The organism is Cobetia sp. 14N.309.X.WAT.E.A4 (assembly GCF_030397495.1).
Lineage (GTDB): Bacteria > Pseudomonadota > Gammaproteobacteria > Pseudomonadales > Halomonadaceae > Cobetia > Cobetia marina.
The window spans coordinates 172,023-229,505 of record NZ_JAPNXT010000001.1; the positions used below are offsets into that span (position 1 = coordinate 172,023).

The window sequence follows — 57,483 nt, forward strand, 5'->3', positions numbered from 1 at the left end:
ACATGACGATGTGTCTGGCAATGCACCTTGAGGCCAGTGCGCCGTGCCCAGTCGATCAGCTGCTCTCGGGAGGGAAAGTGTCGGACCGAGTCATCCTGTCGCTGCCAGGCATGGCGGATCTCTGCCAATGTGCCTGGTCCGAGCGTATTGATGTGCGCCCTGCCACCCGGCTTCAGTGCACGCGCAAGCTCCCCCAGCCAGTGGCGGGGGGTGGGGCACCATTGCACTGCCAGGCTCGAGAACACCAGGTCCAGACTGTTGTCGGCCACTGGCAGGCGCTCGGCATCGCCGCGCAACCAGTGGATAGGAGGTTGCGCGTTGCCTGGTGTCATGTGCCGAGGCGGCGTGTCGGGGGATCTCGAGGCCTCTCTGAGCATGGCCATCGACAGATCCAGCCCCAGGCAACGTGCGGTGGGGTAGTGGCACGCCAGCTCGCGTGTCCATTGGCCGGGGCCGCACCCCAGATCCAGCACCACCGCAGCATCCGGAAGCGTTGTCGGCAAGGTCTCGAACAATCGGCTGGCCATGACATGCTGGGCGCGTGCCAGGGTGAGGTATTCGCTCGCGCCGCGATCGAAGGCCTGAGCGATAAGCTGGCGCGACGACGCGTGGGGCAGGGTCACCATCTGCATCTCAGTCTTCTTCCCTTGCAACGACGACATGGCCCATGCGAGTCAGCAGGGCATCGGCCAGGTCATCATGGTGACTCAGTGGCAGACAATGTCCGCCGCAATATTCCACCACCTGATGGCCGTGATCACGCAGTGCCTCGGCAAGTCCCGGTGCCAGCAATGGATCATCCCGGCCCAGCCAGAACTCGAGATTCGGACCTGCTCGTGTCAGTGACATTCGCCGCGTGGCCAGCTCCTCGAGCCCTGCCGAGAGTGCATCGACAGAGCTTTCAGGGCGAGTGCCGATCAATTCACGCAACTGCCGCAGGCAGTCGCGCGGGTCAGGCTCGCCACTGGCCTGCCAGCGCAGGAAATGCTGCCAGCTGGCAAGCGGAGAGCGGGCAAAGGCTGTCTGGAAAGTGGTGAGCGTGGTGCTGGGCAGTGCCGGAAGGGGCGCCGGGGACCTGCGATGAGCAAGAGTCGTCTCGGGAGTCGCGTGATCCGGCGTGATGAACGCCGGCCCCATGGCCAACGCGATGAGTGCCACGGGCCGTTGGTTCATCGGCAGCGCAGTCGCGAGTGCCTCGGCGCGTAGCGCACCCAATGACCAGCCCAGCCACAGCGTGTCCGCTCCGCCGAGGTGCGAAGGAGCTGCTTCGGGATCGTCAGGCGCCGCAAGGGGCCAGTCTGCCGTCACGATCTCGATCGGGCGTGTCGCAGGTCCGGCAGTCCGCTCTCGTTCGGCAGCTTGCTGTCGCTCGGCCAGTCGCGTCTTCAAGGGTTGCCAGATGCGGGCATCGATACCCCAGCCGTTGAACAGCACCAGACGTGTCAATCGCGTCATGTCTCGGCCCCCGTGGTGGGTCTGGTAGTGCTCGATTCCAGCACCTCCCTGAGGGCGGCCAGCAGAGTCTCGACATCGTTCTCGCTGTGCGCGGCACTGAAGGTGAAGCGCAGGCGTGAACTACCGGCTGGGACCGTCGGGGGGCGAATGGCAGATACCAGAATGCCGCGCTCGCGCAGTGCCGCGCTCCAGGCAAGGGCACGAGTCTCGCTACCGAGTACCAGTGGCTGGATCGGTGTCATCGGGTCAGTGAGGGGCGAGGGGGCGCCTGCTGTCACCAGGGGCAGGCCGAGCGCCAGACCACTGCCTGCCAGCAGAGCTGCACACCCCTCGCGAAACTGTCGTACGCGCGCCGCCAGGTGCTCGCGTCGCTGTGGTTCCTGCTCGACGATATCCAGCGCTGCCAGGGTGGCGGCAGCGACGTGCGGGGGTTGCGCCGTGGTGTAGATATACGGGCGGGCCAGCTGGATCAGGCTTTCGATCAATGCCTCGCTGCCGGCGACGAAGGCGCCAGCGCTGCCCAGGGCCTTGCCCAGCGTGCCCACCAATACCGGCACTTCGGCCAGCGGAGTGTCCCGTCCGACCAGTCCTTCGCCGTGCTCGCCCAGCACGCCCACCCCATGCGCATCGTCGATCATCAGCCAGGCGCCATGGCGAGCACATGCCCGAGCGAGGCCCGTGATATCGGCACAGTCGCCATCCATGCTGAACACGCCATCGCTGATCACCAACCTGTCGTCGGCCTGTGAGCGTGCCAGCTGGCGCTCGAGATCCTCGAGGTCGCGATGATGGAAGCGGCGCGAGCGCACGGCTGAGTTGCCGGAGGATGCCAGCCGCGCGCCATCGAGGAGGCTGGCGTGGTTGAGACGGTCATGAAAGATCTCGAGAGTGCGCCCGGCCTCGCGCGAGGCGCTCGCGAGCGCATCGATCACGCCCAGATTGGCCATGAAGCCGGTGGAGAACAACAGCGCACGCGGGCGTCCGGTCAATTCGGCCAGACGGGCTTCCAGTCGGTGATGAAGCGTCTGGTGACCATTGACCAGATGGGCACTGCCGCTGCCGACACCGAATTCATGCGCCGCGCGACAGCCGGCCTCGACCAGTGCCGGGTGGTTGGCCAGCCCCAGGTAGTCGTTGGCGGTGAAGTTGAGCAGCGGACGTGCCTCTTCACCTGCTGCCTGTCCGGCGAGGCTGACGTGGGGCCCCTGTGGCGAATCCAGTGTCAGGCGCCGGCGATAGCGCCCGACCTGCTCGCGTCTGGCGAGCAGGTCGTCCAGGTGGGCGAAGCTTGCGCCGGCACTGGAGCGCGTGCGTGAGCGGGTGGGCATGTCGGTGGCCACGTGAGATCAGACCACCAGACCGCAGGGCTTGCGTTCACGGACGTGGCCTTCATCGCTGGCGGGCGTCGCCTCGCGGGTGGCATCGTAGAACAGGCTGCCTTCGACGTTGGCGCGCGCCTGTTCTTCCATGGCCGCCTTGAGCGCCGCTTCCCGCACATCGTCACTGGCGACTTCCTGGCGGGTTTCCGGGTGCAGGCCGAGGCGCTCGAACAGCTCGCGGTCACGGTTGGCCTGCGGATTGCCGGTGGTCAGCAGACGCTCGCCATAGAAGATGGAGTTGGCGCCGGCGAGGAAGGCCAATGCCTGGGTGGAATCGTCCATCTGCTCGCGGCCGGCGGACAGGCGCACGTGACTCTTCGGCATCATGATGCGTGCCACGGCGATGGCACGGATGAACTCGATGGGGTCGAGATCCTCGACATTTTCCAGCGGCGTGCCCGCCACCTTGACCAGCATGTTGATCGGCACCGATTCCGGCTGTGGTTGCAGATTGGCCAGCTGGCGCAGCAGGCCGGCACGATCCGTGGTGGTTTCCCCCATGCCGAGAATGCCGCCGGAGCATACCTTCATGCCGGCTTCGCGCACGCTGGCCAGGGTGTCCAGGCGCTCGCTGTAGCTGCGCGTGGTGATGATCTCGCCGTAGTACTCCGGTGAGGTGTCCAGATTGTGGTTGTAGTAGTCGAGGCCGGCATCCGCGAGCTTTCTGGCCTGATCGGTATCGACCATTCCCAGCGTCATGCAGGTTTCCAGTCCCAGTGATTTCACCTGACGCACCATCTCGGTGACCACCTCGAGATCGCGCTCCCGCGGGCTCTTCCAGGCGGCGCCCATGCAGAAACGGCTGGCACCGGCATCCTTGGCGGCGCGGGCCTGCTCGACCACCTTCTGGATCTCCATCAGCTTTTCCTTGCCCAGGCCAGTGTTGTAGTGGCCTGACTGCGGGCAGTACTTGCAGTCCTCCGGGCAGGCGCCGGTCTTGATCGACAGCAGGGTCGAGACCTGGACGGCATTCGGATCGAAGTGCTGGCGGTGGATCTGCTGGGCCCGGAACAGCAGGTCATTGAAGGGCAGGGCGAACAACGCTTCGATTTCCTCGACGCGCCAGTCGTGACGTACCTCGCCATCTGCGTTGGTCCGTTCGTCGTGCGAGGTTTGTGTGGTCACGCTCGGGGCTTCTACGGTCATGGGAGTGAGATCCTTCTTCAGGCAGGCAGTGAGACGCGTCAGGTGGCAGTCAGCGCCGGACGATCGCCAGTGTCTTCGGGTCAGGCGCACGCCGCCATCCAGTCCCGCGAGCGACGGCTGCCGGTCAGTCAACGCGATTTGTGAATGGAGGTTGACTGAAATGATAGAGTTTTCGCGAGTGCTGTCAACGCTGGAAGGTCTGCTGGTTGACAGGAGGCGTGTGTCACGCCCCTGTGCCTTCTGCCTACAGCAGCAACGAGGGCATGAGCATGGCAGGCACCCGAGGTGGCGCCATGGCGACTGGTGCGAGGCCTGTGAAGAGCGGATCGTGCGCAATCGTCATGCCTGCCTGTGCTGTGCCGAGCCGGTGGCCTCCGAGGCATTGAGTCAGGTGGCCTGTGCACGGTGTCTGCGGACGCCACCGGCCTATCAGCACGTGTACGCTCCATTGCGCTATGAGGGGCTGATCGCGGGTCTCTTCCAGCGTTACAAGGACCAGCATCAGAGGCGTGCCGGGCTCCTGCTGCGCCAATTGATGACGCGAGAGCTGGCCCCGTTCTGTCGGGAGTGGCTGGCAGCACGTCCCGAGGCATGGGTCATCCTGGTGCCGGGGGATTCGCGACGGCGACGAACGCGGGGGCATGAGGTGCTGGTGGAGCTGACGCGTGGTCTGCGGGTGCGGGAACGACAACGCGGTGACGTGGTGCGGATTCGCTCGGGACATGCGGCCGATGAGGATCAGCGTCTGCGGGGGCGGCGCGGACGTCTGAAGGCGCAACGCGGACGTTATGACATCAGCGCTCCTCTGCCGGAAAGCGTGCTGTTGATCGATGATGTCATGACCAGTGGCGCGACCCTCGACAGCCTGGCGCAGGCCTGTCAGCGGGCGGGGGCTCGAGAGGTCGTCGCCTGTGTGCTGGCGCGTACGCCGCCTGGTTCGCCATGATGCTATTGGTCTATGGCCTGCGGGACTGGCGGTGTGAGGGTCTAATCTCATAGCATGCAAGGTCCGGCAGCCGTTTGCTGGTCCATGCCCGAGGAATTGCCATGCCTATTGATCCTGTTACACCTGCTGATTCGCAATCATCCGGCACCTCGCGCGAGCTTGATGAGCGCGCCAACGGCAACACCTGGGAGGCTGCGTCATCCCGGGAAGGCGAACTGGACAAGCGTTCACATCCCTTTGATGCGCTTGCGCCGGATCGTGTCGTGGCCGCCGTCGAGTCGCTTGGTTTCTGGTTGCCCGGCGAGCCCTTCGCGCTCAACAGTTATGAGAATCGGGTCTATCACCTGGCCGATGATGACCGGCGGCGCTGGGTCGCCAAGTTCTATCGTCCGGATCGCTGGAGCCGCGCCCAGATCCTCGAGGAACACGCCTTTCTGGCCGAGCTGGAAGCCGAGGGCGTTCCCGGTGCGCCCGCCTGGGCGGATGCCAGGGGGGAGACCCTGCATCATCACGAAGGCTTCGACTTCGCGCTGTTTCCCCATGTGGTCGGGCGGGCTCCCGAACTCGAATCTCCCGAGCACCTCTACCATCTGGGAGAGCTGATCGGTCGCGTGCACGCCGTCGGACGTCAAGGCCTCTTCCAGGAGCGTGAAACGCTCACGCCACTGCGCATCCTCGACGAGAGTCGTGACAGCGTGCTGGCCTCCGACTGGCTGAGTGAGCGTCAGAGTGAAAGCTATCAGCGTGTCATCGAGGCGTTGCGCCCCCTGGTGGCGGAGCAGAGCTGGCCGCAGAGTGGCTTGCTGCGTGCGCATGGTGACTGCCATATCGGCAACATGCTGGGGCGGGATGACAGCTTCGCGCTGGTGGATTTCGATGATTGTCTCAATGCGCCTGCCATTCAGGATCTGTGGATGCTGTTGACGGGAGAGAGTGACCCCGAGCTCCACATGCAGTTGTCCGAGGTGCTGGAAGGATATGAGCAGCACTGCGACTTCAATCGCGGGGAGCTGAAGTGGATCGAGACACTGCGTACGCTGCGCATGGTGCGTCACAGTGCCTGGGTGGTACGGCGCTGGACGGACCCCGCCTTCCCGCAGGCCTTCTCGCATGTCGCGAGCCTGGGGTACTGGGATGACCACATCCGCAGTCTTGAGCAGCAGCGAGTCGTGCTTGATGCTCCTCGCTGGCTGGCGTGAGCCGCCCGCGCCGGAGACCGGTGGGCCATTCTTGAGTCCCATGACCCGACGCCCTTGACGCCTTGCGTTGAGGGCGTCGTCGTTGCGGCCTTGCGGGAAAGACGTGATCAGGCCTGCGTTGGAGGCGGGCCTGAGGTAGAATCTGCGCTGACATTGAACACTAACTTATACAAGATCAATTCAACGTTAAGGTATTGTATAAGTTATGTGCTTTACCCCTGCTATGCGTGCGCTCATGCGCGCCCCTGACCGATACCATAGGCAGACGGATGACCGAAGAGATTGCCAACCATTACCGCCAGATCATCACTGCATTGGGTGAGGATCCGCAGCGCGAGGGCCTGCAGGACACGCCCATGCGTGCTGCCAAGGCCATGCAGTTCCTGACCCATGGCTATCATCAGTCGCTGGAGGAGATCGTCAACGGCGCCGTCTTCACCTCGGACACCGACGAGATGGTACTGGTCAAGGACATCGAGCTTTACTCGATGTGCGAGCATCACATGCTGCCGTTCATCGGCAAGTGCCATATCGCCTATCTGCCGGCGGGCAAGGTGCTGGGGCTGTCCAAGTTCGCGCGCATCACCGACATGTACTCGCGCCGCATGCAGATCCAGGAAAACCTCACCAAGCAGATCGCTGAGGCGGTCCAGCAGGTGACCGGCGCACGGGGTGTGGCGGTGGTGGTCGAGGCGCGCCACATGTGCATGATGATGCGTGGCGTGGAAAAGCAGAATTCCAGCATGAAGACCTCCGTGATGCTGGGGGCCTTCCGCGAGAATCAGCCGACCCGTCAGGAATTCCTGACCCTGATCAGCTGATCCGATAGCCACGACGCCGCCTCTCGAGGCGGCGTCGTCGTCTGTGAGTCGTTTGTCTGACATCTCTTGTTCAGGAGTCCCCGTCGATGCCGATGCATGCCTTGCACGATGAACATCTCGATCATGATCTTGCCACCATTCGCATCAAGAACCTGCGTCTGCGCACCTATATCGGGATCAACGATGACGAGATCCAGAATCGTCAGGATGTCGTGATCAATGTGGTGATCCGCTACCGCGCCGCGCGTGCGGTTCAGTTCAACCACATCAGCGAAGCCCTCAACTATCGCACCATCACCAAGCAGCTGATCGCGCATGTCGAGGATGGGCGTTTCGCATTGCTCGAGCGCATGACGCGGGAAGTGCTGGATATCGTGATGCAGCATGAGCAGGTGCTGACGGCTCAGGTCGAGATCGACAAGCCGCATGCGCTGCGCTTCTCCGATTCGGTGTCCATCACCCTGTCGGACAGCCGGGAAGACCATATCCAGACGGCAAGTGTCGGACGCTAGACAGTCAGGAGAGACGGGATGTCAGGAGGGGCAGCATGATCGGAGAGATCACTCGGTTCGATGATGCCACCCAGGAGGGTGTCATCACGGATGACAGGGGCGCCGAGTACGTGTTCGATCTTGTCGGTTGGCGCGGCCGCGGTCTCCCGGGGCCGGGACTGGCGGTGGATTTCGAGGTGCGTGACGGGCGTGCGAGCCAGGTGTTCAATGCGCGGGTCAAGCAGCAGAAGGCGCGGCGTGTCGTGTCGATGCCGCCGGAGCGCGAGCTCGGTGAGGTACCGCCGTCGTCTGTCGGGGCCGGCAAGCAGCCATCCGGCCGACGCGAGTGGCCCATGGGGCGTGTGATCACGGGGCTGGCCATGGCAGCACTGGTGCTGGCAGGGTTGTGGTTCTGGCACTGAACCCGCATCTAGGTTCTATTAGGCTAGTCTTGAATAGTCTCGGCTAGCGCTCAACGCCGCCTCGATCCACCTGCATGCCTCTGGAGTCTTCATGGAACATCTCAACGATACCAGTCTCTTTCGCCCCTTTGCCTATATCGATGGTGGTTGGGTCGCCGCGGATTCCGGTGAGCAGATAGAGGTCGACAATCCGGCCACCGGCGAGATCATCGGCCGAGTGCCTCGCCTGGGCTATGCGGAAACCGAGCGTGCCATCGAGGCGGCCCAGAATGCCTTCGCTGACTGGAAGGAAACCCCCGCGCTGGAACGTGCCGACATCCTGATGAAGTGGTACGCCCTGATGCAGGAGCACAAGGATGACCTGGCGCAGATCATGACCCTGGAGCAGGGCAAGCCACTCGCCGAATCCGCCGGTGAGATCCAGTATGCCGCCAGCTTCCTGCGCTGGTTCGCCGAGGAAGGGCAGCGAGTCTACGGTGATACCATTCCGGCAGCCAAGCGTGATCAGCGCATCATGGTGCTCAAGCAACCCGTCGGTGTCGTGGGGGCGATCACGCCGTGGAACTTCCCGTCATCGATGATCACCCGCAAGGCGGGTGCCGCATTGGCGGCGGGCTGCCCCATCGTGGTCAAGCCTGCCAGTCAGACTCCCTTCTCGGCGCTGGCGCTGGCGGTGCTGGCGGAGCGCGCTGGTGTGCCGCGTGGTGTCTTCAACGTGGTGCCGGGCTCGGCCAGGGATATCGCCAAGGCGATGACCGATTCGCGTCTCGTGCGCAAGGTCACCTTCACCGGCTCCACCGAAGTTGGCCGCGGACTGATGGCCAATGCCTCACAGCATATCCAGAAGATCTCGCTCGAGCTTGGCGGCAATGCGCCCTTCCTGGTGTTCGAAGACGCCGATCTCGATGCGGCGGTGGAAGGCGCGATGGCAGCCAAGTTCCGCAACGCCGGCCAGACCTGCGTCTGCACCAATCGTTTCTTGGTGCAGTCCAGCGTGGTCAATGCCTTCAGCGAGAAGCTGGCAGCGGCGATGAATGCCGAGTTGACCGTTGGCAACGGCATGGAAGAGGGCGTCAAGGTCGGCCCACTGATTGATGGTGACGCCGTCGAGAAGGTCACGGATCACGTGCAGGATGCTCTCGACAAGGGGGCCGAGCTGCTGCTGGGCGGTCATCCGCATCCACTGGGTGGCAGCTTCTTCACCCCGACGTTGATCTCGCAGGTGACGCCGGAGATGAAGGTGGCCCGTGAGGAAACCTTTGGGCCGCTGGCAGCCATCTTCCCCTTCGAGAGCGAGGAAGAGGCCATCGAGATGGCCAACGATACCGAGTTCGGGCTGGCCAGCTATTTCTACAGCACGGATCTCAAGCGTGTCTGGCGCGTGTCGGAAGGTCTGGATTACGGCATGGTCGGTATCAACACCGGACTGATCTCCAACGCCGCCGCGCCCTTCGGCGGCACCAAGGCATCGGGGCTGGGCCGTGAGGGCTCCAAGTATGGCCTCGAGGAGTACATGGAAACCAAGTATCTGTGTCTCTCACTTGGCTGATCCGTTCGTCATCGGATCTGCGACGTTGATCCCTGCTTGAGCCCTTCATCCTTGAACGTGGCATCGTCGATGGATGGCCAGCGCTCAAGGCAATGACCGGACACGACATCAGTTGCAAAAAGCCCGCCCGGGACACCGGGCGGGCTTTTTCATGTCATTCAGTCATCCGGCCTGTTGCTGCCAAGCGTGTCTGCAATCTATGGAATTTTCGCTGCTGCTGAGAGAGCGTCATGCGCGAGAGGGGGCAATCTCGCGACAAGAGGCCCATGCGTCATTGGTCGTAGAGGTGAGGGGTCTCGGGCATTGATCGCGCTGCGCGTGTCAGACCAAAGCGGTATGCCGCCGTCTTTTACCGCAGATCAGGGACAAAGACAGGTGTGCTTTGTCGGCATTCTCTTACTTGTGGATATGCTTATTTACGCTACAGTCAAAGAGCGGGACCTGTGGTGATAGTCTTCAAGGATTGAAGACAGGGCGAGTGGCGTGGCGGACGCGACTTGCCCTTTTTTATGGCCGGTTCCCAGCTCAGTATTGTCAGCCCGCACTTCTCAGTTCTCCCTTCTCAGCCCTCACTCCTCACTCCTCACTCCTCGCTCTTCAGCCCAGCGGTGACAGCCCCATTCCCGCCACCAATCCTTCCAATGCATGCCGGCCGGCAATCGAGTTGCCATAGCCGTCCAGGCGCGGCGACCACACACAGATGCTCATCTGTCCCGGCAGGATGGCGATGATGCCGCCGCCGACACCACTCTTGCCCGGCAGGCCCACGCGCCAGGCGAAGTCTCCCGCCGCGTCATAGAGCCCACAGGTCAGCAATAGCGCATTGAGCTGGCGTGTCTCCAAGGGTGAGACCACTTCCTTGCCATCCAGCGGATTGACGCCACGATTGGCCAGGAAGGCGAAGCTGCGGGCCAGCTCCACGCAGTTCATCGATACCGAACAGCTGTGGAAGTAGGTGTCCAGCAGGTCATCCACATCGGAGTGCACGTTGCCATAGGCCTGCATCAGGTAGGCGAGCGAGGCATTGCGTGCCTTGTGGTCCATCTCGGAGCGCGCCACCTTCTCGTCGAAGCCGATGTCGGGGCTGCCGGACAGGCGTCTGAGTTGTTCACGCAGGGTGTTCTGGATCGAGACGATGCGCGAGACCAGCAGGTCCGTGATCAGCAGTGCCCCGGCATTGATGAACGGGTTGCGTGGAATGCCGTTCTCGACCTCCAGCTGCATGATCGAATTGAACGCCTGGCCAGAGGGTTCACGTCCCACGCGTGACCAGATCTCGTCGCTTTCCAGACGCTGCATCGCCAGTACCAGTGCGTGGACCTTGGAGATCGACTGGATCGAGAAGCGCGTGTGTGCATCCCCGGCATACTGGACGCGGCCATCGACATGACAGACGGCAATCCCGAACTGATCCGGGTCCACCTGCGCCAGGGCCGGGATGTAATCCGCGACCTTGCCCTCGTTGAAGCAGCGGCTGGCATCATTGGACAGGCGTTCAAGCAGCGTCTGGAGGGCATCAGAGTCGAGTGGCGGCGTCATGGCGACCTTGAGGAGACAGAGTGGATGGGAATGCAATCGCATGGTACGGCTGCGCATTCTACCCAATCCTGTGGGCTGTGGCGCGTGGTGATCCGAGCGCTTGATAGCCAGCCCTTATCAGCGGGGTAGGGCAAAGTGATTTCAAGTTGCAGATGAGACTCACTATCATTCATTACATCGAGGCAACAACAGGTTGCCCACCAAGAGACACGCGACGCGCTGGGGTTCAGCGTCTCGCTGAGCACAGACCGCCCGGAGGGCAGCCAACATGATCAAGACATTGACCTTTGCCAGCATGCACTTCTCCATCGCCTTCGGTGTCACCTACCTGCTGACCGGTGACATCGTGGTCGGCGGTCTGGTCGCCATCGTCGAGCCTGCGGTCAACACCGTCGCCTTCTTCTTCCACGAGAAGGTCTGGAATCGTGTGACTGCCCGTCGTCAGCAGGCAGCTGAACAACAGGCCAGCCGCCCCTCCGGCATGAATGGTGCGGTATTGGCGAGCTGAGGACACTTGCGTCGGCAAGGGTGGGCACCGCAGAATCGAGCGATCTTTCCTCGGAGCCACCCATGCTGAAGCTTGCCTCTCGCCCCGTCCGTTTCTCTCGCCTGTCCTGTCTGCGCCAGCGTCCTCTCCTCCAGGGGGCGCTGGCGTTGCTGTTGGGGCTTGCCGGCAGCATGGCTGTCGTCGAGTCCGTGGCTGCCGATGAGACACGCGATTATCACTACAGCGACGCCCACCTGCACTTCGTCGACTTCTTCCAGCAGGGCGATGGCCTGGGGGCCTTGCTGGATGCCATGGATGAGGCGCAGGTGGATCATGCCCTGATCACGGGCATCGGTGTCGCCAAGAAATGGCAGCAGGACGCGCCCAAGAAGCCGCGTTACTACATGGGTGATGATGGGCCGGTCTACTGGTACTCCGGTACCGATTACATTCTGGCCGAGGCGTTGACTCGCGCTCCCGAGCCGGTCCAGGCGCGTTTCTCGCCGTTCATCACCGGCTTCAACCCCACTGATCTGAATGCTGCCGATGAGATTCGCCAGTTGATGGCGATCTATCCCGGCTTCTGGAAAGGCATCGGCGAGGTCTTCACGCGTCATGATGACCTGACGCGCCTGACCGAGGGCGAGACGCCACGAGCCAATCATCCCGCCTTGAGAAAGGTCTATGCGCTGGCGGCGGAGAAGGGCCTGCCGGTGATGGTGCATTCCAATGTCACCAGCAAGCGTGAGGGGTATGAGGGGCTGTATCTCGAGGAATTCGAGAGTGCGGTGCGCGACAATCCGGACACGACCTTCATCTGGGCACATGCGGGTACCAGTGCCGAGCTCAATCGTCGCCTGGGGCGCATGACATGGCTGCACGGCGAGATCGAGCGCATGCTGGAAACCTATCCCAACCTGAATATCGACCTGTCCTGGTCAGTGCTGGAGCCGTATCTGCTGGATGACAAGGGCCAGCCGCGCCCGCGCTGGGTCAAGCTGGTCGAGCGCTTCCCACAGCGCTTCGTGCTTGGCAGTGACGTGGTCGGGCGCTTCGGCTCGGTGGGCGATATCCTGGCAAGTTACACGCCATTCCTCGATGCCCTGTCGCCACAGACGGCGCACAATGTCGCCCGTGACAACTTCCTGCGCCTGGTCAGACTGCCTGTCGAATAGGGGCAGGCGTTGATGCCCCGGCATACGAAAAGCCCCCGTCAGCGATTCGCTGGCGGGGGCTTTTTCGTGAGCGTCAGAGAGGCTCACACATCATGTGTCAGAGCCGTCGATCAGTGACGGAAGTGACGCATGCCGGTGAAGACCATGGCGATGCCGGCTTCGTTGGCGGCATCGATGACTTCCTGATCACGCATGGAGCCACCCGGCTGGATGACGGCCGTGATACCGGCCGCCGCCGCGGCGTCGATGCCGTCACGGAACGGGAAGAAGGCATCGGAGGCCATCACGGAGCCCGGCACTTCCAGCCCTTCATCGGCGGCCTTGATGCCGGCGATCTTGGCCGAATAGACGCGGCTCATCTGACCGGCGCCCACACCGATGGTCTGGCCATCCTTGATGTAGACGATGGCGTTGGACTTGACGAACTTGGCCACTTTCCAGGCGAAGATCAGGTCGTTGAGTTCCTGCTCGCTCGGCGCGCGCTCGGTGACGACCTTGAGTTCATCACGGCCGACCATGCCCTGATCGCGGTCCTGCACCAGCAGACCGCCGGTGACGCGCTTGAAGTCGTGACCGCCGGTACGCTCGGCCGCCCAGGCCTCCGCGACGTCGAGCAGACGCACGTTGGCCTTGGTGGCGACGATGGCAGCGGCTTCGTCGCTGATTCCCGGGGCGATGATCACCTCGACGAACTGGCGCGAGACGATGGCCTGCGCGGTCTCGGCGTCCAGCGGCACGTTGAAGGCGATGATGCCGCCGAAGGCGCTGGTCGGGTCGGTCTGATAGGCGCGCTCGTAGGCGGCCAGGGCAGACTCGCCGATGGCGACGCCACACGGGTTGGCGTGCTTGACGATGACACAGGCGGTCTCGTCGAAGGCCTTGACGCACTCGAAGGCGGCATCGGTATCGGCGACGTTGTTGTAGGACAACGCCTTGCCCTGGACCTGCACGGCCGTGGCGACGCTGGCCTCGGTGGCACCGTCCTCGACGTAGAAGGCCGCTTGCTGATGCGGGTTCTCGCCGTAACGCATGTCCTGCTTCTTGCTCAGGCTGACGTTGTACTGACGCGGCAGACCTTCACTGCCACCCTCGACCCGCTGACCCAGCCAGTTGGCGATGGCGCCGTCGTAGGCGGCGGTGTGCTCGAAGGCTGCCACGGCCAGGTCGAAGCGCGCCTCGTCGCTGACGGCATTGTCATTGGCATCCATCTCGGCGATCACGCGGTCGTAGTCGGCCGCGTTGACGACGATGGTGGTGTGCGCGTGGTTCTTGGCGCAGGAACGCACCATGGTCGGGCCGCCGATATCGATGTTCTCGATGGCGTCTTCCAGCGAGCAATCCGGGTTGGCCACGGTGGCGGCGAACGGATACAGGTTGACGATGACCATGTCGATGGGGTCGATGCCGTGCTCGGCCATCACCGCATCATCCTGACCGCGTCGACCGAGAATGCCGCCGTGGATCTTGGGATGCAGGGTCTTGACCCGGCCATCCATCATTTCCGGGAAGCCGGTGTGCTCGGAGACTTCGGTCACGGCCAGGCCGTTGTCCTTGAGCAGACGGAAGGTGCCGCCGGTAGACAGCAGGGCGACGCCACGGGCGTCGAGGGCACGGGCGAATTCGACGATGCCGGTCTTGTCGGAAACGCTCAGGAGGGCGCGACGGATGGCTTGGGGCTTGGCTTGCATGATGCTCCACTCGTGGATCAACAAAAAGACGCCGGGGCACCTGTGAGGATGCCCCGGCGGGGTCAGATCAGATCAAACTGCTTGAGCTTCTTGCGCAGCGTGCCTCGATTGAGGCCCAGCATATCGGCGGCGCGGGTCTGGTTGCCCTGGGCGTGGGCCATCACCGCTTCCAGCAGCGGCGCCTCGACCTCGGCCATCACCATGGCATGCAGGTCGGTGACCTGCTCGCCATCCAGGTGAGCGAAGTAGCGCGCCATGGAATGCTCGACGGCTTCGCGCAGGGTCTGATGGTGCCGAACGGGCGTCATCAGCGTGGCCTGGCTTGCGTCGTCAGGGGATAGAGGGTGCCTGCTGGTCATGCTGCGTGACTTCCTTGCGTCTCGGTGCGGGCGATGCCTTCCGGCTCGCCGAACAGGCGGGTCAGGAACTGGCGCTGTTCATCGGGCTCCTCGAGAGGATTGAAGCTGCGCTTCAACTCACTGCCATCCTCGCGGGTCGCCAGGTACCAGCCCACATGCTTGCGCGCGATGCGCACGCCCATGTAGTCACCGTAGAATTCATACAGGGCCTCGAGATGGGTGCGCATCACCTGGGCACGCTCCGCATCGCTCGGGCCGGAAGCTACCTGGCCAGTGGCCAGATAGTGATTGATCTCGCGGAAGATCCAGGGGTTGCCCTGGGCCGCACGGCCGACCATCACGGCATCGGCGCCCGTATAGTCAAGCACATGTCGCGCTTTCTCGCCGCTGTCGATATCGCCATTGGCGAAGACCGGAATCGAGACTGCCGCCTTCACCGCAGCGATGGTGTCGTATTCGGCCTCACCGGTATATTTCTGCTGACGGGTGCGACCATGCACGGAAAGCGCCTGGATGCCGGCACTCTCGGCCATGCGCGCGATGGTGATGGCGTTGCGTGTTTCCTCGCACCAGCCGGTGCGCATCTTCAGCGTGACCGGCACCTTCACGGCACGCACCACGGCCTCGAGAATCTCGCCGACCAGACGCTCATCGCGCATCAGGGCAGACCCGGCGGCCTTGTTGCAGACCTTCTTGGCCGGGCAGCCCATGTTGATGTCGATGATCTCGGCGCCCATCTCGGCGTTGAGTGCCGCGGCCTCGGCCAGCATCGCGGCATCGCCCCCGGCGATCTGCACGGCACGCGGGCCGGGTTCACCGGCATGATTCATGCGCGTGCGCGACTTGACGGTGTTCCACAGGCGCTTGTCACTGGTCACCATCTCCGAGACCACGAGCCCCGCGCCCAGCTCACGACATTGCTGTCGGAACGGGCGATCGGTGACGCCGGCCATCGGGGCCAGAATCACGCGATTGGGCAACTGGTGCACACCGATGCGCGGGAGCTCGGCGTGAAGGGATGTCTCGGTCATGGGGCTCGTGTCATGCAGTGGGGTGGCGCGCGATGCAGGCATCACGGGGGCGTCATGATACCTAGAGCGCCGCAGGGTTTGAAGGGCTATTTCATCCGTGGTGCGTTCCGGAGGTCTTCCTTTGCGCCGTGGATTCCCTGCGCTGCGGCACTCATGGTATCGCGTGGCTCAGCCCTCGAGCGGGCGCTGGCCGTTGAGGCGCACCCAGCCATCGCGCTCGGTGGGCTCTTCCATGATCAGGCCGGCCTCACGATAGGCCTCGAGCACGTCTCCCGCCTGGGGCGCGAGAATGCCGGAAAGCGCCAGGAGGCCACCCGGGGCCACACTGCCCGCGATCTGCGGGGCCAGCTCGACCAGCGGGCCGGCCAGGATGTTGGCGACCACGATCTGATAGCCCGCGTCCGGCAGGCGGTCCGGGTAGCACAGTGTCAGCCTGTCGCTGACCTCGTTGCGCTGGGCGTTGTCGCGGGAGGCCTGCAGGGCCTGGGGATCGATATCGGTGCCCATGGCATCCACCGCGCCGAGCTTGAGTGCGGCGATGGCCAGGATGCCGGAGCCGCAGCCGAAGTCCAGCACGCTGTGCCGGGCGAGCTTGCCCTCCACGGCCAGGCCATCGAGCCATTCCAGGCACAGGGCGGTGGTCGGGTGAGTGCCGGTGCCGAAGGCCAGGCCCGGGTCGAGCATCAGGTTGACGGCGTCCTGTTCCGGCGCGTCATGCCAGCTGGGCACGATCCACAGCCGCTGGCCCATCTTGAGCGGCTCGAAGCCGTCCATCCACTCACGTGTCCAGTCGCGGTCCTCGAGAATCTCGACCTCGATCTCCGGGCAGGGCTCATCGGGAATCAGTGCCGCCCAGCCGGCCTTGACCCGCTCGCGCATGGTCTCGATGCCTTCGGTGCCATCCCACAGGCCGGTAAGCACTGTCTCGCTCCACAGCGGCGTGCTGCCGAGATCCGGCTCGAACAGTGGCTGATCCTCGGCGTCCTGCAGGGTGATGGCGCAGGCACCTTCTTCCATCAGCAGATGCTCGAGAATCTCGGCGTGGTCGGGGGCGATACGCGCCTTGAGTTGCAGCCAGGACATGGTGGCTCCTGTCGAATAGGTAGGGAGTGAAGAGAATAGACGAAGCGGCAGTGGGGGCAGGGGCGCTCGGATGCCGGCATGACCCTGAGCGCACTCAAGGGCCCCTGCGCAAACGACAGAAGGGCGGCCGAGGCCACCCTTCTGTCATGTGTCGACCGATGCTGCCAGTCTCAAGCAGGGCAGATTACAGGCCCAGCTTCTTCTCCAGATAATGGATGTTGACGCCACCTTCCTGGAAGCCGGCATCACGCACCAGATCCTTCTGCAGGTCAGTGTTGGTCTTGATGCCTTCCACCAGCAGCTCATCGAGGGCATTGCGCATGCGCGTCAATGCGATCTCGCGGCTCTCGCCCCAGGTGATCAGCTTGCCGATCAGGGAGTCGTAGTGCGGCGGCACGGTGTAGCCGGAGTACAGGTGCGAGTCCATGCGCACGCCCAGACCGCCCGGCGCGTGATAGAGCTCGACCTTGCCCGGAGACGGCATGAAGGTGCGCGAGTCCTCGGCATTGATGCGGCATTCGAAGGCGTGGCCACGCAGCTTGACGTCTTCCTGCTTGATGGAGAGCGGCAGGCCGGAGGCGATGCGCAGCTGCTCCTTGACGATGTCGACGCCAGTGACCATCTCGGTCACCGGGTGCTCGACCTGAACGCGGGTGTTCATCTCGATGAAGTAGAACCCGCCGTTCTCGTACAGGAATTCGAAGGTGCCGGCGCCACGATAGCCGATCTCGATGCAGGCATCGGTGCACGACTTGAGGACCTTGGCACGGGCTTCCTCATCCAGCTGCGGTGCCGGCGCTTCTTCCAGCACCTTCTGGTGACGACGCTGCAGGGAGCAGTCGCGGTCATACAGGTGAATGGCGTTGCCCTGGCCATCGGCCAGCACCTGGACTTCGACGTGACGCGGGTTCTGGAGGAATTTCTCCATGTACACCGTGCCGTCGCCGAAGGCCGCGGCGGCTTCACCCTGGGTGATGCTCACCGAGGACAGCAGGCTGGCCTTGGAGTGCACCACGCGCATGCCGCGACCACCACCGCCAGCGGCGGCCTTGATGATCACCGGGTAGCCGATGCGCTCGGCGATGGCGAACATCTCGTCTTCATCCTGCGGCACCGGACCATCGGAGCCCGGTACGGTCGGGACGCCGGCCAGCTTCATCGCTTCGATGGCCGCGACCTTGTCACCCATCATGCGGATGGTGTCAGCGCGCGGGCCGATGAAGGCGAAGCCGGAGCGTTCGACCTGTTCGGCGAAGTTGGCATTTTCCGACAGGAAGCCGTAGCCCGGGTGGATGGCGTCGGCGTCCGTCACCTCGGCGGCTGCGATCAGCGCCGGGATGTGGAGATAGGATTTGGCAGAGGAGGCCGGGCCGATGCACACAGCTTCATCCGCCAGGCGGACGTGCATCAGGTCGCGGTCGGCCTTGGAGTGCACCGCTACCGTCTTGATGCCCAGTTCCTTGCAGGCGCGAAGGATGCGAAGGGCGATCTCGCCGCGGTTGGCAATCAGTACCTTGTCGAGCATGGTGACGTGTCCGTTGGGATCAGGAAATGACGATCATGGGCTGGTCGAATTCAACCGGCTCGCCGTCTTCGATCAGAATGGCTTCCACCACACCATCCTTGTCGGCTTCGATCTGGTTCATCATCTTCATGGCTTCGACGATGCAGACGGTATCACCTTTCTTGACGCTCTGGCCGACTTCGATGAAGGCCTTGGAGCCCGGTGCCGGAGAGCGATAGAAGGAGCCGACCATCGGCGAATTGATGGTGTGGCCCTGCGGTGCTGCCGGAGCGGCGGCTGCCGGTGCCTCGACGCTGCCGGCTGCCGGTGCAGCCTGCTGCTGCATTGGTTGCTGCTGCATCATCATCGGGGCCTGCATCATCGGCTGCTGGGCGAAGCCCTGCGGATGGCGGCTGATGCGAACGGACTCTTCGCCTTCCTGGATCTCGATTTCGCTGATGTTGGACTCTTCGAGCAGCTCGATCAGCTTCTTGACCTTGCGGATATCCATGAAATTCATCCCGATATAAAGGTGGCTGGAAATGGGGTGTGCAACCGAGACGTCACTGGTTGCGGGTGACAGCGATATTGGCTGTCCCGACCGATGGGCCGGTCAATCCTTGTCTCAGGCAGCTATGAGGCCTGCCGTGCCTGAAGGCTGCGCCGGGACTCTCCTGCTAGGCAAGATCGGCCAGGGCGGCATCAAGCGCCATGTCGTAACTTCGAGCGCCAAACCCCATGATCACGCCGCGTGCCACATCGGAAAGATAGGAATGATGGCGGAACGCCTCGCGGGCATGGGTATTGGACAGGTGCAGCTCGATGAAGGGCAGTGCGACCCCCAGCAGGGCATCGCGCAGCGCTACGCTGGTATGGGTAAAGGCCGCGGGATTGATCAGGATGATGGCGGTGCCATCCTCACGGGCCGCATGCACGCGATCTACCAGCACATGCTCGGCATTCGATTGCAGCCAGTCCAGCTGGTGGCCAGCCTGGCTGGCCCGTGTCTCCAGACGTGAGCGGATATCTTCCAGGGTGGTCGTGCCGTACACCTCGGGCTCGCGGGTGCCCAGCAGATTGAGGTTGGGGCCGTTGAGTACCAGGATGCGCGCCATGAAAGTCCTCTTGTCAGCGGAAGCAAGTGCGTGACTCGCTGAGCTGTTAACCCTGGGTGAAAATGCAAAGATACCGTCACTATCCGCGACGTTTACCTATTGAGCCTAGACTGTTGTCGCAGTGACGCGGATTCTGCCGAAATTCTCGAACGCTGTCCAGTTTGGCACCGAACCGGATTTCCTGCCGCTTTTATCCTGATTGCCACGCCGACTCTCCCGCGCTGCCATCCCGTCAACATCGCGACGTCATCTGCCGGTGTCCGGCATGGCTGACTCCCGACAGATCATGCACCCGCGGCAGTGCGATGGTGACGCAGCACCTCGTCGAGATGCTCGCCCAGCTGCTCGGCATCGACCTCTCCCTGAATCCGCGCTTCGGTCATTTCCTGTTGTCCTGCGAAGAACAGCAGGCTGGGCGGTCCGAAGAGGCCGAACGATGACAGCAGCTCACGGGTGGTGGCATCCGTCTGGGTGACATCGGCGCGAATCAGATGAAACTGTCGCAGCTGACTCGCGACGCGCGGAAAGACCTCGCGCTCCATCACCTTGCAGGAGATGCACCAGTCGGCGTAGTAATCGACGAAGACCGGCTGCCCGCGACGGTCAGCCAGTGCCAGCTCGCGCTTGAGGGCAGCCATGTCAGTGACGGTGGTGAAGTCCAGCGTCTGCTCGGTTGCCTGTCCCGAGGCAGTTCCGCCTCCGGTGAAGGGGGCCAATGGGCGTAGCGGATCGCTTGCGCCGCCGGCCACGCCCAGCAGGCTGATCATCCCCCAGCCGAGTGCCAGCAGCCCCAGTGCCTGACGGGCGCGGGCCCAGCCGTGGTTTGAGGAGCTGATCGCGCCGAGCGCCACCCCGGTGCCGATGGCCAATGCCGCCCAGCCCAGCACCGCCAGCGAGGCCGGCAGCAAGCGCTCTACCAGCCACAGCGCCACGCCCAGCAGCAGAATGCCGAAGGCCTGCTTGATGCCTTCCATCCAGCCGCCGGCCCTGGGCACGAGACTGGCGCCGAAGGTGCCGACCAGTACCAGCGGCACCCCCATGCCGAGCCCGAGCGCGAACAGCGCCAACCCGCCGCTGGTGGCATCGCCACTGGCGGAGAGATAGACCAGCGCACCGGCCAGAGGTGCCGAGACGCAGGGCGATACCACGAGTACCGATAACGCGCCTGCCAGCGCCAATCCCCCCGGGCCGGCATTCATCAGGCGCCCCTGCAGCGTGTCGAGGCGCAAATGCAGGCGGCCGGGCAGGCGCAGATTGAAGGCGCCGAACATGGCCAGCGCGAACAGCACGAACAGGGCGGCAAAGGGAATCAGCACGACGGGAGATTGCAGTTGGGCCTGCAGGTTGAGGCCGGCGCCGAACAGACCCATCAGCGTGCCGGCCGCGGCGTAGGTGAGCGCCATGCCCAGGGCGTAGCTTGACGACAGCAGCAAGGCGCGCGGGCGGCTGGGGCGCTGGCCGACGATGATCGAGCTGAGAATCGGGATCATCGGCAGCACGCAGGGCGTGAAGGTCAGCCCGAGGCCTGCCAGGAAGAACAGCCCGAGCAAGGTGACGAGGCCGGCGTCCGTGAACAATGCCCGAAAGCTGCCATCCGTCCCCGGGATGGCAGTGGGCTCGCCGGCACGATGTGCGCCAGTGTCGTCGGCAGCGCCGCTCTCCAGGGTGGCGGCATCAGGCCTCAGGTGGGCAAAGGCGTCGGGCGCACTCTGCTCACCGGCCTCGAGCGTGACGGTCTCGGGGGGATAGCAGAGGCCGGCGTCGGCACACCCTTGGAAGGTGATGGATATCGGTACCGGACCACTGATCGATGACGCCTCGTCCGGGGCATTCTGACGGTCTGCGGCTGTCAGAGGCAGGCGAATGACCAGTGGGTCATGGAAGACGTGCACGTCGCCCAGATAGGGGTCCTGCTTGAATTCGCCGGGGGGCAGGTCCGCGGCACCGAGCCGGAGATCGTCACGGGAGGTCGCGAAGTCGAATTGATGGCGATAGAGGTAATAGCCCTCGGCACTGGTGAAGCCGACATAGAGAGTGTCGCCTTCACGCCATGCGCGGGGCGTGAAGGCCTCGTTGACCGGCAGAAAGTCGCTGCTGGATGCCTGACTCGTGAACAGCCCGGTAGACGATTCGCTGCTGGAGGAGGTGGCCGGACTGCTGCCGAACAGCCCGGCATGGGCTGGCAGGGCGAAAGTGGTCAGGCTGAGGAGCAGCACAATGACCAGCAGCACCCCGGGGCGCATCGGTCGGGCGAGGGCGAGACTGGCGCGAATCTGGCGGGAGATCGCGTCATTTGCGGGAAACGGACGAAGCACGAAGGCATCCTTTTGCAGTGCCGGGAGAAGAAGCCGATCTTGCGAGTGCCTGTGCCCTCTGCGCGATCAGCTCGCTTGAGGTGTTCGTCACGGAAAGAGGGCCGGCAATGATGCCCACGATGATCACGGGTCGCGACTTGCACCAGGATGAATGCGCCACCATGTAGCGATGATCTCCCCCGGTTCTGACGTCGCGATGAGCGCGACTGGCACACGCAGGGACGCATGATAGGATAGGACGTACGTCATGAGTACCGGCGCTGGAGGCAACGCGGGTATCGACACCGGTTCACGGTCTTCTGACTCGTCTTTTTTCACACGGCTTTTTACAAGGCTTCATACAAGGAAGAACGCATGGCCCTATTCGGTAAAGGCAGCAAGCGTGGCGCGGGTCGCGACGTGCTGGAAACACCTCAGTATGGCTGGATCTGGAAACCACTGGTCGGGCTGTTCGTCATTTACCTGCTGGTCTGCGTTGGCCTTGGGATCTACTGGAGCAGCGAGCCGGACGAATTCAATGTCGACCAGGCCACGCGCACCGAACTGGCCCGCGTACATGGGCTGGCGGCACCCGTTGCCAGTGTCGATGGCGAGCAGCCGGCACCGGCCTTCGAGGTGCTGCCGACGGGCACGGCGACCGTCGCGACCCTGATGAAACTCAACGATACCCTGCTGCACAAGCCCGGTGGCTATCTGAAGAATGACGTGGCACCCCCGGGGCTGTGGCTGGACAACATGCCCAACTGGGAATATGGGGTACTGGTGCAGGTGCGCGACATGACGCGCGAGCTGCGCAAGGAATTCAGTCGTTCACAGTCTCAGTCCAGTGATGACAAGGCGCTGGGCAAGGCGGAATCGCTGCTGTTCATCGACGCCAATGCCTGGATGCTGCCGGAAGCCGAGCATGAATATGCCGATGCCAACCGCCAGCTGGGGGACTACCTCAAGCGTCTGAGCGATGATACCCAGAACAACGGCCAGTTCTATGCGCGCGCCGACAATCTGGTGGCCTGGCTGTCGGATGTCGAGAATCGTCTCGGTTCCCTGTCACAGCGACTGTCCGCGAGCGTCGGCAAGTCTCAGCTCAATCTGAGTCTGGCCGGTGACAAGAACGCGACCTCGGCCAAGAACACCCAGACGGAAGAAGAGATCAAGACGCCGTGGCTCGAGATCGACGATGTCTTCTATCAGGCGCGCGGCACCTCCTGGGCGTTGATTCATCTGCTCAAGGCGGTGCGTCATGACTTCCAGGGCGTTCTGGAAGACAAGAATGCCCTGACCTCCATCGACCAGATCATCCGTGAGCTGGAGTCGACCCAGACCGATATCGGCAGCCCGGTGATCCTCAACGGTTCCGGCTTCGGCTTCTTCGCCAATCACTCGCTGGTCATGGCCAACTACATCGCACGTGCCAATTCCGCGATCAGTGACCTGCGCAGCCTGCTCGAGAAGGGCTGAAGTCTGACGCGAGGCTGGCGGACCCTGACGGAGGTCATGTCCGCCAGCCTCGTCAGCCTGAGCTGGATCGGGCTGAGCCCAGAAAACGAAAAGCCCCCGTCAATGACGGGGGCTTTTTCATGAGCGGTCAGCAAATGAGGGTCAGTTGGCGACCGTCACGGGAAGGATCAGTCCTTCTGGTAGGCAGCTGCTGCCTTCTCGATCGCGGCACGCGCGGCATCAGCGCCGTCCCAGGAATCGATCTTGACCCACTTGCCCTTCTCGAGATCCTTGTAGTTCTCGAAGAAGTGCGCGATCTGCTGACGCAGCAGTTCCGGCAGATCAGTGACTTCCTGGACGTCGTCGTACAGGGAGGTCAGCTTCTGGTGCGGTACGCAGACCAGCTTGGCGTCTTCGCCAGCTTCGTCGCTCATGTTGAGCACGCCGACCGGACGCGCACGGATGACACTGCCCGGCGCGACCGGATACGGAGTCACGACCAGCGCGTCGAGGGCATCGCCATCGTCAGCCAGGGTGTTCGGGATGTAACCGTAGTTGGCCGGGTAGAACATCGGAGTGGCCATGAAACGATCCACCATGAGTGCATCGATGTCCTTGTCGATCTCGTACTTGATCGGCGCGTGATTGGCCGGAATCTCGATCGCTACGTAGACGTCGTTCGGCAATTCCTTGCCAGCGGGGATCTTGTCGAAACTCATTGTCGAGTCCTTGGGTTTGCGGGTTGAAGGCCTGCGGGTCAAAATTCCGCTGAATTATACGAACTGGCAGACCGTTTTGCCATTATGCCACGCTCGATCGCCTTGCGTTGCACCAACGAGTGGTGGCACTGCAGGCTGACTCGGGTAACACTTGGCAGCGCGCGAGCCCATGTGGAGGCCATCCATCGACACTCTGGCCGATGGTGTGCCCGTTGTTCAAGGATCGCCGCGCGACTCGCGGTGCCGTGCAGACACTGTGACGAGGCCTGTCGTGGCCGGCATGCACCAGCAGGGTCGTCACCGCAGGACAGACATGCAAGGAGACCGCCTTGGCGGATGCAGAGCTTTCACTCAGTTATGGTCAGGCCTTCGTGGCACCGGACCGCAAGCGCCACCGCAGCTCGATGTCGCTGGAAATTCCTGTCGAGCGTGGCCCGCTGGCGACCAAGGGCGGCTGTGCGTTGATCGCGGATACCACCAGCAAGAACGCCATCGCCAAGCAGGCGGGCGATCTGGCCGTGCGTGGCTTTCTGGCCGACTACTTCGCCACGCCCGACAACTGGAGCGTCAAGTATTCCGCGACTCGTGTGCTGCGAGCGCTGAACAGCTGGTGCTACAGCCAGAGTCGCTTCGTGCGTGGCGGCAGTTACGTCACCTCGATTTCCGCGGTCATCTTCCGTGGCCAGTCGGCGCATCTGTTCCATGCCGGCGATACCGTGGTGTTCCGTCTGCGTGGTGGCGAGTTCGAACAGATCTCGCGTGATCATGTCACGGACCTGGGCGGTTATCGCTATCCCTCACGGGCTCTGGGCATGGATGTCAGTCTCGACATCGATTACATCGAATTGCCGCTCAAGCAGGGCGACATCTTCCTGCTGACCACCCAGGCGGTGCGCGGCACCTTGCTGCCCTCGGACTTCGTGTCACTGATTCGTGACGATGTCTCGGATCTGGACGCCGCCAGCGAGCGTCTCGCGCATGCCGCGGCGGACCGTGCCGACGAACGTGGTTATACCGCGGATCAGTTCTGCTTCCAGCTGGTGCGTATCGATCGCCTGGCCAGTGCCAGCGAGGACACGCCGGGGCGCATCTATGGGGATCTGCCGGTGCCGCGCGAGCTGGAGCCGGGGGATCGCATCGATGGGCTGGAAGTGCTGGAGGTGATGTCACGCAGTGCGCGGGTGCGCGTCTACAAGGTCCGGGATCTCAAGAGCCGGCGCGTGATGGTAATGAAGGCGCCGAGTCCGGAGCTCTCGCTCAAGAACGCCTATCTCGAGCACTTCCTGCTCCAGCAGTGGGTGGTAGATCGCGTCAACTCGCCCTTCGTCGTCAAGGTGGTGGAACCCTCGCGCCCGCGGGATCACCTCTACTATCTGCTCGAGCATCTGGAGGCGCAGACGCTGACCGACTGGGCGCGCCAGCATCCCCAGGCCAATCTCGAGCAGCGCCTGGATATCGCCCGCCAGCTGGGCAAGGCGGTCCACGCACTCAATCGGCGTGAAGTGCTGCATCAGTTGATCCACCCCGACAACGTGATGATCGACCGTCACGGCAAGGTAGTGCTGGTGGACTTCGGGGCCTGTCATCTGCGCGAAGGGGATGGGCACGAGAGTGCCGGTCCCCTGGTGCGCCAGGTCGGGCTGACCGAGCACAGTGCGCCGGAATATGCGCTGGGGGCCGAGGTCAGTCGCCGCAGCGATCAGTACGGGCTGGCGTCGGTGATCTACTGGCTGCTGACCGGCATGCAGCCCTACGCTCAGTCGATGGATCAGCTGCGCACCCAGACGGACCTCGAGCTGCTGGAGTATCAGCCGGCACGCATGCGCAACCCGCAGGTTCCCCAGATGCTGGACGATGCCCTGAGGCGTGCGCTGGACCCTCAGCGCACCTTGCGCTTCCGACGTCTGTCGGAGCTGCTCTATGCACTGCGCCTGCCACAGCAGGACCCCGGCAAGGCCATCACGCCATCCGAGGCCATGCGCGAACCAGCCAATTTCTGGCAGGGCGTCGCCGGCATCCTGCTGTTGCTGCTGGTGCTGTCCTGGTTGCTCAAATAACCCTGCGTGTGTCGGTGGCGTGCGGTTGTCGAGAGCAGCCTCGCGTCATGAACGAGAAAGCCCCGCACAGTGATCTGTGCGGGGCTTTCTCATGGGTGCCGCAACGGCGTTGGCACAGCGCTGCCCGGGAAATGGGCAGCGCGATCGATCAGATCGAGAACGGCGTGAGCTTCTTCTCGACCTTGGCCAGCGTGAGGCGGGCGACCGCCGGCAGACCATTGACGAAGGGCGGGAAGTCCTCGCCCTGGATCAGCGGTGACAGGTACTGGCGGCAGGCGTCAGTGATGTAGAAGCCGTCTTCGCTGATGAACTCCAGCGGCATGAACTTCTCATGGTTGGCGATCTGCTCCAGCGGTGCCTCGATGATGTCCCAGGCGTAGTCAGCGCCATCGCCGAGGCGACGGATCGCCGGCATCACGGCGTTCTTGCCGGCCAGGGCCATTTCCACGGCAGCACGACCCGTGGCGTACGCCTGCTCGACGTCGGTCTTCGAGGCGATGTGGCGTGCCGCGCGCTGCAGATAATCGGCCACGGCCCAGTGATACTTGTAGCCGAGGTCCTGCTTGACCATGCCGGCCAGCGTCGGCGCCACGCCGCCCAGCTGACGGTGGCCGAAGGCATCGGTGTTGCCGGCATCGGCCAGGAAGGTGCCGTCTTCATAGCGGGCACCTTCGGAGACCACCACCACGCAGTAGCCGTGGTCCTTGACGCACTGGTCGACACGCGCCATGAAGTCCTTGCGGTGGAAGGCGACTTCCGGGAAGACCACGATGTGCGGCGGCTGAGTGGCATCTTCGCCAGCCAGGGCACCGGCGGCGGCGATCCAGCCAGCGTGACGTCCCATGACCTCAAGGATGAACACCTTGGTGGAAGTGGCGCACATGGAGGCGATGTCGAGGCCGGCCTCGCGGGTGGAGGTGGCGATGTACTTGGCCACGCTGCCGAAGCCCGGCGAGTTGTCGGTGATCGGCAGGTCGTTGTCCACGGTCTTGGGTACGTGGATGGCCTGGATCGGGTAGCCCATGGTCTCGGCCAGCTGGGAGACCTTCAGGCAGGTATCGGCGCTGTCGCCGCCACCGTTGTAGAAGAAGTAGCGGATATCGTGGGCCTTGAACACCTCGATCAGACGCTCGTACTGGGTACGGTGATCCTCGATGCTCTTGAGCTTGTAACGGCAGGAGCCGAAGGCACCGCCCGGGGTGTGGCGCAAGGCGGCGATGTTCTCGTCGCTTTCCTGGCTGACATCGATCAGATCTTCGGTCAGGGCGCCGATGATGCCGTTGTGACCGGCGTAGAGCTTGCCGATCTGGTCGCCGTGTTCACGCACGGCTTCGATCACGCCACAGGCGCTGGCATTGATGACGGCGGTAACGCCACCGGACTGGGCGTAGAAGGCATTGTGCTGGGGCATGGGCTTCTCGTCTCTGCTTCCTTGTCATGGTCTTGAACGGGCTGGCGCTTACCCGCCGCATCATATCCGAAAGACATGACCCCTGCACGACGCCCGGATGCCACGTGTCTGTCGTTCTGCCCCGACACGCCCGTGCTACTCGCCGCCTGGCGGGCATGCTAGGCTGCTCGGGCTTCCGGATTGGAGAAACAGATGCACCTTCACGTCATCGGTATTTGCGGTACCTTCATGGGCTCTCTGGCACTGCTTGCGCGTGCGCGCGGCCATCGCGTCACCGGCAGCGATGCCAATGTCTATCCGCCCATGAGCACACAGCTGGCCGAGGCCGGTATCACCCTGATGGAAGGGTATGCCGCCGACAATCTCGAGCCCGCGCCAGAGCTCACGGTGGTCGGCAATGCCGTCTCGCGCGGCAATCCTGAAGTCGAGGCGCTGCTCGAGCGCGGCCTGGCCTATACCTCCGGCCCGCAATGGCTGTGTGACGAGGTGCTGACCGGACGACCGGTGGTCGCCATTGCCGGCACCCATGGCAAGACCACCACCGCGACCATGACCGCCTGGATTCTCGAATGCGCGGGCCTCACGCCGGGCTATCTGATCGGGGGCGTGCCGCCGCAGCTGGGCGATTCCGCGCGTATCGGCGACCCGCAGGCACCCTTCGTGGTCGAGGCCGATGAGTACGACACGGCCTTCTTCGACAAGCGCTCCAAGTTCGTGCATTACCGTCCGCGCATCGCTGTGCTCAACAATCTCGAATTCGACCACGCCGACATCTTCCCGGATCTCGCGGCCATTGAACGGCAGTTCCATCACCTGGTGCGTACCGTGCCGGCTGGCGGCAAGCTGGTGGTCGCGGCCGACGCCGTCGCCGGTGCCGAGGCGCTGGAACGCGTGCTGGATCAAGGCTGCTGGACGCCGGTGACACGCTTCGGCGATGAAGGTGGCATCCAGAACGCCGGTGGCGACTGGCGCTATCGTCTGATCAGTGCCGATGGCAGCCACTTCGCGCTGGCGGCGCCGGCCGCCGTGTCCGGCGAGGCGGACCGCTTCGTCGAGTGCCAGTGGGCGATGCGCGGACGCCACAACGTGGCCAATGCCTGTGCCGCGGTGGCCGCTGCCGTCGAGTGCGGCGTGAGTGTCGAGGCGGCGCTGCAGGCGCTCGCGTGCTTCGCGCCGCCCAGGCGCCGCCAGGAGCTGCGCGGTGAGGTGGCCGGCGTCAAGGTCATCGATGACTTCGCGCACCACCCGACCGCCATCGCCACCACGCTTGAGGGCCTGGCGCCGGGCGTGGCAGCCGAAGGGCAGGGCGGTCGTCTGTGGGCGGTGATCGAGCCGCGTTCCAACACCATGAAGCTTGGCACCATGAAGGCGCGCCTGCCGGCAGCGGTCACCGCAGCGGATCGGGTCAGCTGGTTCGCGGGCCCGACACTGGGCTGGTCACTGGACGAGACGGTCAGCGAGTGTCGTGCCCTCGGCGTTGAAGCCGATGTCGAGCAGGACCTCGACGCCCTGATCGCCAAGATCGCCAATGACTCCCGCGCCGGCGACTGGGTGGTGGTGATGTCCAATGGTGGCTTCGGCGGTATCCACGAACGTTTGTTGAGTGCACTGGCAGCACGGGAAGGTGAGGCATGAGCCAGCAAGCGAAAGCCCCCGAAGGGGAGTTCAAGTCAGCGGTCACCGTCGCGCTGACCGGGGCCTCGGGTGCCCAGTATGGCCTGCGGCTGATCGAATGCTTGGTCGCGGCGGGTCATGAGGTGATGGTGATGGTCTCCAAGGCCGCCCACATGGTGATCGCCACCGAGACCGATGAAGAACTGCCGGCGCGCCCGGCTCGCCTCACCGAGGTGCTCACCCAGCGCTACGCCGCCAGGCCCGGTCAGATTCGCTGCTTCGGCCGCGAGGACTGGATGGCGCCCGTGGCGTCCGGCTCCGGCGCGCCGAGTGCCATGGTGGTATGTCCATGTTCCACCGGCTCGCTCTCGTCCATCGCGACCGGCGCCAGCAACAATCTGATCGAACGCGCCGCCGACGTCGCCCTCAAGGAGCGTCGCACGCTGATTCTGGTGCCGCGCGAGACGCCGTTCTCGGCGATCCATCTCGAACACATGCTGAGCCTGACGCGCATGGGGGCCGTCATCCTGCCCGCCGCCCCCGGCTTCTATCACCGCCCGCAGACACTCGATGACATGATCGACTTCATCGTCGCGCGCATTCTCAATCAGCTGGGAATCGCGCATGCGCTGATGCCGCGCTGGGGCGAAGGGCATGTCAGTGGTGACTAGTGTCGCCATCTTGATCATCGGATTGTGCAGGGAGAGCAGGGAATGCTGAATTGGTCATTGTTGTCGGTGTTCGTGCCGACCTTCTTTCTGGTGTCGCTGACACCGGGCATGTGCATGACGCTGGCCATGACCCTGGGGATGACGCAAGGGGTGCGCCGCACCCTGTGGATGATGGTGGGCGAGCTGCTGGGGGTCGGGCTGGTGGCGGTCTCGGCCGTGATCGGGGTCGCGACCATCATGCTGCGCTATCCGCTGGTGTTCTCGGCCTTCAAGCTGGCCGGGGGCGCCTATCTGGTGTGGCTCGGCATCCAGATGTGGCGCTCGCGGGGGCGCCTGGCACTGGGGGCCGTGGGCGAGGCCAGTGCTGCACCACGAGCCTCGCGGCGGACATTGGCGGCACAGGGCTTCGTCACCGCCATCGCCAATCCCAAGGGCTGGGCGTTCTTCATCGCGCTGCTGCCACCGTTTCTGGACGCGAGCCTGCCGATGACGCCACAGCTGGTGGCGCTGGTGGGCATCATTCTCACGCTCGAATTCAGCTGTCTGATGCTGTATGCCGGTGGCGGCAGTGGACTGGCGCGCTGGCTCGGTCGTGGTTCGCGCGTGCGGCTCATGAACCGGGTCGCGGGGACCCTGATGGTCGGCGTGGGCATCTGGCTCGCCACCGGCTGATCTCGGCATGCCAAGGCGTTGACCGACACACCCCGAACACACGAAGGCCCGCCAATGGCGGGCCTTCGTGTGTTCGCCGGCTGGAGCAACCGCGACGACGGGGACAATCGGGGCGGCTGGCGCAACGCCGGCAGCTGTCTCAACGGTGGTGTGCGAGTCAATTGCGTCGCAGGGTTTCCAGTGCTGCCGCCGCCACGATGAAACTGCCGCCCACCAGCGTCATCCAGGTGGGGGCCTCGCCGAGAATCAACCAGGCAAGCAGCACCCCATACACCGGCTGCAGACAGCCGATCATGCCGACGGTCTTGGCCCTGAGGCCACCCAGGGCGAAGGTCATCAGGGCATGGGGGGTGGCCGTGAACACGACGGCCAGTACCAGCATGGCGATGCCTGTTCCCGGGCTTGCGTCCATGATCTCGCCGGAGGCGAACGGCAATGTCAGCACCACCACGCCCAGCGCCTGCAGGCTCATCGACAGCACCGGGTTGAGGTGGCTGAGACGGTAGCGCACCAGCAGATTGCGCGCCGCGAACAGCAGGCCCGAGAACACGCCCCACAACACTCCCGCCAGGCTATCGCCCTGCGCGCTGCTGTCGCCGCCGGGAACCAGCAGCCAGACGCCGATGCACACCAGCCCCGCTGCCGCCAGATCCCCGGCTTTCAGGCGCGTGCCCTCCACCCAGGGTTCCAGCAGCACGATGAAGATGGGATAGGTGAACAGTGCCAGCATGCCGGTGGCCACGGACGAGACCTGCATCGCGTGGAAGTAGCTGACCCAGTGAGCGGCCATCAGCGCCGCGGCCACGCCCACCAGCGCCCAGTCGCGGCCGCTCAGGCGCAGCGAGACCTGCCACTTCAGCCGTGCGATCCACAGAAGGAACAGGCCGGCCAGCAGGCTGCGCCAGGTGGTGATGTCGAGCGCCGAGAGTGGCAGGCCCTTCGAGAACAGCGCCGTGCCGCCGAGCAGCGCGATGCCGAGATGAATCGACATGAGCGCCTGGGGCTGGTTGGCAGGGGGAGCGGCAGGACCGGGCATGGGTATCCTCTTGGGCAGAAGGCGAAGGTGGTGGCGGTGATGACGTGCAGCGATCACCTTGAGGGTCGATCGTGAATGACGGTCTAGAGCGGCAGCCACAGCAGGCGCGCCGTCAGCAGACCCAGACTCGCCAGGCTCAACCACACCACGGGGGCGGTCGGCGAGGGGCAGGGTTGCTGGACGAAGGCAGGGTAGCTGATGCGCACCAGAGCACACGCCAGCAGTCCCAGACAGGCGCCGCCCAGGATGTCGCTCAGATAGTGCACGCCGAGGAAGATGCGAGACAGCCCGATCACGCTACAGGCGATGATGGCGCTCCAGTAGATCCAGCGTCGGCGTGGAGAGGGTTGCCGTTCGGCGATGAAGGCGGCTGCCAGGCCGAATACCGCGACGGCACCGGCCGTGTGGGCACTGGGGAACGACATCGAGCCTTCGAGGAAGGCGGGAGTGTCCGGACGGGGGCGCTGGATCAGATACTTGAGCACGGTATTGGCGCAGGCGATGCCGACCCAGGCGGCGCTCAGATGGATCCATATCGCATGGCGGCGCGTGAGTGCCAGCCACACGAGCCAGGGCGCCACGAGTGCCGCGAGCCCCGTGCCATCGCCGAGCTGCGACAGCCACAGGCTGGCCTGGTGCAGAAGGTTCTCGGGCAGCAGGGTGTGGAGTCTGTCGGCGAGCGAGGCCGCGACGACGTCGATCTGCCAGGGCCCGGGGTGAGCGAGTGCCGCCAGACTCATCGCGGGCACGCTGATGACGGCAAAGACCAGCAGTGCCATCGAGGCCAGCGGGAACTCGCCTTCCGGGTCGGGGTGGCGCAGCTGCCACCACAGGCGACGGCCGGATGCCGAGCGACGCATGCGGCGCGCCAGCCAGTGATAGAGGCGGCCTTCGCGGCCCAGCTGGCGGCGCAGAAAGGAGAAGGCAAAGGCGCAGGCGATCAGGCCGCTGGCCAGGCCGATCAGCAGGCCGTTGGCGCCCGGTGGCAGCGTGAACAGTGATTGCCAGGTCTGGCCCAGCAGGTAGCCCGGCAACAGATAGGCGGGAGACCACGCCAGTGCCGAGAGACCATTGACCATGAAGAAGCGCGAGGCCGGCATGTCCAGCATGCCCGCGACCAGCGGGATGATCGGGCGTACCGGGCCGACGAAACGCCCGAAGGCGATCGACCAGCTGCCGTAACGATGGAAGAAGCGCTGACCGTGTTCGATCCATTCGGGGTGGCGCGAGAAGGGCCAGCGCTGCGGTAACTGATCCCGATGATGGACGCCGAGCCAGAAGCTCACGCCATCGCCGATCACGGCCCCCAGCGCACCGGAAAGCAGCACCAGTGGCAGGGAAAGCTCAAGATGCCCCGCCAGCGAGGCGCCGGCCGTCAGCATGACCACGCCGGGGACCAGCAGGCCGACGATGGCGAGGGATTCGAGCAGGGAGATGAAGCCGATGATGACAATCAGCGCCACGGGGTGCTCGCTCAGCGTGGCCATCAGGGAGGTGGGGTCCAGCCAGTGAGTCAGTGTGGCAAGGGTGTTGCTCATTCATTGAGGTCCATCAGGGTGAGTTGGGCGGCCAGCAGGCGTTGTTCGAGTTTCTGTACCGTGTCGCCCGCCTTGTAGTTGACGAGACGAGCGTGAGCGATGATCGAGCCGGTCTCGGGCTGTGTCGTCGCCGCCAGGGCGGCCGTCAGGCGTTCACGCATGATCAGGGCGCCGGCCTCGCCGGTATTGGGGAGCATCAGCCAGAACGTGGCCTTGTCACTGCGACACAGCAGATCGCCCTGACGCGAGATGCCCTGCATGACATCGCAGGCCGAGGAGAGGCACTCGATGCGGCGGTCTTCCCCGAATTGCTCACCGAGCATCTCCAGCTGCGGCAGGTAGATGACCAGGATGCTCAACGGCTGCTCCAGCGCACTGGCGCGTGCGGCCTCGCTGGTCAGCCGCTGCTGGCCGGTGCGCGCATTGTAGGCATTGCACTCGACTTCCTCGCTGGCGGTCATGCGCATGACACCTGACTGCAGGTTGTTGATCACGAAGGGCTGGCTGGCGACCAGCAGCAGGCAGACATAGCGCAGTACCTCGCCGAAGTTGTCATCCGGCTGACCCAGCAGCCATAGCCACAGCGGGGCCAGTACCACGTTCAAGAGCATCGCCGGCGCCAATGGCAGCAGCAGCAGCGTCAGGATGCTCGGCAATCCCAGCCACAGCGACATTCCGATGTGCGCGCTGGGGGCCTCCAGCGCCAGCATCAGATAACCGCCGATCAGCGCCAGATAGGCGGGAAGCGGCTGCTCTTCATCCAGGAGGTGCAGAGCGGTCGCGATCCCCATCAGCAAGGTGGCCAGCACCGGTGTCAGGATGTGGGAGTAGTCCCCGACCAGATAACGCCAGAGCGCGTAGGTGGCCAGCACCAGGGTCGCCAGCAGCATGATCAGGGTCTTGCGATTGGCCAGCCGGCGGCGCTCTCTGGCGCGCGTGGCCGTCGTTGACGAGGACATCAGTCTTCAGCCTCCGCCTGGGGGGTGTCGGCGAGTGCCGCCTTTCGGGAGGGGAGCGCGGGCAGGTGAGTGATCGGCTCGCGCTCCTCGCTGAGGTTGGCGCTCGCCGCCTGCAGGTCGAGATGGTCGGCCTCGGTATCGTTCAGCGGCTGGACCCGCGCCCGCACTGGCATGGCGAGATGCTCCATGAGCTGCCGACGCCGCAGGTTGGCAGCGTGTTCGCTGCGTGCCACCAACAGCAACGCCAGGCAGCCATCGTCAAGCTGATAGCGTGTCTCATGGGGCAGCGCCGCGCTGTCCAGCGTATTCAGCAGACGGCGACGCGTGAGGCGGGTGGGCGTGGCTGGCTCCAGCAGGATCAGCTCGATGTGGATGCCTTCACGATCTGCCCGGGAAATTTCGCGCGGCAGATCCCGGAGCAGCTGGTATTGTGACCAGATGGCACGATTCGCGTCACGGCGACCGCGCCGTTCCAGCTGACGCCAGACCTCCTGCTGACGCTGCCCGGCGATGGCGCCCAGCGCCATCAAGGTGGCCGTGATGCCGATGCCAAGGCTCAGCCAGTCACTGCCCAGCGGCGTGAGTGCCAGCCAGGTGGTGATCAGCCCTATGATGGCGCAGGCCGGCGCCAGCCACGCGGGGCGCGGATAGAGCAGCAGCACGGCAAACCCCCATAGCCACATCATGTGCTGCTCGGGTGCCAGCAGCACCAGCAGCGCCATGATCACCGCCACGCTGAGCATGGCCGTGGTCCGGAACCAGCCCAGCGTGAAGAGTTCGTGTGCCAGGGAGACCACCAGCAGCAAGGTGCCGCCGATGGCCAGCAGCAGTCCGGTGATGGTCAGGGCGAGGCTGATCTGGCGCGCCGCTTCCAGCAGCAACAGCACAGAGCCGAGCAGACAGATGAACTGACTGACCCGGACTTTGAACTTGATCTCCATGGTGACTTATATTGGCACCTTTCCCGTGGATGATATGAATCCGACCAGACTCCCCGGTCGGATGGGGCGCAGCGCATTGAGCCATGCCATGACAGGATGTGCGAGCGTGATGCCGCCTGCCTGTCCCGGCTCTGCCAGGCGCTGATACGGGCCAGCATACCCCAAACCATGATTTTCCGAAGTGTCGAGGTGATCCGGCGCTTTCGCTTCACCCCTCCCTCGGCTGATCCACAGGCGCCAGAGCGGGCGGAAGGCATTTTCCTACATCTTTCTACGAATGAGACAAGGCACATGAGCGAGCTGGGCAAGCACGACACCACGGACGTCGTGGCTTACATGAACGGTCTGGGCGGCGATGCCCGCGCAGCGAGCGTGGTGATGCGTCGTGTCGACAGCGGCCTCAAGAACCGGGCGCTGCAGATCATGGCACGACTGATCGACGAGCGCCGCGAGTCGCTGACCGCCGCCAACGCCGATGACCTGACGCGAGCGCGTGACAATGGCCTGTCGGAGGCGATGGTCGACCGCCTCGCCCTCACGCCGGCGCGTATCGATGCCATGATCGAGGGTCTCGAGCAGGTCGCGGCCCTGCCGGACCCGGTCGGTGAGATCGATGGCCTGAAATATCGTCCCAGCGGCATCCAGGTCGGTCACATGCGTGTGCCACTGGGCGTGATCGGCATCATCTTCGAATCACGGCCCAACGTCACCATCGAAGCCGCCAGCCTGTGCCTCAAGTCCGGCAATGCCTGCATCCTGCGTGGTGGTTCCGAAGCGGCGTCCAGCAACCGTGCGCTGGGTGAGATCATCCGCGAGGCGCTGGTGGCGGCCGGGCTGCCGGCGACGGCGGTGCAGGTGGTGGCCACCACGGACCGTGCCGCGGTGGGCCGTCTGATCGCGATGCCCGAGTACGTCGATGTCATCATCCCGCGTGGGGGCAAGAGTCTGGTAGAGCGCATCACCAATGAGGCGCGCGTGCCGGTCATCAAGCATCTCGACGGTATCTGCCACGTCTATATCGACGCCACGGCAGATCTCGACATGGCGGTGAGCATCGCCGAGAACGCCAAGACGCACCGTTACGGTACCTGCAACACCATGGAGACCCTGCTGGTGGATGTGGCTGTCGCGGCCGAGGTGCTGCCGCGCATCGCCGAGCGTCTGGCGGTCCATGAGGTCGAGATTCGTGGCTGTGAACGCACCTGTGACATCCTGTCCGAGGCCGTGGCCGCCACGGATCAGGACTGGGATACCGAGTATCTGGCACCGATTCTGGCGATTCGGGTCGTCGAGGGCGTGGAAGCGGCGATGGCGCATATCGAGCGTCACAGCTCCGGGCATACCGAAGCCATCATCACCGACAACTATGCGCTGGCGCGTCGGTTCATGGCCGAAGTGGATTCCAGCTCCGTGATGGTCAATGCCTCCACCCGCTTTGCCGATGGCTTCGAATACGGATTGGGTGCCGAGATCGGCATTTCCACCGACAAGCTGCACGCTCGCGGGCCCGTGGGGCTGGAAGGGCTCACCACACGCAAGTATGTCGTGTTCGGCGATGGGCAGATTCGTCAGTGAGATCTCCAGACCCTTCCTCGGTCAGCGCATCGCCACGGGCGCTGGACGATAGCCAGCGCCCGCTGAATGTCGACGGCGACGCCGCGCAGCGCGAACCTGCCGCACAGCCGGGTGGGGAGGCCTGCGACACTCTGCCTGACGAGAAGCCACAGCCCGGCTTCGAGGGCTGTCTCGGGCCGGTCCCCCGGGTGGCGATGCTCGGGGGCACCTTCGACCCGGTACACCACGGGCACCTTCGCAGCGCCATCGAACTGCGTGAGGCGCTGGGCCTGGATCATGTGTTGATGATTCCCTGCCATCAGCCGCCACATCGTGCCGCACCCGGGGTGAGCAGCGAGGAGCGTCTGGCCATGCTGGAGGCCGCGATTGCCGGTGAGCCGGGGCTCAAGGCGGATGCCCGCGAGCTTTTCCGGGATGGGCCGTCCTACAGTGCCGACACCCTGGCGAGCCTGCGCGGCGAATATGGCCCTCAGGCGCGGCTGGTGATGGCCATCGGCCATGATGCCTTTCTCAAGCTTGGCGAATGGCATGCCGCCGAGCGACTGTTCGATGATGCCCATGTCGTGGTGATCGAGCGCCCTGATCATGATGCTCCTCTGCCAGAGGCGTTGAAGGCCTTGATCGAGGGGCGGGAAGTGCAGACGGTGGCCGAGCTGATGGCGCGTCCCGGCGGCCTGTTGCTGCGGTTGTCATTGCCGACCCGCATGGCGATCAGCGCGACCTTCGTGCGCGAGCGGCTCGCGCTGGGGGATAGCGTGCGCTACCTGCTGCCCGAGACGGTCATCCGCCATATCGAGGCCCGGTCGCTTTACTGCCCGCCCTGTGAGTGAGGGTTCGTGACGCGTAGATTGACGATGCCCATAGGCGAGCGCATCACCAACGGGTAGAATGCGCCCCCTGCCGAACAAACTTCCGAGGAATCATGCAGACCGAAGCTCTTAAAAACCTGGTGATCGACGCCCTTGACGACCTCAAGGCCCAGGAAATCAGCGAGATCGATGTCTCCAAGCTGACCAGCGTCACCGATGTCATGGTGATCGCGACGGGGACTTCCAGCCGTCATATCGCCGCTCTGGCCAACAATGTGCAGGTCACGGTGAAAGAAGCCGGCGTCAAGCCGCTGGGTTGCGAAGGCGACAACGGTTCCGACTGGGTGTTGCTGGATCTGGGCGATGTCGTCGTCCACGTCATGCTGGCCGAAACCCGTGCCCTGTATGACCTCGAGCGCCTGTGGAGCGATCTGCCCCGCGAGACGAGCGAAGAGTTCGAACAGCGCAGCTGATTCCGCTCTTGCCTGCCTCAAGAGGCGGAGTGATGCGGCACGGCGGTGCCACCGGCGCCGGTTGCGGGCAGCATGCTGACAGGGCGGGCCCGTGGTGGTTGGACGGAAGGAGAGGGTCAGCGGGCATGCCCGTTGGCCACTGACGACACGGGACAGGACATGAAGATCCGAGTACTGGCGGTCGGGCAGAAGATGCCTGACTGGGTGGAGAAGGGTAGCCGGGAATATCTCAAGCGCATGCCAAGAGACTTTTCCCTCGAATTCATCGAACTGGCGCCCGGAAACCGTGGCAAGAACGCGGACATTGCCCGTGCCATGGCCAGTGAAGGTGATCGGATGCTGGAAAAACTCAAGGGAAATGAACATGTTGTCGCCCTTGATGTCCTAGGTAAGTCGTGGAGCACGGAGCAGCTGGCTCAGCACGCCGATGACTGGCGCCTGGGCGGTCGCGATGTGGCCATCCTGATCGGCGGTCCTGACGGGCTCGATCCACGCCTGCTGGCCCGCGCGGATCAGCGCTGGTCGCTCTCCGCGCTGACCCTGCCGCACCCGCTGGTGCGCATCGTATTGGCGGAGCAGCTCTACCGCGCCTGGACACTGCTGGTCGGGCATCCTTATCACCGTTAAGCGCCTGCCGCTTGCGACAAGACACGAGTTGCGAGACCCGCCATGCGCCAACGCCGGGCGACGATCAAGAATCCCCAACAGGAAGTGCGGATCTTTCGCCTTCGCAGTATCGTGGCCGCCGGCCTGGTGCTGGTGCTGGCCGGTTGCCTGCTGGCACGGCTGGTCTTTCTTCAGGTCGTGGAACACGATATCTATACCACGCGCTCGGACAAGAACCGTGTGCGTGTCGAACCCCTGCCGCCGACGCGCGGCCTGATCTATGACCGCAACGGTCGCCTGCTTGCCGAGAATCGCCCCAATTACAACCTGACCATCGTGCGCGAACGCGCCGGTGATCTGGAGACGACGCTTGAGCGTCTGGTCGAGATTCTCGATCTCCCCCCTGATGAAATCGAAGACTTCAAGGAACGCTCGCGTCAGCGACAGCGCCCCTATCAGCCAGCCCTGTTGATGAGTGAACTGAGCCAGGAGCAGATCGCGCGTCTGGCGGTCAATCGCTATCGCCTGCCGGGTGTCGAGGTCGAGGCCCAGCTGCTGCGTTACTACCCGGATGCCAAGCCGCTCTCGCACACGCTGGGCTATGTCGGGCGCATCAACCAGGCGGAGCTCAAGACCCTCGACAAGGGCAACTATTCGGGAACGCACTTCATCGGCAAGACCGGGATCGAGCGCTTCTATGAAGAGGCGCTGCATGGTCAGGCCGGGCTGCGCAAGGTGGAAACCAATGCGCGCGGCCGCGTGCTGCGTGAGCTGTCGCGTATCGACCCGCAGCCCGGCAAGGACTTGACGCTGACCATCGACCGTGGCCTGCAGGATCTGGCCTATCGACTGCTCAAGGGGCGCCGTGGGGCGATCGTGGCCATCGAGCCGGAGAGCGGCGAGATCCTCGCCATGGCCTCGGTGCCGGGCTTTGATTCCAACGAGTTCGTCACCGGCATCAGCGTCAAGAGTTACCGTGCGTTGCAGTCCGACATCGACCTGCCGCTGTTCAATCGGGCGATACGGGGACAGTATCCGCCTGCCTCGACGGTCAAGCCCTTCATGTCGCTGGCGGGGCTGGACAATGGCGTCATCACGCCGCAGACCACCTTCTTCGACCCGGGGTATTTCCAGCTGCCCAATGACAGCCACAAGTATCGCAACTGGCTGCGCTGGGGGCATGGACGGGTCAACATGCGGCGCGGTATCGCCGTCTCCAATGACACCTACTTCTACAATGTCGCCTATCGACTGGGCATCGATCGCATCAGCGAGTACATGCACAAGTTCGGGTTCGGTGAGCAGACCGCGCTGGACGTGCAGGGTGCCTTGCCGGGGTTGATGCCGTCCAAGGAATGGAAGCGCAATCGCTACGACAAGCCCTGGTATCCCGGCGAGACCATCTCCATCGGGATCGGCCAGGGCTACTGGTTGACGACGCCCCTGCAGCTCGCCTCCGCCGAGGCGGTGCTGGCCAATCGTGGCCGGCATGTGACGCCTCATCTGGCCAAGCGCATCGGCGATGAGACGGTGCTGTTGCCGCGCAGCGAAGAGAAGCCTGACGTGGTGGTGGAGAATCCGGCCTGGTGGGACGAGGTCATCGGCGCGCTTGAGGACGTGGTCAATGGCCGCGAGGGCACGGCGCGCAAGTACGTCGGTCCCGGGCTCAAATATCGCATGGCCGGCAAGTCCGGTACGGCGCAGGTCTTCACCCTGGGGCAGGACCAGAAGTACAACGGTCACGAGCTGGCGGAGCGTCTGCGCGACCATGCCCTGTTTGCGGCGTTCGCGCCGGTCGAGAATCCCGAGATCGCCGTGTCCGTGGTGGTGGAGAACGGTCAGGGCGGAAGCTCGGTGGCCGGTCCCATGGCACGTGCCATCACGGATTACTGGTTGTTGCCGCGCATTGATCCTGTCGCCCGTGATGCCGCCCTGACGCTGGCGGCGGCCCTGGAAGAGGCGGCGGCGCAGGCCGAGCAGAGCGAAACCCCTGCAGGAGTCAATGATGCCGACTGATTATCAGCGCTCGATGCGCAGCGTGGGAGGCGAGCTCAATCGCCGGCGTCGCACCAGTCTGTGGGAGCGGATCCATCTGGACCCCTGGCTGCTGCTGTTGCTGCTGATCGTGCTGGGGTGCGGTCTGATCGTGCTCTACAGCGCCAGCGGTCAGGATATCGATTTCACGCTGCGCCAGGCGTCACGTCAGGCGTTGGCGCTGGGGGTCATGATCGGCCTTGCGCAGCTCTCTCCGAGCACGCTGTATCGCTGGGCACCTGTCGCCTATGGCGGCGGTTTCCTGATGCTGGTGGCGGTGGAGGTACTGGGGGATGTCGGCATGGGGGCCCAGCGCTGGCTGGTGATTCCCGGCGTCGTGCGCTTCCAGCCGTCGGAGCTCATGAAGCTGGCGATGCCGATGATGGTCGCCTGCTGGCTGGGGCAGCGGCCGCTGCCGCCACGCTGGCGCGATCTGGTCATCTGTGGGGTGATCATCGTCACGCCGGTGCTGCTGATCGCCCGGCAGCCGGACCTGGGAACCTCGCTGCTGGTCGCGGCGGCCGGGGTCTTCGTCATCCTGCTGGCGGGACTCTCCTGGAAACTGATCGCCTTCTTCGGGGCGTTGATCGCCTCGGCGCTGCCGCTTCTGTGGATGGTGATGCATGACTATCAACGCCGGCGTGTGCTGACCTTCCTGAATCCGGAGTCCGACCCGCTGGGAGCCGGCTGGAACATCATCCAGTCCAAGACCGCCATCGGCTCCGGAGGCTTGCTGGGCAAGGGCTATACCCTGGGGACCCAATCGCAGCTGGAATTTCTGCCTGAGCGGCATACCGACTTCATCGTCGCGGTGATCGGGGAGGAACTCGGGCTTCTGGGCATGAGTTTCTTCCTCGCCCTCTACGTGTTGATCGTGCTGCGCGGGCTGGTGATGGCCAACCATGGTCAGGACAGCTTCGCGCGCCTGACAGGGGGAGCCATCATCCTGACCTTCTTCGTCTATGTGTTCGTCAACATCGGCATGGTGTCAGGCATTCTCCCGGTGGTGGGCGTTCCGCTGCCGCTGGTCAGTTATGGTGGGACCTCCAGCGTGACCTTGCTGGCGGGCTTCGGTATTCTCATGAGCATTCATACCCACCGGCGCCTGCTGTCGCGTTGACGCGGCCTTTGCAGCTACCGGATGGCAAGGACATTCGCGGGCCAACGCCCGCAGACAGGCAAGGAGAGAGTCGATGACGGTGATTAACGCACGTGGGCGGCGACTGAAGCACTGGGGCGCAGCCCTGATGATCGCGCCGTTGCTGGGCATGTCAGGGGCGGCCATGGCGGCGCCGGATGGCTTTGCTCCCGCAACTCACCCGGAGACGGCCAAGCTGGTGGATGAGCTGGTGGCCAAGGGGCTGGATCGCGCTCGCGTGACCGAGCTGATGAATCAGGCCGATTACAGCCAGAAAGTGCTGGATGCCATGTCGCGCCCGGCGGAAGGGCACCTGCGCTGGGACCAGTACCGCGCCATCTTCATGAAGGAATCTCGCATCGAAGCCGGCGTGAAGTTCATCGCCGAGCATCGCGAGACCTTCGATCGCGCCCAGGCCGAATATGGCGTGCCGCCGGAAGTCATCGCCGCCATCATTGGCGTCGAGACCTTCTTTGGCAAGCACACCGGCACCCACCGCGTGATCGACTCACTCTCCACGCTGGCCTTCGATCATCCGCGTCGTGGCAAGTTCTTCCGTGGTGAGCTGTCCGCCTTCCTGCAGCTGACGTTGGAGCAGGGCATCGACCCGCTCTCCATCAAGGGATCCTATGCCGGCGCGATGGGCTACCCCCAGTTCATCCCCACCAGCTATCAGGCCTATGCCGTCGATTTCGATGGCGATGGCGTGCGGGACCTGTGGCACAACCCCGTCGATGCCATCGGCAGTGTCGGCAACTATTTCGCCCGTCACGGCTGGAAGGCCGGTGCACCGGTCGTCAGCGCAGCCGATGGCCCCGGTACTCCGCCGTCTTCCGTCACCTTCAACAAGACCAAGAAGCCCTACATGAGCGTCTCGGCACTTGAGGCGGCAGGGGTCGAGGTCGCGGGTGGCGTGGCAGGCAATACCCAGATCATCCCGCTGGCGCTGGACCTCAAGCAGGGGTATCGCTACGCCGTGGGCTATGACAACTTCTACGTCATCACTCGCTACAACCACAGCCATCTGTATGCGATGGCCGTGAATGAGCTGTCCCAGGCGATCAAGCGCCGTCTCGAGGATGGGGGTGCCGGATGAGCTGGTCACGCGCGCTGCCGTTGACGTTGGCGCTTGCCCTGCTGGCCGGTTGTGCCAGCAGTGGTGGCACCACGGTCAGCGACGGTGCTTCGCCGAGCACGGGCAAGAAGGCGGGCAAGAATGGGCGTTACGAGATGGATTCGGACGCCTATCCCGACGACGCGCCGGACGTCTCCGCGGTGCCGGACGCCGTGCCGAAGCCCGAGCCCTATACGCGCAGCGGCAACCGCAGCGAGTATGAGGTGTGGGGCAAGACCTATCATGTGATGGATGACCCGCGCGGCTACGTGGCGGAAGGTACCGCCTCCTGGTATGGCAAGAAGTTCCATGGCTACGCCACCGCCAGCGGCGAGATCTATGACATGTACACCATGACGGCGGCCCACAAGTCGCTGCCGCTGCCGACCTACGCGCGAATCACCAATCTGGACAACGGCAAGCAGGTCATCGTCAAGGTCAACGATCGTGGGCCCTTCCATGATGATCGCCTGATTGACCTGTCCTACAGTGCGGCGTGGCGTCTCGACATGCTTGGCCATGGTACCGGTCATGTGCGCGTCGAGACGCTGGATGCCAGCACCTGGCGGCCGGGGCCGAGCCCGACCCAGGGCACGGCCGAGTCCGAGCGCCTGCTGGCCCGCAGTCAGGCGGTGCGTCGCGAGCAGGGCATCGCAGGGCTTGAGGAAATGGGCGCAACCGGCGATTCCGTGGCGGCGAAGACGTCCAGCACGAGCGTTGCCGCCAAGCCCGTGGTAGCCTCTGCGGCGCGCGCGACCGACACCACGGCCAGCGGCGCTGATGCCAGCTTCCTGCAGGTGGCGGCGGTCAGTGACCTGCAAACGGCAGACCGCATCAGCAAGCGCGTCAGCGCGGCGCTTGATCGCCCGGTCCGAGTGCTGGGCAGTGGCAATCTTTACAAGGTGCAGGTGGGCCCGCTTGAAGAAAGCGTGCGTATCGAGTCGCTCAAGTCCGCGATCGCCGATGCCGGCTTCTCCGGCGCCTTCAGCGTACAGGCACCGCGCTAGCGGCGGTGATCTGGCGCATCCATCATGCATCCCACGAGGGTGCAACATGGCCGGGGCTTGTGCCCCGGCTAACGCATGAGTGTCAAAGAGATTTCAACATGTCCCTGAAAGCCAGACTTCTTCCATTGCGGCGCCGTCTTGCCGGGCTGATGGCGGCCAGCGGTATCGCGCTGCTGACCAGCGTCACCTCCACGCCGGCCCGGGCCATCGAGGCCGACACCCTGATTCCGGCGGCGCCGCAACTGGCCGCGTCCTCCTGGATTCTGATGGATGCCAATTCCGGTCGCATCCTGGTCGAGCACAATGCCGACAAGCGTCTGCCGCCGGCAAGTCTGACCAAGATGATGACGGCCTATCTGGTCGAGAATGAAATCGATGACGGCAAGCTGACGCCGGACGAGAACGTGCGTATCAGCGTCAACGCCTGGAAGACCGGCGGCTCGCGCATGTTCATCCGCGAGGGCACCAGTGTCTCGGTCGATGATCTGCTGCATGGCGTGATCATCCAGTCAGGCAATGACGCCAGCGTCGCGCTTGCCGAGCACATTGGCGGCAGCGAGGGCTCCTTCGCCGACCTGATGAACCAGCACGCCAAGCGTCTGGGCATGAACAATACCCATTACATGAACGCCACCGGTCTGCCGCACGCGGAGCACTACTCCACGGCACATGATCTCGCGATTCTGGCGCGTCACATCATCCGCGACTATCCGGATCACTATCAGATCTATTCCCAGAAGTACTTCACCTGGAATGGCATCAAGCAGCCCAATCGCAACAAGCTGCTGTGGCGTGACAAGGACGTCGACGGCCTGAAGACCGGTCATACCGATGAAGCGGGTTACTGCCTGGTGGCGTCTGCCAAGAAGGAAGACACGCGTCTGATCAGCGTGGTGATGGGTACCAGCTCCGAAGAGGCGCGTGCCCAGGAATCCCAGAAGCTCCTGACCTACGGCTTCCGCTACTTCGAGAGCAAGAAGCTCTATGACAAGGGTGCCGTGCTCAATCAGGCCCGTGTCTGGGGCGGCGAGAAGGATCAGGTGCGTCTTGGCATGGCCAAGGAAGTCTATCTGACCCTGCCGAGTGGCCAGGCCGACAAGCTGACCGCCCGTCTTGATCTGAAGGACACCATCAAGGCACCGGTGCAGGTCGGCGAGCAGTACGGCACCCTGCAGATCAAGCTCGAGGACAAGGTGCTGGCGGAAGAGCCGCTGGTCGCCCTGGAATCAGTCGAGCAGGGCGGTCTCTTCAAGCGTCTGTGGGACGCCCTGATGCTGTTCTTCCACGGCCTGTTCAACTGAGGCTGGTGCCGTCCGCCCTTGCCAGCGAGCAAGATGATGCGACGGTGCCCGCCACGCGCCCCTGAAACCCGGGGATGCGTCTTTCACGAAGGGCGATCCGGCTGACGGATCGCCCTTTGTTGAGTAGAATGGTCGGAAATAGAATCACTGGAAGGGCTTTCCCATGGCCAACACGCCAAAAGCGGGTGAGAAGACACCCCCCAAGATCGAATTCCCCTGCGATTTCTCCCTCAAGATCGTCGGCAATGCCGCCGAAGATCTCGTCGAAGTGGTCTGCAATGTCCTGGAAGTGCATGCGCCCGGTTTCGACGCCACGGCCATCACCTGGCAGGACAGCAAGAACGGCAACTATCGCAGCATCCGCGTGGTGATCCGAGCCACCGGAACCGACCAGCTGGATGCCTTGCACCGTGACCTCAAGGCCACCGGTCGCATCCACATGGTATTGTGACGTTCGCGTGAGACGAGCGACTTCACTGGCTTGCGCCATGAGCACAGGAGCGCATGCATGAACACGATTCACGTCCACCACCTCGGCGTGCTGCCGTATGAGGAAGTGTGGTCGGCGATGCGTGACTTCACAGATACCCGCTCGCCGGAGGCCCCGGATGAGCTGTGGGTAGTGGAGCACGCCCCCGTCTTTACCCAGGGACAGGCTGGCAAGCCGGAACATCTGCTGATGCCGGGTGATATCCCGGTGGTGCAGACCGACCGGGGTGGCCAGGTGACCTATCACGGCCCCGGCCAGCTGGTGCTCTACCCGTTGCTCAACGTCAAGCGTGGCGGCATCGGCGTTCGTCAGCTGGTCACTGCGCTGGAAGAGACGGTGGTGGCGGCGTTGGCCGAGCACGGCATCGAGGCGTATCCACGCCCCGATGCCCCGGGGGTCTACGTGAAGAAATCGGCGCAGCGCATGGATGATCCGCGCCGCTCGATGGAAGAGGCCAAGATTGCCTCGCTGGGGTTGCGCATCCGACGTGGATGCAGTTTCCATGGCGTGGCGATCAATCTGGACATGGACCTTGCGCCTTTCGGGCGCATCAATCCCTGCGGCTATGCCGGCATGGCGATGACCCAGCTACGCGACCTGACGCGCGAGCCGGTGGATCTTGCCGCTGAGCGTGACCGCCTGGTGCGTTGTCTGGGCGCAAGCCTGGGGGACGTGACCCTGACTCCGGTGAGCGGGCTGCCCGCGGCACTGGCTGACATTTCTCGAACAGCAGGACAGAACTGATGACCGAGACCACCGCTACCCCGAAGCCCGCTCCCTCCGCTGCTCCTGCTCGCAAGGAGCGTGGCGTGAAGCTGCGTGGCGCCGAGAAGGTCGCTCGCATTCCGGTCAAGGTGATTCCCACCGAGACCTTGCCGAAGAAGCCGGACTGGCTGCGCGTGCGCATGCCTGCCTCCCCTGAGGTGAGCCGCATCAAGCAGACCCTGCGCAAGCACGGCCTGCACACGGTGTGTGAAGAAGCCTCCTGCCCGAACCTGGGCGAGTGCTTCAGCGGCGGCACCGCGACCTTCATGATCATGGGCGATATCTGTACCCGTCGCTGCCCGTTCTGTGACGTGGCCCACGGTCGTCCCAATGCGCTGAATGCCGACGAGCCGCGTGAGCTGGCCGAAGCCATCGCCGAGATGCGCCTGAATTACGTCGTCGTGACCTCCGTTGACCGTGATGACCTGCGTGACGGTGGCTCCAACCACATCGCCGAGTGCATCCGTGAGATCCGCGAGAAGTGTGAAGGTACCGAGATCGAAGTGCTGGTGCCGGACTTCCGTGGCCGCATGCAGGTCGCGCTGGACGTGCTCGAGCAGACACCGCCGGATGTCTTCAACCACAATCTGGAGACCGTGCCGAGCCTGTACCGCCGCGTGCGTCCGGGCGCCGACTATCAGTGGTCGCTGGATCTGCTCAAGGGCTACAAGGAGCGCCGCCCGGAAGTGAAGACCAAATCCGGTCTGATGCTGGGGGTGGGCGAGACTGACGAGCAGGTGCTCGAGGTCATGCAGGACCTGCGCAATCACGGCGTCGACATGCTGACCCTCGGGCAGTACATGCAGCCGTCACGCAGCCACCTGCCGATCGATCGTTGGGTCCACCCGGATACCTTCGACTGGCTCGGTCAGAAGGCGCGCGAGATGGGCTTCTCGCATGTCGCCTCCGGTCCGCTGGTGCGCTCTTCCTATCACGCAGACAAGCAGGCGCATGGTGTGGAAGTGAAATAAGCCGGACTGGCCCGAAAAAAAACCGCCGCGGAGATCATCTCCGCGGCGGTTTTTTTGGTTCATGAGCACAGGGGCGTGTGGTGGAGCGTCACTGCTCCGTGGCCAGCGGCAGGCAGGCGACGCTGTGCCCGGGAATCGGCTCCATCGGCGCGCTGAAGTGTGCGTTGAGCTCCGGCAGCAGCTCGCGCACGAAACGCAGGAACAGCTCGGTGACCGGCGTGGGGTAGCGATCCTTGGGATAGACCGTGCACCAGGAGCGTCTGAGCGGGAAGCCCGGCAGGGACGGCGAGGCCAGCAGGCCGGAGGCCAGCTCCAGCTGGACGGCCAGCCGCGGCAGGATCGCCACGCCCAGATGCGCCATCACGCCCTGCTTGATGGCCTCGTTGGAGCCCAGCTCCAGCGTATGGCGCAGCGAGACGCGCTCGCGGGCGGCGAATTCCTCGAAGGCGGTACGCGTGCCGGAGCCGGGCTCGCGCATCAGCATGTAGTACTGGGCGAGATCCTCCAGCGTGACGCCCTTGACGTCCAGCAGCGGGTGGCCGGGCCAGACGATGGGGATCAGCTCGTTGTCCAGGATCGGCATGAAGGCCAGGTTGGCGTCATCGGGCACCATGCCCATGATCACCAGGTCATCGCGTCGCTCGGCGAGGCGTTCCAGTGCCTGGCCGCGATTGCAGACGCGCAGGCGCACCGAGACTTCCGGGTAGCGGGCACGAAAGCGCGCCAGAATGTGCGGCACCACATACTGGGCCGTGGACACGGCCGCCAGATTCAGCTCGCCACGGATGGTGCCGGCGATTTCCGACAGCTCCATCTGCAGGCTCGAGACTTCCCCGAAGATCGACTGTACCGAGCTTGCCAGCGCATCCGCCGCCGGCAGGATATGCAGCGTCTTGCCGGCATATTTGAACAGCGATTGCTCGAGCGCCTGCTCCAATTGGCGAATCTGGGCACTGACGGCGGGCTGTGTCAGTCCGAGTTGCTCAGCCGCACGCGAGTAGGACTGCTGGCGATGGACAGCCTGAAATACCTGTAACTGTCTGAAAGTTAATCGGTTTAGCAGATTTGGACGCGACATGACACACCCAGTCATAAGGTTTTACTTATAGATTGGCAAAAAAATATCAACTTTTCTATTGGTCTCTCGCTGGGTAGCGTGGAAAGCCTGAGAACATGACTGCCCTCGCAAGCCTTCAGGGTTGCAGGAGAGTCAGACGCAAGCCGTCAACAACAAGATCACCGCGTTCCGTCAGGGAGAGTCACCATGTTCCGCAAGTTGCTGATTGCCAACCGAGGGGAAATCGCAGTGCGCATTGTACGCGCCTGTGCCGAGATGGACATCCGCTCTGTCGCGGTCTACACCGAAGCCGATCGTTTCTCGCTTCACGTCAAGCGTGCCGATGAAGCGCATTTCATCGGCGAAGACCCGCTGGCCGGCTACCTGGACCCCCGTCGCCTGGTGGATCTGGCCCGCGAGACAGGCTGTGATGCCATTCATCCGGGCTATGGTTTCCTTTCCGAGAATGCTGAGTTCGCGAGAATCTGCGAAGCGGCGGGCATTGCCTTCGTGGGCCCGTCCAGTGATGTCATCGCGCGCATGGGAGACAAGACCGAAGCCCGCGCCGCCATGAAGGCGGCTGGCGTGCCGGTCACGCCGGGCTCGAAGGGCAATCTGGCCGATGTCGAGGAAGCCTTGAGCGTGGCGGAACAGGTGGGGTATCCGGTGATGCTCAAGGCTACCTCAGGTGGTGGGGGGCGGGGTATCCGGCGTTGTGATGATGCCCAGCAGCTCAAGCAGGCCTGGGGTCGCGTGATCTCGGAGGCTACCAAGGCCTTCGGCAGTGCGGATGTCTTCCTGGAGCGCTGCGTGGTCGACCCGCATCACATCGAGGTCCAGATTCTGGCCGACAGTCACGACAACGTGATCCATCTGTTCGAGCGTGACTGCTCCATCCAGCGCCGCAACCAGAAGCTGATCGAGATTGCCCCCAGCCCTCAGCTGACGCCGGAGCAGCGCTCCTATGTCGGAGAGATGGCGGTGCGCGCCGCGCGGGCCGTGGGCTATCGCAATGCCGGTACCGTGGAGTTCCTGGTCAAGGGCAACGAGATCTACTTCATGGAGATGAACACCCGCGTCCAGGTGGAGCACACCATCAGCGAGGCGATCACCGGCGTGGACATCGTGCGCGAGCAGATCCGCATCGCCTGGGGCCACAAGCTGGCCTTCCGTCAGGAAGACATCCGCCATCACGGCTATGCCATCCAGTTCCGCATCAATGCCGAGGACCCCAAGAACGACTTCCTGCCCAGCTTCGGGCGCATCACGCGTTACTACGCCCCCGGCGGGCCTGGCGTGCGAACCGATACCGCGATCTATACCGGCTACACCATCCCGCCGTATTTCGATTCCATGTGCCTGAAGCTCATCGTGTGGGGGCTGACATGGGAAGAGGTCATCAATCGCGGGTCACGCGCCCTCAATGACATGCGCCTGCAGGGGGTCAAGACCACCGCGCCTTACTATCAGGAAATCCTCAAGCATCCGGACTTCCGCAACGCGCGCTTCGATACCGGTTTCGTGGCGGCGCATCCGGAGCTGACCCAGTACTCGGTCAAGCGCCTGCCGGAACAGACGGCACTGGCGATCGCGGCGGCGATCGCGGCGCACGCCGGTCTCTGAGTCCACCCCTGACATGCCGTTCGAGTCCTTCCCCCGACTCCTCAACCAACAATGACAAGGACACCTGACATGACTGCTGCTACCTCCACTCCCCATGCCGTGAGCGACTCTGCGGCTGATGCCGTCAAGGTCACCGAAGTCGTCCTGCGTGATGGCCACCAGTCATTGATCGCCACGCGCATGCGCACCGAGGACATGCTGCCCATCGCGGCACGTCTCGATCAGGCCGGCTTCTACAGCCTCGAGGTCTGGGGCGGTGCGACCTTCGATGCCTGTGTGCGCTTTCTGAAGGAAGACCCCTGGGCGCGTCTGAAGTCGCTCAAGGAAGCCATGCCCAACACGCCGCTGCAGATGCTGCTGCGCGGTCAGAACCTGCTCGGCTATCGTCATTATGCCGATGACGTGGTGGAGGCCTTCGTCGAGCGTGCCGCGGCCGGCGGCATCGATATCTTCCGCGTGTTCGATGCCCTGAATGACCTGCGCAACATGGAAACCGCCATGCGCGCAGTCAAGAAGGCCGGCAAGCACGCCCAGGGCACCATCTGCTACACCGTGAGCCCGGTGCATACGCTGGAGATGTATGTCGAGCAGGCGCGCAAGCTGGTCGAGATGGGCGCCGATTCCATCGCGATCAAGGACATGGCCGGGCTGCTGACCCCGTATGCCACCTTCGACCTGGTGAGTGCGCTGGTCGAGGCTGTCGAAGTGCCGATCCACCTGCACAGCCATGCCACGGCAGGCCTGGCACCGCAATGTCAGATCAAGGCCGTCGAGGCGGGCTGCCGCCACATCGATACCTGCATCTCGGCCTTCGCCGGTGGCACCAGCCACCCGGCCACCGAATCCTTCGTCGCCTCGCTGCGTGACACTCGCTGGGACACCGGACTGGAACTGGAGTCGCTGCGTGAGATCGGTGACTACTTCAGTGAGGTGCGCCGCAAGTATTCGGCTTTCGAGAGTGAATTCACCCGTGAGGATGTCTCGGTCCAGATCAGCCAGATTCCCGGCGGCATGATGTCGAACCTGGCCAGTCAGTTGAAGGAGCAGAATGCGCTGGAGCGCATCCGCGAGGTCTTCGCCGAGATTCCGCGTGTGCGTGCCGATCTGGGCTATCCGCCGCTGGTCACCCCGACCTCACAGATCGTCGGTACCCAGGCGGTGCTCAACGTGCTGACCGGTGAGCGCTACAAGAGCATCACCAATGAAGTGAAGCGCTATCTGCAGGGCGGCTATGGCCAGGCGCCGGCACCGGTCAACGAAGAGGTTCGCTCGCGTGCCATCGGCAACGCACCGGTGGAGGTCGGGCGTCCGGCGGATCTGCTGAGCCCGGAAATGGCGCGTCTCACCGAGGAGCTGGGCGAGCTGGCCGAGTCCCCTGAGGATGTCTTGACCTTTGCCATGTTCCCGGAGCTGGGACGTGACTTTCTCAGCGAGCGCCGCGCCGGCACCCTCACGCCGGAAATCATCCCCCAGGGCGAGGCGGAGCGTCCGGTGTCTTCCGGCGTGCCGACCGAGTTCGTCATCGATGTCCACGGCGAGTCCTATGCGGTGCAGATCACCGGCGTCGGCGGTGCCAAGGGCAGCAAGCGTCACGTCTATCTGACCCTGGATGGCATGCCGGAAGAGGTGGTGTTCGAAGCCAAGGACGATTACGTGGCAGGTGGCCAGAGCGGCGGGCGCGCGAGTGCGTCTGCGCCGGGGCACGTCACCACGGCGATGCCGGGCAATATCGTCGAGGTGCTGGTGGCGGTGGGTGACAGCGTCACGGCAGGCCAGTCGGTGCTGATCAGCGAGGCGATGAAGATGGAGACCGAGATCACGGCGCGCGTCGACGGTACCGTCAAGGCCATCCACGTGGCTCGCGGCGATCGCGTCACGCCGGGGGAAGTACTGATCGAAATCGAGTGATGCCGCGGCCGGCGAGGTTGCAAAACCCGCTCGCCGACTCCATCTGACAGCTATTCGATCACCAGGGACGGCCGGGCATCGTGGATGTCCTGCCGTCCTTTCCTGTGGAAGGACCATCATGGCAACACATTTCGAGCAGGTTCCCGGCCTGAGTGAGCAGATTGATCCGGCTACCCGAGGCTATGTCTTCAACCAGACCATGCTGCGCATCAAGGATCCGACGCGTAGTCTGGACTTCTATACCCGTGTGCTCGGCATGCGCCTGGTGCGCAAGCTCGACTTCCCGGAAATGCAGTTCAGCCTCTATTTCCTCGCCTATCTGGACGACGACCAGGCCAGCGACGTGCCGAGTGATGATCTCAAGCGTACCACCTACACCTTCGGGCGTGAGGCGATGCTGGAGCTGACGCACAACTGGGGGACCGAGGACGACCCGGACTTCGCCTATCATGACGGCAACGCCCAGCCTCAGGGCTTCGGCCACATCGGGGTCAGCGTGCCGGACGTCTACGCCGCCAGCGAGCGCTTCGAATCGCTGGGTGTCGAGTTCGTCAAGCGCCCCGATGATGGCAAGATGAAGGGTCTGGCCTTCGTCAAGGATCCCGACGGCTACTGGATCGAGATCCTGCGTGCCGATACCTTCGAGCGTCAGGCCAACGGCCAAGCCTGAGGTAGGCCTCCGATGTAAAAGAACCGCCACCACCGGCATGCCCGGGGTGGCGGTTCTTTCGTTGATACGAAACCCCGCGTTGCAGGGGTGTCAGTGGCATCCGGTTGCTGCAATGATGAGGTCTGACTGAGACGCTCAAGGTTCGAGATTGAGGGACCTTGAGATTGAGGGACCTTGAGATTGAGGGACCTTGAAATCGATGGCCCATGACGAAAGGGGAGACAGCCATGTCGGAGAATGCACAGCAGTTGAGCGGCAAGGTGGCGGTGGTGACCGGAGCCTCGCGCGGCATCGGCGCAGGCATCGCTCAGCGTCTGGCGGCGGACGGCGCCCGGGTGGTGGTCAATTACCGCAGTGATGTCGATGGGGCGAATCAGGTGGTGGCCGAGATAGAGGCAGCTGGCGGGCAGGCGCTTGCCGTCCAGGGCGATGTCGGCGACAGCAAGATGGCCAGTCAGCTGTTCACGGTGGCCACTGAGCACTATGGCGGAGTGGATATTCTGGTCAACAATGCCGGGATGAGCCTCTACAAGCCGCTGGCCGAGTTCACGGATGAGGACTTTTCCAGTCTGATGCAGGCCAACCTCACCGGCAGCTTCAACATGATGCGCGAAGCCTCGCGCAAGCTGCGTGATGGGGGCCGCGTGATCAATATCTCCACCTCCGTGACGCGCCAGATGTTCGCCACCTATGGTCCCTATGCGGCGTCCAAGGCCGCGGTGGACCAGCTCACTCGCGTGCTGGCCAAGGAGGTCGGCGCACGCGGGATTACCGTCAATGCCGTGGCGCCGGGCCCGACGGATACCGGGCTGTTCCGGCATGGCAAGAGCGAGGAGACCATCGAGCGTCTCAAGGGCATGGCAGCGCTGGGACGTATCGCGGATGCCACGGATATCGCGGCCGTCGTGGCCTGGTTGGCCGGTGAGGAATCCGCCTGGGTCACCGGGCAGGTCATCGGCGCCAATGGTGGTTTCGCCTGAGTGCGCCATTTACGGCTATGCTGATGGCAAGTCGGATGTTCATCAGTCGTTGTCATGAGGGGCAGGGATGAAGGTGACGGTAAGCGAAGCTCAGGAAAATGCATCGACAACGCGCGCATCGGCTCATGTGCTGCGGGTCGGCTACCCGGGACGGCTCGGGGGGTACTCACGCGAATGCGCCGCCAAGATGTATGCCTCGAATGCCACCTTGAGTGCCTATGCGGGCATCGAAGAGGTGGTCAACGCCCTGGTGAGAGGAGAGGTGGAGGCTGCCGTCGTCCCCTGGTCAAGAGGGCATCAGCGACCGGTGACGGCCACCCACGAGGCGTTGGCCTGCTGGCCGGGCATTCGGGTGGAGCGTCGGCTTTTCCGTGCCATCAGCCTCAGCCTGCTGGGGCCACCGGACCTCTGTCCCTCGAAGGTCCAGCGCATCGTGGCGCGCGAGGCTCTGTTCGAGGAGTGCAGCGAGTGGCTTGAGCACAATCTCCCCGGTGTCGCACGCATCGAATGCCTGCACATGGCGGATGCGCTGGATATGGCCGAGGGGCGCCACGATACCCTGGCGATCGCGCCACCGTCTCTCGCACGCAGGCCGGGTCTGGTGTGCCTTGCCGAGCGGATCGAGGACGACCCCGGGCGTGTCGCTCAGTTTGCGGTGTTGAAGCGCGATACCAGCAGCGTGCGTGGCCAGGGATATCTGGACGACGCGCCCTCAACTTCGCCAGATTGTGTGGCAGGCGAGTCTGATCCGGGCTGAGTATCCTTCGACATGGCAGCCATCGCCCGTGCGTCGCTGCCATGTCCGGTGACCTGCTGATACTCTGAAGGCTTTCCTTGCCTCGGGTACGACACGATGCCTCACTCCATTGCTTCCTCAGAGACTGACACGAGAGCGTCAAAGGCCGATGCTACCTCGGCCAGCAGCCCCGACAGCTCGCCGTTGTCGTTTCCTGCATCCCCCGCGCCTCTCGACTCCCCCCTTGCGCTGGATGCGCGCCTGCCGGTACGGCCTGCCCCTTACGAATGTTCGCTGCCGAGTGCCGGACTGATTCTGGTCGATGAGATCAACGGCTTCTGTCAGGTGCAAGGAGGCGCTCTGGCCCCGCAGGCCGACAATGCCCAGGTAACCCGCATGGTGGCGCTCAGTAACGACGTGGCGCGCTGTTTCTCGGCGCACGGCCGCCCACTGCTGGCTTTCATTGACTCCCACTCACCCGGCGTCCCGGAGCCGCCCTATCCCGCTCACTGTGAGCAGGGCAGTGGCGAGGATGAGCTGGTGGCCGAGCTTGCGTGGCTGGAGAGCGATCCGCATGCCACTCTGGTACGCAAGGATTGCATCAATGGATATATTGGCGCGATCGACCCGGCAAGCGGTGTCAATGCGCTGCAGGATTGGGTTGGCCGGCAGCGACTGAAGACGCTGATAGTGGCGGGAATCTGCACGGACATCTGCGTGATGGACCTGGTGCTGACGCTTCTCTCTGCACGCAATCATGGTCTGCTGGGCGAGGTGAGCGACATCGTGGTGCTGGAGCCTGCCTGCGCCACCTATGATCTGAGTGAGGAAAGCGTGGCTGCCCTTGGATTGCCTGCGCCCGCCATCCACCCGCAGCGAGACGCCCATCACATCGGGCTCTATTGCATGGCCTCACGCGGGGCGATCATCGCCAGCCAGCTCAGGATTCAGGCGTGAGGCATCAGACGCCTGGAGGAAGGGGCATGTTGCCGTTAGCCAGCCAGCTAGCCAGCTAGCCAGTCAGGTAAAGGTCCGAAATGTAGTTTGATTACGACATTTTCGCGGATATTCGCTGTCCTGCATGAAGCCAATGACGGTTTGGATCACGCTGACATGGGTCCATACGTAAACGCCCGCCCACTCAAATGAGGGGCGGGCGTTTACGTGTATCGGCAATGTGCCAGTGTCAGGCGCGGGTGCTGACCCAGTCATTGGCATCGGGGACCGCGATCTCGACCGACTCCGACATCAGTGATGAGTGGAACATGAAGTCGGCACTCGCGACATTGTTGGCCACCGGCACGTTCCACAGTGTCGCCAGGCGCAGCAGCGCCTTGACGTCAGGGTCGTGCGGCATCGGAGCGAACGGGTCCCACAGGAAGATGAGCAGGTCGAGATTGCCTTCGGCGATGCGCGCACCGATCTGCTGATCACCGCCCAGCGGCCCGCTCATCAGGCCTTCGACCTCAAGTCCGAGCTCCTTGCTGATGCGTCGGGCCGTGGTGCCGGTGCCCAGCAGCTGGTGGCGTGACAGCTCATCGCGCCAGCGCATGGCCCAGGCCAGCATCTCATCCTTCTTGCCATCGTGAGCCACCAGCGCAATCCGCTTGCGTTCTGCCAGGGTGCGTCGTGCCTGGCGCTTGGGTCGTTGCTCGCTCATGCCGCTTGATCTCCTGAAGGCGGGGGGTCAGCCCCGCCAGTGATAACGCTGCCGGTGTCGATCCGTCGATGCCGGTCGCTCAGTCGATGGTGCCACCGACAGTGACGATCTTCATGGTGTTGGTGCCACCGTGGGCATTCATCTGATCGCCGCGAGTCAGAATCACCAGATCACCACGGTTGGCGATGCCGCGCGCTTCCAGCTCGGCGATGGCGCGACGGTTGATCTCCTGCGCCGGCAGCTCGCTGGAATCGAAGGGCAGGGACACCACGCCACGATAGAGGGCCATGCGGCGCTGGGTCTTCTGATCCTGGGCGAGACCGACGATCGGCAGACCCGAGCGGATGCGCGAGGCGATCAGCGGGGTATAGCCGGATTCGGTCATGCAGACGATGGCCACGACACCGGTCAGGTGGTTGGCCGCGTACATGGCAGACAGTGCGATGGTCTCGTCTGTCTTGCTGAAGCCTTCGTGGATGCGGTGCTGGGATTCCTGGGCGGCACGCTCGCGCTCGGCACCCAGGCAGACACGATCCATGGTCTCGATGGTCTCGACCGGGAAATCGCCTGCCGCGGTCTCGGCCGACAGCATCACGGCGTCGGTGCCGTCGAGCACGGCATTGGCGACGTCGAAGACTTCGGCGCGGGTCGGCAGCGGGGCGCTGATCATCGACTCCATCATCTGGGTCGCGGTGATGACCACGCGGTTGAGGCTGCGGGCGCGGCGGATCATGCGCTTCTGCACGCCGATCAGCTGTGCGTCGCCGATCTCCACGCCCAGATCGCCACGCGCCACCATCACGCCTTCACTGGCGAGGATGATGCCGTCGAGCACGGCGTCGTCGGCCACGGCTTCGGCGCGCTCGACCTTGGCGATCAGGCCGATGTCACGACCTTCCTCGCCCAGCAGCTCACGTGCCAGCTGCATGTCGGCGCCACTGCGCGGGAAGGAGACGGCCAGATAGTCCACGCCGATGTCGATGGCGGTCTTGAGGTCTGCCTTGTCCTTCTCGGTCAGCGCCTCGGCGGACAGGCCACCGCCTTGCTTGTTGATGCCCTTGTTGTTGGACAGCTTGCCACCCACCTTGACGGTGGTGTGGATCTCGTTGCCCTTGAGTTCGTTGACCTCGAGCACCACGCGACCGTCATCAAGCAGCAGAACGTCGCCGGCGACCACGTCATCGGCCAGTTGCTGATAGTCGCAGCCGACACGCTCGACGGTACCTTCATCGCGGCCCAGGCCGATGTCCAGGATGAACGGTTGGCCTTCCTGAAGCTGGACAGCGGTGTCCTTGAAGCGGGCGATGCGGATCTTCGGACCCTGCAGATCACCCAGCACGGCGACGCTGCGGCCCTGGGCGGCGGCGGCGGCACGGACGGCCTCGGCACGCATGCGGTGGTCTTCGGGGCTGCCGTGAGAGAAGTTGAGGCGAACCACATCCACTCCGGCACGGATCATCGCGTCGAGGACGCCCGGCTTGTCACTGGCCGGACCGAGTGTGGCGACAATCTTGGTGCGGCGGATCGGGCCGTTGAACGCGTGCGGCATGAGAACATACTCCTTGAACACTTGCGTGAGGGGTCAGGCGGTTTGTGTTGTCATTTTACTACATTGACGACGTAAAGGGAGCCTGTCGAGTGTCGTGGTTGATTGGTGTGGTAGCGCGTGAGTGATTCGGCTGCCATGGCGGCGATGGTAGCGACATGACTTGCGTCTTCACAAGCGCTGGCGTCAGGCTGGTGGCCAGTCAGACATGGCGTGATCCGAGAGGCCCTGGCTGTGAGGATGGCATCTACGTTGACCCGC

General features: G+C 63.9%; 53 protein-coding genes (1 of these 53 cut by a window edge). 31 read left to right on the forward strand and 22 right to left on the reverse strand.

Going from position 1 to position 57,483, the window contains the following annotated elements:
- The 4 genes in view from OW493_RS00755 to bioB are tightly spaced (at most 18 nt apart) and all read right to left on the reverse strand, a layout consistent with a single transcriptional unit that may run on beyond the window.
- Positions 1-632 carry the 5' portion of a methyltransferase domain-containing protein gene (locus OW493_RS00755; protein WP_289862829.1) on the reverse strand. It extends 196 nt beyond the left edge of the window, so only the first 632 of its 828 coding nucleotides appear in the window; the start codon lies at positions 630-632; the stop codon falls past the left edge of the window.
- Between the two features lies 1 nt (position 633).
- Entirely contained in the window at positions 634-1,455 is an 822-nt protein-coding gene (locus OW493_RS00760) for an alpha/beta fold hydrolase (RefSeq protein WP_289862831.1), read from the reverse strand.
- The gene (locus OW493_RS00765; RefSeq protein WP_289862833.1) at positions 1,452-2,783 is read right to left on the reverse strand and encodes an 8-amino-7-oxononanoate synthase; all 1,332 of its coding nucleotides are present in this window, start codon (positions 2,781-2,783) and stop codon (positions 1,452-1,454) included. Before OW493_RS00765 ends, OW493_RS00760 begins: the two co-directional genes overlap by 4 nt.
- Before the next feature lie 18 nt (positions 2,784-2,801).
- Positions 2,802-3,980 (reverse strand): biotin synthase BioB, encoded by a 1,179-nt coding sequence (gene bioB / locus OW493_RS00770; protein ID WP_077371834.1) that lies wholly within the window; start codon positions 3,978-3,980, stop codon positions 2,802-2,804.
- 328 nt (positions 3,981-4,308) lie between these two features.
- Between bioB and OW493_RS00775 the strand changes: the two genes are divergently transcribed.
- From OW493_RS00775 to OW493_RS00800, 6 genes are all read left to right on the forward strand, one after another.
- Positions 4,309-4,926: a ComF family protein gene (locus OW493_RS00775; protein ID WP_289862836.1), complete on the forward strand. Its 618-nt coding sequence runs from the start codon at positions 4,309-4,311 to the stop codon at positions 4,924-4,926.
- Between the two features lie 101 nt (positions 4,927-5,027).
- Positions 5,028-6,125: a serine/threonine protein kinase gene (locus tag OW493_RS00780; RefSeq protein ID WP_077371839.1), complete on the forward strand. Its 1,098-nt coding sequence runs from the start codon at positions 5,028-5,030 to the stop codon at positions 6,123-6,125.
- A gap of 269 nt (positions 6,126-6,394) precedes the next feature.
- Positions 6,395-6,946, forward strand: coding sequence for a GTP cyclohydrolase I FolE (gene folE / locus OW493_RS00785; RefSeq protein ID WP_077371842.1), 552 nt, complete (start codon positions 6,395-6,397; stop codon positions 6,944-6,946).
- An 86-nt stretch (positions 6,947-7,032) separates the two neighbouring features.
- Positions 7,033-7,458 (forward strand): dihydroneopterin triphosphate 2'-epimerase, encoded by a 426-nt coding sequence (gene folX, locus OW493_RS00790; protein WP_077371844.1) that lies wholly within the window; start codon positions 7,033-7,035, stop codon positions 7,456-7,458.
- Positions 7,459-7,493: 35 nt separating this feature from the next.
- Entirely contained in the window at positions 7,494-7,859 is a 366-nt protein-coding gene (locus OW493_RS00795) for a hypothetical protein (protein WP_289862838.1), read from the forward strand.
- Positions 7,860-7,950: 91 nt separating this feature from the next.
- A complete protein-coding gene (locus tag OW493_RS00800; protein ID WP_084209170.1) occupies positions 7,951-9,408 on the forward strand; it encodes an NAD-dependent succinate-semialdehyde dehydrogenase in 1,458 nt (485 codons plus the stop codon).
- A 597-nt stretch (positions 9,409-10,005) separates the two neighbouring features.
- On the opposite strand, the gene glsB is transcribed toward OW493_RS00800, so the two are convergent.
- Positions 10,006-11,004, reverse strand: coding sequence for a glutaminase B (glsB, locus tag OW493_RS00805; protein ID WP_254696424.1), 999 nt, complete (start codon positions 11,002-11,004; stop codon positions 10,006-10,008).
- 211 nt (positions 11,005-11,215) lie between these two features.
- Here glsB and OW493_RS00810 point away from each other — a divergent pair, with 211 nt between their 5' ends.
- Positions 11,216-11,455 (forward strand): DUF2061 domain-containing protein, encoded by a 240-nt coding sequence (locus OW493_RS00810; RefSeq protein ID WP_077371853.1) that lies wholly within the window; start codon positions 11,216-11,218, stop codon positions 11,453-11,455.
- A 62-nt stretch (positions 11,456-11,517) separates the two neighbouring features.
- Entirely contained in the window at positions 11,518-12,609 is a 1,092-nt protein-coding gene (locus OW493_RS00815; RefSeq protein WP_289862841.1) for an amidohydrolase family protein, read from the forward strand.
- A 110-nt stretch (positions 12,610-12,719) separates the two neighbouring features.
- Here the strand turns inward: OW493_RS00815 and purH are convergent, their stop codons facing one another.
- The 8 genes from purH to dsbD form a co-directional block, all read right to left on the reverse strand.
- Positions 12,720-14,297, reverse strand: a complete 1,578-nt coding sequence (purH, locus tag OW493_RS00820; RefSeq protein WP_289862843.1) for a bifunctional phosphoribosylaminoimidazolecarboxamide formyltransferase/IMP cyclohydrolase — start codon at positions 14,295-14,297, stop codon at positions 12,720-12,722.
- A 62-nt stretch (positions 14,298-14,359) separates the two neighbouring features.
- Complete coding sequence (fis, locus tag OW493_RS00825) at positions 14,360-14,605, reverse strand: DNA-binding transcriptional regulator Fis (protein WP_225348107.1); 246 nt, start codon at positions 14,603-14,605, stop codon at positions 14,360-14,362.
- Positions 14,606-14,652: 47 nt separating this feature from the next.
- Positions 14,653-15,687 carry a tRNA dihydrouridine synthase DusB gene (gene dusB, locus OW493_RS00830; protein ID WP_077373125.1) on the reverse strand — a complete coding sequence of 345 codons (1,035 nt, stop codon included), beginning with the start codon at positions 15,685-15,687 and terminating at the stop codon, positions 14,653-14,655.
- 168 nt (positions 15,688-15,855) lie between these two features.
- Complete coding sequence (prmA, locus tag OW493_RS00835; protein WP_077371862.1) at positions 15,856-16,770, reverse strand: 50S ribosomal protein L11 methyltransferase; 915 nt, start codon at positions 16,768-16,770, stop codon at positions 15,856-15,858.
- 184 nt (positions 16,771-16,954) lie between these two features.
- On the reverse strand, positions 16,955-18,295 hold the full coding sequence (accC, locus tag OW493_RS00840; RefSeq protein ID WP_077371866.1) for an acetyl-CoA carboxylase biotin carboxylase subunit: 1,341 nt from the start codon (positions 18,293-18,295) through the stop codon (positions 16,955-16,957).
- Positions 18,296-18,314: 19 nt separating this feature from the next.
- Positions 18,315-18,785 (reverse strand): acetyl-CoA carboxylase biotin carboxyl carrier protein, encoded by a 471-nt coding sequence (accB, locus tag OW493_RS00845; RefSeq protein ID WP_077371869.1) that lies wholly within the window; start codon positions 18,783-18,785, stop codon positions 18,315-18,317.
- Between the two features lie 166 nt (positions 18,786-18,951).
- On the reverse strand, positions 18,952-19,389 hold the full coding sequence (gene aroQ, locus OW493_RS00850; RefSeq protein ID WP_077371872.1) for a type II 3-dehydroquinate dehydratase: 438 nt from the start codon (positions 19,387-19,389) through the stop codon (positions 18,952-18,954).
- Positions 19,390-19,673: 284 nt separating this feature from the next.
- A complete protein-coding gene (gene dsbD / locus OW493_RS00855) occupies positions 19,674-21,704 on the reverse strand; it encodes a protein-disulfide reductase DsbD (RefSeq protein WP_289862849.1) in 2,031 nt (676 codons plus the stop codon).
- 354 nt (positions 21,705-22,058) lie between these two features.
- Between dsbD and OW493_RS00860 the strand changes: the two genes are divergently transcribed.
- Positions 22,059-23,162: a DUF2333 family protein gene (locus OW493_RS00860; protein WP_289862850.1), complete on the forward strand. Its 1,104-nt coding sequence runs from the start codon at positions 22,059-22,061 to the stop codon at positions 23,160-23,162.
- A gap of 167 nt (positions 23,163-23,329) precedes the next feature.
- Here OW493_RS00860 and ppa read toward each other — a convergent pair whose 3' ends face one another.
- Positions 23,330-23,860, reverse strand: a complete 531-nt coding sequence (gene ppa / locus OW493_RS00865) for an inorganic diphosphatase (RefSeq protein ID WP_043331979.1) — start codon at positions 23,858-23,860, stop codon at positions 23,330-23,332.
- A 329-nt stretch (positions 23,861-24,189) separates the two neighbouring features.
- Here ppa and OW493_RS00870 point away from each other — a divergent pair, with 329 nt between their 5' ends.
- On the forward strand, positions 24,190-25,917 hold the full coding sequence (locus OW493_RS00870; protein WP_077371878.1) for a bifunctional protein-serine/threonine kinase/phosphatase: 1,728 nt from the start codon (positions 24,190-24,192) through the stop codon (positions 25,915-25,917).
- Positions 25,918-26,065: 148 nt separating this feature from the next.
- Here the strand turns inward: OW493_RS00870 and OW493_RS00875 are convergent, their stop codons facing one another.
- Positions 26,066-27,328 (reverse strand): 6-phosphofructokinase, encoded by a 1,263-nt coding sequence (locus OW493_RS00875; RefSeq protein ID WP_077371881.1) that lies wholly within the window; start codon positions 27,326-27,328, stop codon positions 26,066-26,068.
- 192 nt (positions 27,329-27,520) lie between these two features.
- Between OW493_RS00875 and mpl the strand changes: the two genes are divergently transcribed.
- Genes mpl through OW493_RS00890 form a run of 3 tightly spaced genes read left to right on the forward strand, consistent with a single transcriptional unit; the run spans position 27,521 to position 30,285 of the window.
- Entirely contained in the window at positions 27,521-28,963 is a 1,443-nt protein-coding gene (gene mpl / locus OW493_RS00880; protein ID WP_289862856.1) for a UDP-N-acetylmuramate:L-alanyl-gamma-D-glutamyl-meso-diaminopimelate ligase, read from the forward strand.
- Positions 28,960-29,613: a flavin prenyltransferase UbiX gene (locus OW493_RS00885; RefSeq protein WP_077371887.1), complete on the forward strand. Its 654-nt coding sequence runs from the start codon at positions 28,960-28,962 to the stop codon at positions 29,611-29,613. The genes mpl and OW493_RS00885 overlap by 4 nt, the downstream gene beginning before the upstream one ends.
- A 42-nt stretch (positions 29,614-29,655) precedes the next feature.
- The gene (locus tag OW493_RS00890; protein WP_077371890.1) at positions 29,656-30,285 is read left to right on the forward strand and encodes a LysE family translocator; all 630 of its coding nucleotides are present in this window, start codon (positions 29,656-29,658) and stop codon (positions 30,283-30,285) included.
- Positions 30,286-30,442: 157 nt separating this feature from the next.
- Here the strand turns inward: OW493_RS00890 and OW493_RS00895 are convergent, their stop codons facing one another.
- From OW493_RS00895 to OW493_RS00910, 4 genes are all read right to left on the reverse strand, one after another.
- Complete coding sequence (locus tag OW493_RS00895) at positions 30,443-31,321, reverse strand: DMT family transporter (RefSeq protein ID WP_084209164.1); 879 nt, start codon at positions 31,319-31,321, stop codon at positions 30,443-30,445.
- An 83-nt stretch (positions 31,322-31,404) separates the two neighbouring features.
- Complete coding sequence (locus tag OW493_RS00900; protein ID WP_289862857.1) at positions 31,405-32,859, reverse strand: bifunctional DedA family/phosphatase PAP2 family protein; 1,455 nt, start codon at positions 32,857-32,859, stop codon at positions 31,405-31,407.
- Entirely contained in the window at positions 32,856-33,818 is a 963-nt protein-coding gene (locus OW493_RS00905) for a diguanylate cyclase (RefSeq protein WP_077371896.1), read from the reverse strand. The genes OW493_RS00900 and OW493_RS00905 overlap by 4 nt, the downstream gene beginning before the upstream one ends.
- On the reverse strand, positions 33,818-34,759 hold the full coding sequence (locus tag OW493_RS00910; RefSeq protein WP_136938287.1) for a hypothetical protein: 942 nt from the start codon (positions 34,757-34,759) through the stop codon (positions 33,818-33,820). Before OW493_RS00910 ends, OW493_RS00905 begins: the two co-directional genes overlap by 1 nt.
- Positions 34,760-35,050: 291 nt before the next feature.
- Between OW493_RS00910 and OW493_RS00915 the strand changes: the two genes are divergently transcribed.
- From OW493_RS00915 to lipA, 12 genes are all read left to right on the forward strand, one after another.
- Complete coding sequence (locus OW493_RS00915) at positions 35,051-36,334, forward strand: glutamate-5-semialdehyde dehydrogenase (protein WP_077371902.1); 1,284 nt, start codon at positions 35,051-35,053, stop codon at positions 36,332-36,334.
- Positions 36,335-36,528: 194 nt separating this feature from the next.
- Entirely contained in the window at positions 36,529-37,164 is a 636-nt protein-coding gene (gene nadD, locus OW493_RS00920; protein WP_077371905.1) for a nicotinate-nucleotide adenylyltransferase, read from the forward strand.
- 92 nt (positions 37,165-37,256) lie between these two features.
- Positions 37,257-37,616 (forward strand): ribosome silencing factor, encoded by a 360-nt coding sequence (gene rsfS, locus OW493_RS00925; RefSeq protein ID WP_077371908.1) that lies wholly within the window; start codon positions 37,257-37,259, stop codon positions 37,614-37,616.
- Positions 37,617-37,775: 159 nt separating this feature from the next.
- Entirely contained in the window at positions 37,776-38,243 is a 468-nt protein-coding gene (gene rlmH / locus OW493_RS00930; RefSeq protein ID WP_077371912.1) for a 23S rRNA (pseudouridine(1915)-N(3))-methyltransferase RlmH, read from the forward strand.
- 42 nt (positions 38,244-38,285) lie between these two features.
- Positions 38,286-40,238 carry a penicillin-binding protein 2 gene (mrdA, locus tag OW493_RS00935; protein WP_289862862.1) on the forward strand — a complete coding sequence of 651 codons (1,953 nt, stop codon included), beginning with the start codon at positions 38,286-38,288 and terminating at the stop codon, positions 40,236-40,238.
- Complete coding sequence (rodA, locus tag OW493_RS00940; RefSeq protein WP_077371918.1) at positions 40,228-41,376, forward strand: rod shape-determining protein RodA; 1,149 nt, start codon at positions 40,228-40,230, stop codon at positions 41,374-41,376. The genes mrdA and rodA overlap by 11 nt, the downstream gene beginning before the upstream one ends.
- A 73-nt stretch (positions 41,377-41,449) precedes the next feature.
- Positions 41,450-42,490, forward strand: a complete 1,041-nt coding sequence (gene mltB, locus OW493_RS00945) for a lytic murein transglycosylase B (protein WP_077371920.1) — start codon at positions 41,450-41,452, stop codon at positions 42,488-42,490.
- Complete coding sequence (locus tag OW493_RS00950; protein WP_176502791.1) at positions 42,487-43,515, forward strand: septal ring lytic transglycosylase RlpA family protein; 1,029 nt, start codon at positions 42,487-42,489, stop codon at positions 43,513-43,515. Before mltB ends, OW493_RS00950 begins: the two co-directional genes overlap by 4 nt.
- A gap of 98 nt (positions 43,516-43,613) precedes the next feature.
- Positions 43,614-44,816, forward strand: a complete 1,203-nt coding sequence (locus tag OW493_RS00955; RefSeq protein ID WP_084209159.1) for a D-alanyl-D-alanine carboxypeptidase family protein — start codon at positions 43,614-43,616, stop codon at positions 44,814-44,816.
- Between the two features lie 163 nt (positions 44,817-44,979).
- Complete coding sequence (locus tag OW493_RS00960) at positions 44,980-45,267, forward strand: DUF493 domain-containing protein (protein WP_077371930.1); 288 nt, start codon at positions 44,980-44,982, stop codon at positions 45,265-45,267.
- A 57-nt stretch (positions 45,268-45,324) separates the two neighbouring features.
- Complete coding sequence (gene lipB, locus OW493_RS00965) at positions 45,325-46,050, forward strand: lipoyl(octanoyl) transferase LipB (protein ID WP_084209158.1); 726 nt, start codon at positions 45,325-45,327, stop codon at positions 46,048-46,050.
- Complete coding sequence (lipA, locus tag OW493_RS00970) at positions 46,050-47,042, forward strand: lipoyl synthase (protein ID WP_077371936.1); 993 nt, start codon at positions 46,050-46,052, stop codon at positions 47,040-47,042. Before lipB ends, lipA begins: the two co-directional genes overlap by 1 nt.
- 88 nt (positions 47,043-47,130) lie before the next feature.
- Here lipA and OW493_RS00975 read toward each other — a convergent pair whose 3' ends face one another.
- On the reverse strand, positions 47,131-48,120 hold the full coding sequence (locus tag OW493_RS00975; protein ID WP_077371939.1) for a LysR family transcriptional regulator: 990 nt from the start codon (positions 48,118-48,120) through the stop codon (positions 47,131-47,133).
- Positions 48,121-48,306: 186 nt separating this feature from the next.
- Here OW493_RS00975 and OW493_RS00980 point away from each other — a divergent pair, with 186 nt between their 5' ends.
- The 6 genes from OW493_RS00980 to OW493_RS01005 all read left to right on the forward strand — a co-directional run bounded on the left by OW493_RS00980 (position 48,307) and on the right by OW493_RS01005 (position 54,973).
- Positions 48,307-49,722, forward strand: coding sequence for an acetyl-CoA carboxylase biotin carboxylase subunit (locus tag OW493_RS00980; RefSeq protein ID WP_077371943.1), 1,416 nt, complete (start codon positions 48,307-48,309; stop codon positions 49,720-49,722).
- Between the two features lie 69 nt (positions 49,723-49,791).
- Positions 49,792-51,630, forward strand: coding sequence for a sodium-extruding oxaloacetate decarboxylase subunit alpha (gene oadA / locus OW493_RS00985; RefSeq protein ID WP_289862866.1), 1,839 nt, complete (start codon positions 49,792-49,794; stop codon positions 51,628-51,630).
- A gap of 118 nt (positions 51,631-51,748) precedes the next feature.
- On the forward strand, positions 51,749-52,300 hold the full coding sequence (gloA, locus tag OW493_RS00990) for a lactoylglutathione lyase (RefSeq protein ID WP_077371949.1): 552 nt from the start codon (positions 51,749-51,751) through the stop codon (positions 52,298-52,300).
- 227 nt (positions 52,301-52,527) lie between these two features.
- A complete protein-coding gene (locus OW493_RS00995; protein ID WP_289862867.1) occupies positions 52,528-53,280 on the forward strand; it encodes an SDR family oxidoreductase in 753 nt (250 codons plus the stop codon).
- A gap of 67 nt (positions 53,281-53,347) precedes the next feature.
- Complete coding sequence (locus OW493_RS01000; protein ID WP_289862868.1) at positions 53,348-54,037, forward strand: prephenate dehydratase domain-containing protein; 690 nt, start codon at positions 53,348-53,350, stop codon at positions 54,035-54,037.
- A gap of 183 nt (positions 54,038-54,220) precedes the next feature.
- Positions 54,221-54,973 carry an isochorismatase family protein gene (locus OW493_RS01005; RefSeq protein WP_289862871.1) on the forward strand — a complete coding sequence of 251 codons (753 nt, stop codon included), beginning with the start codon at positions 54,221-54,223 and terminating at the stop codon, positions 54,971-54,973.
- 229 nt (positions 54,974-55,202) lie between these two features.
- Here the strand turns inward: OW493_RS01005 and OW493_RS01010 are convergent, their stop codons facing one another.
- Both OW493_RS01010 and pyk read right to left on the reverse strand, forming a co-directional pair.
- Positions 55,203-55,676: a methylglyoxal synthase gene (locus tag OW493_RS01010; protein WP_077371960.1), complete on the reverse strand. Its 474-nt coding sequence runs from the start codon at positions 55,674-55,676 to the stop codon at positions 55,203-55,205.
- Between the two features lie 79 nt (positions 55,677-55,755).
- Positions 55,756-57,225 (reverse strand): pyruvate kinase, encoded by a 1,470-nt coding sequence (gene pyk / locus OW493_RS01015; protein ID WP_077371963.1) that lies wholly within the window; start codon positions 57,223-57,225, stop codon positions 55,756-55,758.
- Between the last annotated feature and the right edge of the window lie 258 nt (positions 57,226-57,483).

Coding starts and splice junctions, on each gene's coding strand:
- OW493_RS00760 (WP_289862831.1), bottom strand. CDS start 1,455: ATGACGCGATTGACACGTCTGGTGCTGTTCAACGGCTGGGGTATCGAT.
- OW493_RS00765 (WP_289862833.1), bottom strand. CDS start 2,783: ATGCCCACCCGCTCACGCACGCGCTCCAGTGCCGGCGCAAGCTTCGCC.
- bioB (WP_077371834.1), bottom strand. CDS start 3,980: ATGACCGTAGAAGCCCCGAGCGTGACCACACAAACCTCGCACGACGAA.
- OW493_RS00780 (WP_077371839.1), top strand. CDS start 5,028: ATGCCTATTGATCCTGTTACACCTGCTGATTCGCAATCATCCGGCACC.
- folE (WP_077371842.1), top strand. CDS start 6,395: ATGACCGAAGAGATTGCCAACCATTACCGCCAGATCATCACTGCATTG.
- folX (WP_077371844.1), top strand. CDS start 7,033: ATGCCGATGCATGCCTTGCACGATGAACATCTCGATCATGATCTTGCC.
- OW493_RS00795 (WP_289862838.1), top strand. CDS start 7,494: ATGATCGGAGAGATCACTCGGTTCGATGATGCCACCCAGGAGGGTGTC.
- OW493_RS00800 (WP_084209170.1), top strand. CDS start 7,951: ATGGAACATCTCAACGATACCAGTCTCTTTCGCCCCTTTGCCTATATC.
- glsB (WP_254696424.1), bottom strand. CDS start 11,004: ATGCGCAGCCGTACCATGCGATTGCATTCCCATCCACTCTGTCTCCTC.
- OW493_RS00810 (WP_077371853.1), top strand. CDS start 11,216: ATGATCAAGACATTGACCTTTGCCAGCATGCACTTCTCCATCGCCTTC.
- OW493_RS00815 (WP_289862841.1), top strand. CDS start 11,518: ATGCTGAAGCTTGCCTCTCGCCCCGTCCGTTTCTCTCGCCTGTCCTGT.
- purH (WP_289862843.1), bottom strand. CDS start 14,297: ATGCAAGCCAAGCCCCAAGCCATCCGTCGCGCCCTCCTGAGCGTTTCC.
- fis (WP_225348107.1), bottom strand. CDS start 14,605: ATGACGCCCGTTCGGCACCATCAGACCCTGCGCGAAGCCGTCGAGCAT.
- dusB (WP_077373125.1), bottom strand. CDS start 15,687: ATGACCGAGACATCCCTTCACGCCGAGCTCCCGCGCATCGGTGTGCAC.
- prmA (WP_077371862.1), bottom strand. CDS start 16,770: ATGTCCTGGCTGCAACTCAAGGCGCGTATCGCCCCCGACCACGCCGAG.
- accC (WP_077371866.1), bottom strand. CDS start 18,295: ATGCTCGACAAGGTACTGATTGCCAACCGCGGCGAGATCGCCCTTCGC.
- accB (WP_077371869.1), bottom strand. CDS start 18,785: ATGGATATCCGCAAGGTCAAGAAGCTGATCGAGCTGCTCGAAGAGTCC.
- aroQ (WP_077371872.1), bottom strand. CDS start 19,389: ATGGCGCGCATCCTGGTACTCAACGGCCCCAACCTCAATCTGCTGGGC.
- OW493_RS00860 (WP_289862850.1), top strand. CDS start 22,059: ATGGCCCTATTCGGTAAAGGCAGCAAGCGTGGCGCGGGTCGCGACGTG.
- ppa (WP_043331979.1), bottom strand. CDS start 23,860: ATGAGTTTCGACAAGATCCCCGCTGGCAAGGAATTGCCGAACGACGTC.
- OW493_RS00875 (WP_077371881.1), bottom strand. CDS start 27,328: ATGCCCCAGCACAATGCCTTCTACGCCCAGTCCGGTGGCGTTACCGCC.
- mpl (WP_289862856.1), top strand. CDS start 27,521: ATGCACCTTCACGTCATCGGTATTTGCGGTACCTTCATGGGCTCTCTG.
- OW493_RS00885 (WP_077371887.1), top strand. CDS start 28,960: ATGAGCCAGCAAGCGAAAGCCCCCGAAGGGGAGTTCAAGTCAGCGGTC.
- OW493_RS00890 (WP_077371890.1), top strand. CDS start 29,656: ATGCTGAATTGGTCATTGTTGTCGGTGTTCGTGCCGACCTTCTTTCTG.
- OW493_RS00895 (WP_084209164.1), bottom strand. CDS start 31,321: ATGCCCGGTCCTGCCGCTCCCCCTGCCAACCAGCCCCAGGCGCTCATG.
- OW493_RS00900 (WP_289862857.1), bottom strand. CDS start 32,859: ATGAGCAACACCCTTGCCACACTGACTCACTGGCTGGACCCCACCTCC.
- OW493_RS00905 (WP_077371896.1), bottom strand. CDS start 33,818: ATGTCCTCGTCAACGACGGCCACGCGCGCCAGAGAGCGCCGCCGGCTG.
- OW493_RS00910 (WP_136938287.1), bottom strand. CDS start 34,759: ATGGAGATCAAGTTCAAAGTCCGGGTCAGTCAGTTCATCTGTCTGCTC.
- OW493_RS00915 (WP_077371902.1), top strand. CDS start 35,051: ATGAGCGAGCTGGGCAAGCACGACACCACGGACGTCGTGGCTTACATG.
- nadD (WP_077371905.1), top strand. CDS start 36,529: ATGCTCGGGGGCACCTTCGACCCGGTACACCACGGGCACCTTCGCAGC.
- rsfS (WP_077371908.1), top strand. CDS start 37,257: ATGCAGACCGAAGCTCTTAAAAACCTGGTGATCGACGCCCTTGACGAC.
- rlmH (WP_077371912.1), top strand. CDS start 37,776: ATGAAGATCCGAGTACTGGCGGTCGGGCAGAAGATGCCTGACTGGGTG.
- mrdA (WP_289862862.1), top strand. CDS start 38,286: ATGCGCCAACGCCGGGCGACGATCAAGAATCCCCAACAGGAAGTGCGG.
- rodA (WP_077371918.1), top strand. CDS start 40,228: ATGCCGACTGATTATCAGCGCTCGATGCGCAGCGTGGGAGGCGAGCTC.
- mltB (WP_077371920.1), top strand. CDS start 41,450: ATGACGGTGATTAACGCACGTGGGCGGCGACTGAAGCACTGGGGCGCA.
- OW493_RS00950 (WP_176502791.1), top strand. CDS start 42,487: ATGAGCTGGTCACGCGCGCTGCCGTTGACGTTGGCGCTTGCCCTGCTG.
- OW493_RS00955 (WP_084209159.1), top strand. CDS start 43,614: ATGTCCCTGAAAGCCAGACTTCTTCCATTGCGGCGCCGTCTTGCCGGG.
- OW493_RS00960 (WP_077371930.1), top strand. CDS start 44,980: ATGGCCAACACGCCAAAAGCGGGTGAGAAGACACCCCCCAAGATCGAA.
- lipB (WP_084209158.1), top strand. CDS start 45,325: ATGAACACGATTCACGTCCACCACCTCGGCGTGCTGCCGTATGAGGAA.
- lipA (WP_077371936.1), top strand. CDS start 46,050: ATGACCGAGACCACCGCTACCCCGAAGCCCGCTCCCTCCGCTGCTCCT.
- OW493_RS00975 (WP_077371939.1), bottom strand. CDS start 48,120: ATGTCGCGTCCAAATCTGCTAAACCGATTAACTTTCAGACAGTTACAG.
- OW493_RS00980 (WP_077371943.1), top strand. CDS start 48,307: ATGTTCCGCAAGTTGCTGATTGCCAACCGAGGGGAAATCGCAGTGCGC.
- oadA (WP_289862866.1), top strand. CDS start 49,792: ATGACTGCTGCTACCTCCACTCCCCATGCCGTGAGCGACTCTGCGGCT.
- gloA (WP_077371949.1), top strand. CDS start 51,749: ATGGCAACACATTTCGAGCAGGTTCCCGGCCTGAGTGAGCAGATTGAT.
- OW493_RS00995 (WP_289862867.1), top strand. CDS start 52,528: ATGTCGGAGAATGCACAGCAGTTGAGCGGCAAGGTGGCGGTGGTGACC.
- OW493_RS01000 (WP_289862868.1), top strand. CDS start 53,348: ATGAAGGTGACGGTAAGCGAAGCTCAGGAAAATGCATCGACAACGCGC.
- OW493_RS01010 (WP_077371960.1), bottom strand. CDS start 55,676: ATGAGCGAGCAACGACCCAAGCGCCAGGCACGACGCACCCTGGCAGAA.
- pyk (WP_077371963.1), bottom strand. CDS start 57,225: ATGCCGCACGCGTTCAACGGCCCGATCCGCCGCACCAAGATTGTCGCC.